The organism is Flaviflexus massiliensis (assembly GCF_001375495.1).
In the GTDB taxonomy this organism is placed as follows: Bacteria; Actinomycetota; Actinomycetes; order Actinomycetales; family Actinomycetaceae; genus Flaviflexus; species Flaviflexus massiliensis.
Window position 1 is genome coordinate 1,210,677 of sequence record NZ_LN831058.1, and the last position, 57,671, is coordinate 1,268,347.

The 57,671-nt window shown below is 60.3% G+C and carries 54 protein-coding genes (2 of these 54 cut by a window edge); 43 read left to right on the plus strand and 11 right to left on the minus strand.

The window, feature by feature from the left end; translation table 11 throughout:
- The 3 genes in view from infB to truB are tightly spaced (at most 52 nt apart) and all read left to right on the plus strand, a layout consistent with a single transcriptional unit that may run on beyond the window.
- Positions 1-15: the final stretch of a translation initiation factor IF-2 gene (infB, locus tag BN1241_RS09610; protein ID WP_054953377.1), read on the plus strand. Its footprint begins 2,337 nt before the window's first position; 15 of the gene's 2,352 nt are visible here — the last part of the coding sequence; its start codon lies beyond the left edge, outside the window; it ends in the stop codon at positions 13-15.
- A gap of 52 nt (positions 16-67) precedes the next feature.
- Entirely contained in the window at positions 68-499 is a 432-nt protein-coding gene (gene rbfA / locus BN1241_RS09615) for a 30S ribosome-binding factor RbfA (protein ID WP_054953378.1), read from the plus strand.
- Positions 496-1,404 carry a tRNA pseudouridine(55) synthase TruB gene (gene truB, locus BN1241_RS09620; protein ID WP_054953379.1) on the plus strand — a complete coding sequence of 303 codons (909 nt, stop codon included), beginning with the start codon at positions 496-498 and terminating at the stop codon, positions 1,402-1,404. The genes rbfA and truB overlap by 4 nt, the downstream gene beginning before the upstream one ends.
- Before the next feature lie 104 nt (positions 1,405-1,508).
- Here the strand turns inward: truB and BN1241_RS09625 are convergent, their stop codons facing one another.
- Positions 1,509-2,795, minus strand: a complete 1,287-nt coding sequence (locus BN1241_RS09625) for a CdaR family transcriptional regulator (RefSeq protein WP_147599388.1) — start codon at positions 2,793-2,795, stop codon at positions 1,509-1,511.
- Positions 2,796-2,964: 169 nt separating this feature from the next.
- Here BN1241_RS09625 and BN1241_RS09630 point away from each other — a divergent pair, with 169 nt between their 5' ends.
- Positions 2,965-4,365: a GntP family permease gene (locus BN1241_RS09630; RefSeq protein ID WP_054953381.1), complete on the plus strand. Its 1,401-nt coding sequence runs from the start codon at positions 2,965-2,967 to the stop codon at positions 4,363-4,365.
- Between the two features lie 135 nt (positions 4,366-4,500).
- Entirely contained in the window at positions 4,501-5,640 is a 1,140-nt protein-coding gene (locus tag BN1241_RS09635; RefSeq protein WP_054953382.1) for a glycerate kinase family protein, read from the plus strand.
- 96 nt (positions 5,641-5,736) lie between these two features.
- On the opposite strand, the gene BN1241_RS09640 is transcribed toward BN1241_RS09635, so the two are convergent.
- Positions 5,737-6,318 (minus strand): DUF421 domain-containing protein, encoded by a 582-nt coding sequence (locus tag BN1241_RS09640; protein ID WP_054953383.1) that lies wholly within the window; start codon positions 6,316-6,318, stop codon positions 5,737-5,739.
- A gap of 326 nt (positions 6,319-6,644) precedes the next feature.
- Between BN1241_RS09640 and BN1241_RS13040 the strand changes: the two genes are divergently transcribed.
- The 6 genes from BN1241_RS13040 to dapB all read left to right on the plus strand — a co-directional run bounded on the left by BN1241_RS13040 (position 6,645) and on the right by dapB (position 12,968).
- Positions 6,645-6,857 (plus strand): hypothetical protein, encoded by a 213-nt coding sequence (locus tag BN1241_RS13040; RefSeq protein WP_077138349.1) that lies wholly within the window; start codon positions 6,645-6,647, stop codon positions 6,855-6,857.
- Positions 6,857-7,873, plus strand: a complete 1,017-nt coding sequence (locus tag BN1241_RS09645) for a bifunctional riboflavin kinase/FAD synthetase (RefSeq protein WP_054953384.1) — start codon at positions 6,857-6,859, stop codon at positions 7,871-7,873. The genes BN1241_RS13040 and BN1241_RS09645 overlap by 1 nt, the downstream gene beginning before the upstream one ends.
- Positions 7,874-8,094: 221 nt before the next feature.
- The gene (gene rpsO / locus BN1241_RS09650) at positions 8,095-8,364 is read left to right on the plus strand and encodes a 30S ribosomal protein S15 (protein ID WP_054953385.1); all 270 of its coding nucleotides are present in this window, start codon (positions 8,095-8,097) and stop codon (positions 8,362-8,364) included.
- A 174-nt stretch (positions 8,365-8,538) separates the two neighbouring features.
- Positions 8,539-10,854, plus strand: coding sequence for a polyribonucleotide nucleotidyltransferase (locus BN1241_RS09655; protein ID WP_054953386.1), 2,316 nt, complete (start codon positions 8,539-8,541; stop codon positions 10,852-10,854).
- Between the two features lie 75 nt (positions 10,855-10,929).
- Positions 10,930-12,222 carry a M16 family metallopeptidase gene (locus BN1241_RS09660; protein ID WP_054953874.1) on the plus strand — a complete coding sequence of 431 codons (1,293 nt, stop codon included), beginning with the start codon at positions 10,930-10,932 and terminating at the stop codon, positions 12,220-12,222.
- A 5-nt stretch (positions 12,223-12,227) separates the two neighbouring features.
- Positions 12,228-12,968 (plus strand): 4-hydroxy-tetrahydrodipicolinate reductase, encoded by a 741-nt coding sequence (dapB, locus tag BN1241_RS09665; RefSeq protein WP_054953387.1) that lies wholly within the window; start codon positions 12,228-12,230, stop codon positions 12,966-12,968.
- Between the two features lie 97 nt (positions 12,969-13,065).
- Here dapB and BN1241_RS09670 read toward each other — a convergent pair whose 3' ends face one another.
- Positions 13,066-13,656 carry a GNAT family N-acetyltransferase gene (locus BN1241_RS09670; protein WP_054953388.1) on the minus strand — a complete coding sequence of 197 codons (591 nt, stop codon included), beginning with the start codon at positions 13,654-13,656 and terminating at the stop codon, positions 13,066-13,068.
- A 231-nt stretch (positions 13,657-13,887) separates the two neighbouring features.
- Here BN1241_RS09670 and dapA point away from each other — a divergent pair, with 231 nt between their 5' ends.
- From dapA to BN1241_RS09695, 5 genes are all read left to right on the plus strand, one after another.
- On the plus strand, positions 13,888-14,787 hold the full coding sequence (dapA, locus tag BN1241_RS09675) for a 4-hydroxy-tetrahydrodipicolinate synthase (protein ID WP_054953389.1): 900 nt from the start codon (positions 13,888-13,890) through the stop codon (positions 14,785-14,787).
- A 300-nt stretch (positions 14,788-15,087) separates the two neighbouring features.
- Positions 15,088-16,719, plus strand: coding sequence for a ribonuclease J (locus BN1241_RS09680; protein ID WP_261795478.1), 1,632 nt, complete (start codon positions 15,088-15,090; stop codon positions 16,717-16,719).
- Between the two features lie 248 nt (positions 16,720-16,967).
- Positions 16,968-17,996 carry an ornithine cyclodeaminase gene (locus tag BN1241_RS09685; protein ID WP_147599392.1) on the plus strand — a complete coding sequence of 343 codons (1,029 nt, stop codon included), beginning with the start codon at positions 16,968-16,970 and terminating at the stop codon, positions 17,994-17,996.
- Between the two features lie 210 nt (positions 17,997-18,206).
- Complete coding sequence (locus BN1241_RS09690; protein WP_230198301.1) at positions 18,207-20,744, plus strand: FtsK/SpoIIIE family DNA translocase; 2,538 nt, start codon at positions 18,207-18,209, stop codon at positions 20,742-20,744.
- A 419-nt stretch (positions 20,745-21,163) separates the two neighbouring features.
- The gene (locus tag BN1241_RS09695; RefSeq protein WP_054953392.1) at positions 21,164-21,754 is read left to right on the plus strand and encodes a hypothetical protein; all 591 of its coding nucleotides are present in this window, start codon (positions 21,164-21,166) and stop codon (positions 21,752-21,754) included.
- A gap of 14 nt (positions 21,755-21,768) precedes the next feature.
- Here the strand turns inward: BN1241_RS09695 and BN1241_RS09700 are convergent, their stop codons facing one another.
- Positions 21,769-23,112 carry a CapA family protein gene (locus tag BN1241_RS09700; protein ID WP_082418306.1) on the minus strand — a complete coding sequence of 448 codons (1,344 nt, stop codon included), beginning with the start codon at positions 23,110-23,112 and terminating at the stop codon, positions 21,769-21,771.
- A gap of 47 nt (positions 23,113-23,159) precedes the next feature.
- Here BN1241_RS09700 and pgsA point away from each other — a divergent pair, with 47 nt between their 5' ends.
- From pgsA to BN1241_RS09755, 11 genes are all read left to right on the plus strand, one after another.
- Entirely contained in the window at positions 23,160-23,876 is a 717-nt protein-coding gene (gene pgsA, locus BN1241_RS09705) for a CDP-diacylglycerol--glycerol-3-phosphate 3-phosphatidyltransferase (protein WP_077138350.1), read from the plus strand.
- Between the two features lie 63 nt (positions 23,877-23,939).
- Positions 23,940-24,458, plus strand: a complete 519-nt coding sequence (locus tag BN1241_RS09710; protein ID WP_082418307.1) for a CinA family protein — start codon at positions 23,940-23,942, stop codon at positions 24,456-24,458.
- A gap of 68 nt (positions 24,459-24,526) precedes the next feature.
- Complete coding sequence (locus BN1241_RS09715) at positions 24,527-24,922, plus strand: helix-turn-helix domain-containing protein (protein WP_054953394.1); 396 nt, start codon at positions 24,527-24,529, stop codon at positions 24,920-24,922.
- Between the two features lie 57 nt (positions 24,923-24,979).
- Positions 24,980-25,204: a DUF3046 domain-containing protein gene (locus BN1241_RS13640; RefSeq protein WP_054953395.1), complete on the plus strand. Its 225-nt coding sequence runs from the start codon at positions 24,980-24,982 to the stop codon at positions 25,202-25,204.
- Positions 25,205-25,403: 199 nt separating this feature from the next.
- A complete protein-coding gene (recA, locus tag BN1241_RS09725; protein WP_054953396.1) occupies positions 25,404-26,462 on the plus strand; it encodes a recombinase RecA in 1,059 nt (352 codons plus the stop codon).
- Complete coding sequence (locus BN1241_RS09730) at positions 26,462-26,968, plus strand: regulatory protein RecX (RefSeq protein WP_054953397.1); 507 nt, start codon at positions 26,462-26,464, stop codon at positions 26,966-26,968. Before recA ends, BN1241_RS09730 begins: the two co-directional genes overlap by 1 nt.
- Before the next feature lie 39 nt (positions 26,969-27,007).
- Positions 27,008-27,592: a hypothetical protein gene (locus tag BN1241_RS09735; protein ID WP_054953398.1), complete on the plus strand. Its 585-nt coding sequence runs from the start codon at positions 27,008-27,010 to the stop codon at positions 27,590-27,592.
- A complete protein-coding gene (locus BN1241_RS09740) occupies positions 27,592-27,978 on the plus strand; it encodes a hypothetical protein (protein ID WP_054953399.1) in 387 nt (128 codons plus the stop codon). The genes BN1241_RS09735 and BN1241_RS09740 overlap by 1 nt, the downstream gene beginning before the upstream one ends.
- A gap of 43 nt (positions 27,979-28,021) precedes the next feature.
- Positions 28,022-29,584, plus strand: a complete 1,563-nt coding sequence (miaB, locus tag BN1241_RS09745; protein WP_054953400.1) for a tRNA (N6-isopentenyl adenosine(37)-C2)-methylthiotransferase MiaB — start codon at positions 28,022-28,024, stop codon at positions 29,582-29,584.
- Complete coding sequence (miaA, locus tag BN1241_RS09750) at positions 29,581-30,498, plus strand: tRNA (adenosine(37)-N6)-dimethylallyltransferase MiaA (protein WP_054953401.1); 918 nt, start codon at positions 29,581-29,583, stop codon at positions 30,496-30,498. Before miaB ends, miaA begins: the two co-directional genes overlap by 4 nt.
- A 9-nt stretch (positions 30,499-30,507) precedes the next feature.
- A complete protein-coding gene (locus tag BN1241_RS09755) occupies positions 30,508-31,404 on the plus strand; it encodes a diaminopimelate epimerase (RefSeq protein ID WP_054953402.1) in 897 nt (298 codons plus the stop codon).
- Here the strand turns inward: BN1241_RS09755 and BN1241_RS09760 are convergent.
- On the minus strand, positions 31,370-31,990 hold the full coding sequence (locus tag BN1241_RS09760; protein WP_054953403.1) for a class I SAM-dependent methyltransferase: 621 nt from the start codon (positions 31,988-31,990) through the stop codon (positions 31,370-31,372). The genes BN1241_RS09755 and BN1241_RS09760 overlap by 35 nt on opposite strands.
- A gap of 62 nt (positions 31,991-32,052) precedes the next feature.
- On the opposite strand from BN1241_RS09760, the gene hflX reads away from it, so the two are divergent.
- The gene (gene hflX / locus BN1241_RS09765; protein ID WP_054953404.1) at positions 32,053-33,495 is read left to right on the plus strand and encodes a GTPase HflX; all 1,443 of its coding nucleotides are present in this window, start codon (positions 32,053-32,055) and stop codon (positions 33,493-33,495) included.
- On the plus strand, positions 33,482-35,320 hold the full coding sequence (locus tag BN1241_RS09770; protein WP_054953405.1) for an ATP-dependent DNA helicase: 1,839 nt from the start codon (positions 33,482-33,484) through the stop codon (positions 35,318-35,320). The genes hflX and BN1241_RS09770 overlap by 14 nt, the downstream gene beginning before the upstream one ends.
- A 199-nt stretch (positions 35,321-35,519) precedes the next feature.
- Here BN1241_RS09770 and lexA read toward each other — a convergent pair whose 3' ends face one another.
- Positions 35,520-36,170, minus strand: coding sequence for a transcriptional repressor LexA (gene lexA, locus BN1241_RS09775; RefSeq protein WP_054953406.1), 651 nt, complete (start codon positions 36,168-36,170; stop codon positions 35,520-35,522).
- A gap of 179 nt (positions 36,171-36,349) precedes the next feature.
- Between lexA and BN1241_RS09780 the strand changes: the two genes are divergently transcribed.
- Both BN1241_RS09780 and nrdR read left to right on the plus strand, forming a co-directional pair.
- Complete coding sequence (locus tag BN1241_RS09780; RefSeq protein WP_054953407.1) at positions 36,350-36,634, plus strand: hypothetical protein; 285 nt, start codon at positions 36,350-36,352, stop codon at positions 36,632-36,634.
- 22 nt (positions 36,635-36,656) lie between these two features.
- Entirely contained in the window at positions 36,657-37,127 is a 471-nt protein-coding gene (nrdR, locus tag BN1241_RS09785) for a transcriptional regulator NrdR (protein WP_054953408.1), read from the plus strand.
- An 87-nt stretch (positions 37,128-37,214) separates the two neighbouring features.
- Here nrdR and BN1241_RS09790 read toward each other — a convergent pair whose 3' ends face one another.
- From BN1241_RS09790 to BN1241_RS09805, 4 genes are all read right to left on the minus strand, one after another.
- On the minus strand, positions 37,215-39,080 hold the full coding sequence (locus BN1241_RS09790; protein WP_077138351.1) for an AMP-binding protein: 1,866 nt from the start codon (positions 39,078-39,080) through the stop codon (positions 37,215-37,217).
- 188 nt (positions 39,081-39,268) lie between these two features.
- On the minus strand, positions 39,269-40,477 hold the full coding sequence (serA, locus tag BN1241_RS09795) for a phosphoglycerate dehydrogenase (RefSeq protein ID WP_054953409.1): 1,209 nt from the start codon (positions 40,475-40,477) through the stop codon (positions 39,269-39,271).
- A gap of 57 nt (positions 40,478-40,534) precedes the next feature.
- Positions 40,535-40,936, minus strand: a complete 402-nt coding sequence (locus BN1241_RS09800; RefSeq protein ID WP_054953410.1) for a DUF3151 domain-containing protein — start codon at positions 40,934-40,936, stop codon at positions 40,535-40,537.
- Positions 40,936-43,020 carry a HelD family protein gene (locus BN1241_RS09805; RefSeq protein ID WP_230198302.1) on the minus strand — a complete coding sequence of 695 codons (2,085 nt, stop codon included), beginning with the start codon at positions 43,018-43,020 and terminating at the stop codon, positions 40,936-40,938. Before BN1241_RS09805 ends, BN1241_RS09800 begins: the two co-directional genes overlap by 1 nt.
- Before the next feature lie 77 nt (positions 43,021-43,097).
- Here BN1241_RS09805 and BN1241_RS09810 point away from each other — a divergent pair, with 77 nt between their 5' ends.
- The gene (locus tag BN1241_RS09810) at positions 43,098-44,021 is read left to right on the plus strand and encodes a PAC2 family protein (RefSeq protein WP_054953412.1); all 924 of its coding nucleotides are present in this window, start codon (positions 43,098-43,100) and stop codon (positions 44,019-44,021) included.
- Positions 44,022-44,381: 360 nt separating this feature from the next.
- Positions 44,382-45,914: an MFS transporter gene (locus BN1241_RS09820; RefSeq protein WP_077138353.1), complete on the plus strand. Its 1,533-nt coding sequence runs from the start codon at positions 44,382-44,384 to the stop codon at positions 45,912-45,914.
- 83 nt (positions 45,915-45,997) lie between these two features.
- On the opposite strand, the gene BN1241_RS09825 is transcribed toward BN1241_RS09820, so the two are convergent.
- Positions 45,998-46,753, minus strand: coding sequence for a spermidine synthase (locus BN1241_RS09825; protein WP_147599394.1), 756 nt, complete (start codon positions 46,751-46,753; stop codon positions 45,998-46,000).
- 41 nt (positions 46,754-46,794) lie between these two features.
- Here BN1241_RS09825 and dinB point away from each other — a divergent pair, with 41 nt between their 5' ends.
- The 10 genes from dinB to murD form a co-directional block, all read left to right on the plus strand.
- Positions 46,795-48,000 carry a DNA polymerase IV gene (dinB, locus tag BN1241_RS09830; RefSeq protein ID WP_054953416.1) on the plus strand — a complete coding sequence of 402 codons (1,206 nt, stop codon included), beginning with the start codon at positions 46,795-46,797 and terminating at the stop codon, positions 47,998-48,000.
- 29 nt (positions 48,001-48,029) lie between these two features.
- Positions 48,030-48,401 (plus strand): DUF3040 domain-containing protein, encoded by a 372-nt coding sequence (locus BN1241_RS09835; protein ID WP_054953417.1) that lies wholly within the window; start codon positions 48,030-48,032, stop codon positions 48,399-48,401.
- Between the two features lie 219 nt (positions 48,402-48,620).
- Positions 48,621-49,052, plus strand: coding sequence for a division/cell wall cluster transcriptional repressor MraZ (gene mraZ, locus BN1241_RS09840; protein WP_054953418.1), 432 nt, complete (start codon positions 48,621-48,623; stop codon positions 49,050-49,052).
- Positions 49,053-49,147: 95 nt separating this feature from the next.
- Positions 49,148-50,089 carry a 16S rRNA (cytosine(1402)-N(4))-methyltransferase RsmH gene (gene rsmH, locus BN1241_RS09845; RefSeq protein ID WP_054953419.1) on the plus strand — a complete coding sequence of 314 codons (942 nt, stop codon included), beginning with the start codon at positions 49,148-49,150 and terminating at the stop codon, positions 50,087-50,089.
- Positions 50,086-50,490: a cell division protein FtsL gene (locus BN1241_RS09850; protein WP_054953420.1), complete on the plus strand. Its 405-nt coding sequence runs from the start codon at positions 50,086-50,088 to the stop codon at positions 50,488-50,490. Before rsmH ends, BN1241_RS09850 begins: the two co-directional genes overlap by 4 nt.
- A gap of 8 nt (positions 50,491-50,498) precedes the next feature.
- Positions 50,499-52,394: a peptidoglycan D,D-transpeptidase FtsI family protein gene (locus BN1241_RS09855; protein WP_230198303.1), complete on the plus strand. Its 1,896-nt coding sequence runs from the start codon at positions 50,499-50,501 to the stop codon at positions 52,392-52,394.
- Complete coding sequence (locus tag BN1241_RS09860) at positions 52,391-53,842, plus strand: UDP-N-acetylmuramoyl-L-alanyl-D-glutamate--2,6-diaminopimelate ligase (protein WP_054953421.1); 1,452 nt, start codon at positions 52,391-52,393, stop codon at positions 53,840-53,842. Before BN1241_RS09855 ends, BN1241_RS09860 begins: the two co-directional genes overlap by 4 nt.
- Positions 53,839-55,233 carry a UDP-N-acetylmuramoyl-tripeptide--D-alanyl-D-alanine ligase gene (locus BN1241_RS09865; RefSeq protein WP_054953422.1) on the plus strand — a complete coding sequence of 465 codons (1,395 nt, stop codon included), beginning with the start codon at positions 53,839-53,841 and terminating at the stop codon, positions 55,231-55,233. The genes BN1241_RS09860 and BN1241_RS09865 overlap by 4 nt, the downstream gene beginning before the upstream one ends.
- Positions 55,227-56,312: a phospho-N-acetylmuramoyl-pentapeptide-transferase gene (gene mraY, locus BN1241_RS09870; RefSeq protein WP_147599397.1), complete on the plus strand. Its 1,086-nt coding sequence runs from the start codon at positions 55,227-55,229 to the stop codon at positions 56,310-56,312. The genes BN1241_RS09865 and mraY overlap by 7 nt, the downstream gene beginning before the upstream one ends.
- On the plus strand, positions 56,309-57,671 hold the 5' portion of the coding sequence (gene murD / locus BN1241_RS09875) for a UDP-N-acetylmuramoyl-L-alanine--D-glutamate ligase (RefSeq protein ID WP_222704440.1). The gene runs 50 nt beyond the window's last position; only the first 1,363 of its 1,413 coding nucleotides appear in the window; its start codon is at positions 56,309-56,311; its stop codon lies off the right edge, out of view. The genes mraY and murD overlap by 4 nt, the downstream gene beginning before the upstream one ends.

A 57,671-nucleotide genomic window follows, 5' to 3' on the forward strand; every position in this document is an offset into this window, starting at 1 on the left:
AAGCCCCGCGACTAACGACAGGCAGGTGGGCCCCGGCGGGGCCCACCCCTGGGAATGAGGAAATTCCATGGCTGAGAACCCTCGCGCACGCAAGGTCGCCGACCGCATCCACGAGATCGTGGCCGTCATGATCGATCGCAAGCTCAAGGACCCGCGCCTGGGCATGGTGACCGTCACCGACGTGCGCGTCACCGGTGACCTGCAGAACGCCACCATCTTCTACACCGTTCTCGGTGACGAAGCGGACCTGCGTTCCTCCGGTGCTGCGCTCGAATCCGCGCGCGGCATGATCCGTTCCGAGGTGGGTAAGCAGCTGAGCCTGCGACTCACCCCGACAATCGATTTCGTTGCCGACGCACTCCCCGTCACAGCCCAGAGCATCGAGGATGCTCTGGTGGCTGCACGAGCACGTGACGCAGAGCTTGCTCGGCAGCGTGAAAATGCTGCCCCCGCGGGTGACGCCGATCCGTACAAGAAGCCGGCTGACGAAACCGAATGATCACAGTTCCTCGAGGAACCGCCCCAGCAGGGTCCGGGATCCTCGTTGTTGACAAGCCCGCCGCTGCCACATCCCACGATGTGGTGGCGGCGGTCCGCCGTCTCGCAGCCACCCGCAAGGTCGGTCACGCCGGCACTCTCGACCCGGCCGCAACAGGCGTTCTTGTCCTCGGCATTGGTGCGGGCACGAAACTTCTCACCTACCTGTCCGGAGCCGATAAGGACTACGAGTCCAGGTTCCGCTTGGGTCAGGAAACAGATACTGAGGATGCTGATGGCCAGATCCTCTCCACGCCCGGTATTGCCGCGACCGATGAAGAAATCGATGAGGCACTCCGTGCTCTCAACGGCCCAATCGACCAGGTGCCGTCCGCGTACTCCGCCAAGAAAATTGACGGGAAGCGCGCCTACGACCTCGCTCGGGCCGGAGAAAAGGTTGAGCTCAAGGCCGTCCCCGTCACCATCGACCGGCTCGAGCGGACGGGCCCGGTTGACCGACACGATAACCTCGCAGACTTCGATATCGAAGTTACGTGCTCGACCGGCACTTACGTGCGTGCTCTCGCACGGCAAACTGGCCAGCTACTCGGCAGTGAAGGCCACATCAGACAACTTCGTCGTACGAGAGTTGGTGGCTTCACCCGCCACGAAGCATCCGCGATCGAAGAACTCAGTGCTCAAGCCGAACAGGGCGCGATTGAGGTGGTGGGGATGGCGGAGGCCGCGAAACGCTCCATGCCCCACGTCGAAATCTCCGCGAAACAGGAGCAAGCGGTGAGATACGGGCAGTTCATCACGGTCGAAGCCGACTCGTTCCCGCTTGCGCTGATCCGCGATGACCGTCTCATTGCCATCGGAACCCGGCGCGGCAACCAGGTCGGCCCCGCAACCGTTTTCCAAGACTGAACCGAACCGAACCCATGTCCATCTGAGCTTGAGCGTGACTGGAGAAACTTGATGCAGTGTCCCGTTCTTGACGGAAAGTTGCGCCCAGTCGCGAATCCACTGCACTAGGCCAGTGGCTGTGGCTCGCCGGTGGAATCCTGAGTCAGGTGAAGGGCGAGCCACAGAATCGATGCATCGGAGGTCCGGCGCGGATCAAGCCCCGTCAGCTCGGTTAACTTATTGAGCCTGCCAGTGAGCGTGTTCTTGTGAATGAACAGGAGCTGTGCCGCTTGAGAGAGAGCGCCGTTCGTATCGAAATAGGCTCGCAAGGAACGGAGAGTTTCGTCGCGCGACTCCGCCGGGATTCCGCCAAAAACACGGGAAATAAAAGACAGGCGTTCGCGTTCTGGGATTGATGCAAGGAGAAGTTCGAGGGTGAGCTGATCGAACCGATGCACATCGACAGCGGACCTTGTGCCGTAACTCAATGCTCGCTCGGCCTGGGACATGGCCTCGGGGGCCGGAATGCCACCGCCCGAAATACCGACAACAAGCCTCATCGGTGAAGTGTTTCGCACATGCTCCGCCGTGTTCTCGAGACCCTCAACGATCGATGTGAGGAACCGGTCGGATTCAGAACTTTTGTCGGTGCCGTGCACGTGCGGTGAGCCGGATTGTTGATTCGTACTACCTCCCGTGCAGGGGAAGAGCATGACGATGCGGGAATCGAGGAGGGCGGTGGTGGCACCAAGGCGGTGTGCCCTCTCCATGGCAAGTTCGCTGATCCGATCAACCTCCGCCTGCCGAGAGACGATCATTGTGTGGGCACCCATGGGGGAGCGGTGGAGCACCTGAGCGGTGGCAACGATGTAGTGAGATCGGACGTCAATATCGAAATCACTGCCCTCGGTGATCAGCTCCTTTGTCACCTCCCGTGCGTCTCGGAGCCAGGCTTGGAGGAACCGCGTGTAGGAACGGCCGTGACGCTGCGCCCTTTCTCTCGACTGCGTCTCGCGAAGAAGAATCTCCGTCATCTTCTGCAACACGTGGGCGGGGGTCGTGAATGTTGCTGGGCTTCCCGTAATTCCGAGCACTCCCGCGATTCTTCCCTCCACCCAGATCGGCAGGTTCAGTCCCGGACGCACGCCTGGGATCTTGTCAGTGGGCCGGATAATGAGCCGGTCGAGCTCCTCGACAACGATGCGCTCCGCGCCCAGGTGATGATTGCCAACGCGATTGGGGTCGGTGCTCGCAATGATGATTGCGGACTGATCCATGAGGTTGACGTCCTCACCCAGCACGTCGCTGATCTCGGTGACGATCCGCTGCGCGTTCTCCAATGAAATCTGCATGATGTCCCATCCCCAGTAGCGCCCCGCTACGACTACTCGGCCCTGCACAACCCGTTCCACGCCACGTTGTGGAAGAGACTTAAGCCTACTGACCAGTAACCATAGCCGCTTATGGTCTGGAGCACATAGAAATTAAGAAATTCAGGTCTGGGGAACGTCGACAATGCGAGTGGGGCGCTCCTAAGGTTTGTCTGTATATTCCCTGAAGGTCTCAAGCAAAGGAGCTGACATGACCGGAATACCTTTGATCCTCGTTCTTGTTGCGGCGATCATCGTCATGATCGCCATGATTTCGATCTGGAAGGTTCACCCCTTCATTTCCATCATGCTCGTCGCCCTCACATTCGGGCTCATCGGCGGCATTCCCCTCGTTGACCGGAAGGTCGATGGGGAAGTGGTGGAGCAGGGCATCGCCACCGTTATCGGTGCCGGATTCTCCGGTACGTTCACCTCGATCGGTATCGTTATCATCCTCGGTGCCCTGATCGGCCTCATTCTGGAGAAGACCGGTGCCGCCTTCCAGATTGCTGACGCGATCGTGCGCGTGATCGGAAAGAAACGCCCAGTCCTTGCCACGCAGCTCATGGGCTGGGTCGTCTCCATTCCCGTCTTCTGTGACTCCGGCTTCGTGATCCTCAACCCGATCAGGCGGGCACTCGCACGCCGGACCGCGACCTCGTCGGTGGCCATGACCGTGGCACTCTCGGCGGGTCTGTACACGGCCCACGTGTTTATTCCTCCCACCCCGGGCCCGATCGCTGCCGCGAACACCCTGGGCGTTGGTAACAACCTGCTGTTGGTCATGTGTATCGGCCTTCTTGTCTCGATCCCGGCTCTCATCGTGTCGTACTTCTTCGCCCTCTACATCGGTAAGCGCGTGAAGTCGACGGAAGACGAGATCATCGAGGACGAGGCCGTTCTCGAGGGCGCCTACGAGGAGCTCCGTGCCTCCTACGGCAAACTCCCCTCAATCGGTGCATCCTTTGCTCCGATCGTTGTCCCGATTCTTCTCCTCGCACTCGGCTCGATCGGCTCGGTTCTCAAGTGGACCGGATTCCTTGGCGACATTGTCGGATTCTTCGGCACCCCCGTCATCGCACTCGCGGTCGGCGTGCTCTTCGCTGCAATCACGATCGCGACCGTCGGCAAGGGCAAGCAGATGTACGACATCACGGATGAGACGCTTCGCACGGTCGGCCCGATTCTCTTCATCACCGCCGCGGGTGGTGTGCTCGGCAAGGTCATTTCCTCCACTGACGTCGTTGTTTACATCCAGGACAATGCGACGAGCTTTGCCTCGGTTGGCCTCTTCTTCCCGTTCCTTATTTCCGCGATCCTCAAGACCGCGCAGGGTTCCTCCACGGTTGCACTCGTGACCACCGCGGGTATTGTTGCTCCGCTCCTGCCCACCTTGGGACTGGAAACTCCACTGCAAATCACGCTTGCGGTTATGGCGATCGCGGCGGGTGCCATGACGGTGTCGCACGCGAACGACTCCTACTTCTGGGTTGTCACCCAGTTCGGTGGTATGACGCCCCAGCAGGGCTACCGCACCCAGACCGTGGTGACGGGTCTCATGGGCGTGACGTCGATGATCTTCATCTGGCTGCTCGGCCTCGTCATCGTATAGCACACCAAATACTAAGATCACCGGAACTGGCCGCCGATAGGCATGAACGGTCCGGCCGGCCCGAATCGATCGACCGGACCTCCCTCCGCGGCGCCACTACGATTGTTTGTGTCGCCCAGGTAGAAAGATCTCTCCATGCGTAAGATTATTGTCATTCCCGACTCCTTCAAGGGCGCCCTCACTGCCACCGAGGTATGCTCTGCCATCACCGCCGGCATCCAGTACGTCAGCGATGCTGAGGTGGTGCAGGTACCGGTTGCTGACGGAGGGGAGGGTACGGTCGAGGCGATGTTGGCAGCGGCCGGCGGGGAGCTAGCCAGCGCCGAGGTGTGCGGCGTGTTCCCGGGAGAAACCGTTACCGCTCACTACGGGTTGCTCAGCGACACGGATGCGGTGGTGGAGATGGCGGAATGCGCCGGCCTACCACTGGCGGAGGGCCGGAAGGATGCGCCAGCGACCACGACCTATGGTGTAGGGGAGCTCATCCGCCATGCGATCGGTTCGGGCCGCTCCCATATCATCGTCGGTGCAGGTGGCAGCGCCACAACGGATTTGGGATGTGGGGCGGCTGCCGCTCTCGGCGTCCGGTTCTATAACGGGTCGGATGAGGAGTTCGTTCCCGTCGGCGCCACGCTCACAGACGTGGCCCGTATCGATGCCACCGGCGCGGAAGAGATTCTCTCCGGTATCTCCGTCACCGTCATGTGCGACATCGACAATCCTCTTGCCGGCCCCAACGGTGCCGCCTATGTCTTCGGTCCTCAAAAGGGAGCCGATCCCGACACGGTGAAAGAGCTGGATTCCGGTCTTATCCACGTGGCCGACATCATCAAACGCGATCTCGATATCGATATCGCTCAGGTCCCCGGAGCGGGGGCAGCCGGGGGACTTGGTGGAGGCCTTCTTGCTTTCACCGGCGCCGAGCTCCGGCCCGGAATTGATACCCTCCTCGACGCCGTATGCTTTACCGACATCATCAAGGACGCGGACCTCATCATCACGGGCGAAGGTCAGATCGACGGCCAGTCCCTGTCGGGGAAGGTGCCGGTAGGAGTATCCCGCTGGGCAGCCAAGCATCGGGGGCCCAACCTCCCCGTCGTGGTCCTTGCAGGATCCATTGGCGAGGGGATCGATGACGTCTACGCCGAGGGTGTTACCGCTGTGTTCCCCATAGCTCGGCGCCCCGGTTCCCTTTCGGAAGCGATAGAGCACACTGCCGAAAACCTCACCGCCACCGCGAAGGACGTTGCCCGGCTCACGGCTTTCCTCACGTAGGATCGGTTATTTTCGGCGACAAATGAGTTTTTGGTGGAGCGGTTATTCCGGCGAAGTATTTGGTCGTGACCTCTAGCGCCCAACTAATGTTTGTCACTAGATGGCGTCAGCTTCTTCGGTCCAGCGGATCAGGCCGCGCGGGATCTTCTCCTTGCCGATCACGTCGTCGACAAGACCGTGATCGATGAGCCGGTCCGAGGTCAAGATTGAGATTGCGCCGGTCGGTTCGAGGATGATCGCCGAGATCTGATCGTTGGATTGGATACCCGCCAGGCGAAGCTTTGACTGGAGTTCGTCACGACTGATTCGGGTCCTCCGAAGCGCATCCTCGAGGGGCTTCGATCCTGCATACAGCAAAATCGGCTGGTTGTTTACCCAGTACTCGCCACGCTTCGTGTGGGCGATCTGTCCGATCGTTCCCTGTAGAGCAACAAGTGTCAGGAAAGCGATGATGCCGGTTGTGAGGGTGGGGCCCGGACCCAGGGTGGCACGGCCGATAATGGCACCGAAGATGATTCCCGCCAGCATGTCGAAACTCGTTAAACCCGTGAGCACTCGAGCACCAAGTATTCGTGACACGAGAATGACAAGAAGGTACATGACGGTCGTGGCGATAATTGTCGCCAGCGCACCTTCCGGGGTAATAAACAGCCATTCCAACAGAATCTTGGTATCCATAGAACAAGCTTGCCAAAGCCCAAGCTGATCAACCGAGAAAAGGAGAAAACAGACACCGGGCAGGTGTTTTCGTTGGATATCGTATAGGGAGAGATGGCGGTCGTTGGAAGAATCAAAACACGTGCCCGCAAGTCATGCGGAAGCACGGACCGGATGACGTACGAGGGACCGGTTTACCGGATGGCCAGTCGAACGGTCAGTGGAATGCTAGTCCTGCAGACCAATGCTGGAAGTGTTGCAGAATTTTGTCGAGCATCACCTACGTCCCTGTTTCTCCAAGTGCATACGGTTCCGCCTCGGTGGGTGGATCGACGTAGACTGTGCCCATGAGTCAAACCTGTGCATGTGGAAAGCGCGAAGTATCGGCAGCATCCAGCGGATGTGGCTGTGGAGGTCACGGTCACGCCCACGGTGGCGGCCACGGTCATTCCCACCAGGGTGGCGGTTGCGGATGCGGCGGTCACGGACGAACCGTTGACCCGAACATTGTGGACCGGTCCGAGGGCCGCCAGCAGCTTGGCCTGCGGTCTGGCCGATAATGCAGATTTGGCGACAGCCCAGCGATATTCCCGCTGACCTTGCGGGCTCCGTTGTCACGATCGGCGTGTTTGATGGAGTCCACAAGGGACATCGTGCCGTCATCACCGAAGCGGTCCGGCAAGCCCGCGAGAGGGACCTGCCCTGCATAGTTCTCACCTTCAATCCCCACCCTGCCACCGTTCACAATCCGGGTTTGACGGTCCCGCTTGTTATTTCTGTTGAAGACAGGATGAGAAGGCTTGAGGCCCTCAACGTGGATGCCACCTACCTTCAGCACTACACCCTGGACTACTCCACCGCGACGGCACGGGAGTTTGTGGTCGACCAGATCCTTGGGCAATTGAAGGCTCGCGCGGTGGTTGTGGGGGAGGATGCTCGGTTCGGTTCGGGTAACGAGGGCGATGTCGAAACACTCTCCGATCTGGCTGACGAACTGGGCTTCGAGGCGACCGTGGTACGGGATCTGAGGGATGATTCGGGACGCCGCTGGTCATCAACCTGGCTCAGGGAAATTCTCGACCGCGGAGACGTCAAGGCCGCATCGAAGGTTTTGGGGCGCCTGCACCGATTGCGCGGGGAAGTGGTGCACGGACACAAGCGCGGCCGCGAACTCGGCTTCCCAACAGCCAACCTCCAAGCATCCTCCGCCGGTGTTGTGCCGAAGGATGGGGTGTATGCCGGGTGGCTGGTACGGACCGTCCCGGGAATGAAGGCGGTCGAGAACCTGCCCGCCGCGATCTCGATTGGCACGAATCCGCAGTTCAACGGCGAGGGTCGTACCGTGGAAGCACACGTCCTCGGGAGGGCGGATCTGGACCTTTACGGGGAGAAGGTCGCGATCGATCTCGTCTCGTACCTGCGCCCCATGGTCACGTTTAATTCCGTTGAGGAACTGCTGGAACGCATGGACGAAGACCTGCGGCAAACCGCCCTCGCACTCGGTGTCCCGGTCAGCGGTAGGGTCGACCCCGAGCAGGTGACCGCGGGAACCGACGTTCGTCGGCAAACCCCGTAGCGCACAGACTAAACCCCGTAATGACCGCTCCGGGCCCCGTCAGGATGAGCCCGGAGCTCTCCCGATTTGAATGTCCTTCGTTGTCAAGGTCACCGAAAGTCGACATGTGGGTGGGCGGACATCGTGTTACGATTGCTAGGCCGTCAGATCGGCCACGGATGCGTCATGCCCGGGAGAACAGGCCCCGGAGCTCTGTGCAACGGAAAGAAAATGGAGAATCAATGGCTCTCTCAGCTGAAAAGAAGCAGCAGATCATTAAAGAATATGCCACCCATGAGGGTGACACTGGTTCGCCCGAAGTGCAGGTAGCGCTCCTGTCCGAGCGTATCACCAACCTGACGGAGCACTTCCGTTCACACAAGCACGACCACCACTCGCGTCGCGGACTGATGCTTCTCATCGGTCAGCGCAAGCGACTGCTCAAGTACCTCGCAGACGAAGACATTGAACGCTACCGTGCGCTCATTGCACGTCTCGGTTTGCGACGCTAAACTCACCGGCCCGGACCATCTGGTCCGGGCCAACCGCTGTCTAGACACAGCACATTCACTGAAGAAAAGACGAAGGGGTGTGCGGCGACTGGTCTTCGGTTGCATGTTACGGAACGAAGGGGTCCGTGGCTGGCAATCGATGACCGTTACCGGCCCCGTAATGAAAGGGGAACCATGGAAGGTCCCGATGTGAAATTCTCTGAAGCAATTATTGATAACGGTGCGTTCGGTACTCGCACGATCCGTTTCGAAACCGGGCTTCTTGCCCGCCAGGCCGCCGGCAGCGCCATGGCCTACCTCGATGGTGAGACCGCGATCCTGTCCGCCACCGCTGTCTCCAGCGCACCGAAGGATCACTTTGATTTCTTCCCGCTGACCGTTGACGTCGAGGAACGCTCATACGCGGCCGGTCGTATCCCGGGCTCGTTCTTCCGCCGTGAAGGCCGCCCCGGCACGGACGCCATCCTCGCCTGCCGTCTCATTGACCGCCCGCTCCGCCCCGCCTTCGTCAAGGGCCTGCGTAATGAGGTTCAGGTTGTTGCGACGGTCATGGCCGTGCACCCGGATGACGCCTACGACGTTCTGGCGATTAACGCCGCCTCAATGTCCACCACCCTGTCGGGACTGCCGTTCTCCGGCCCCATCGGCGGTGTCCGCATTGCCCTCATCGACAACCAGTGGGTGGCTTTCCCGCGCTTCTCCGACCTGCCCCGCGCATCCTTCACCATGGTCGTTGCCGGCCGTGTCGTCGGTGACGACGTTGCCGTCATGATGGTTGAGGCCGAGGCCGGCGAATACGCCTGGGACCTCATCCAGGACGGTGCGCAGGCACCGACCGAGGAGACCCTGGCCGAGGGCCTCGAAGCCGCCAAGTCCTTCATCCGCGTCCTCTGCGATGCTCAGCAGGAGCTCGTCGACCAGGCCGGTAAAGAAACCCAGGACTACCCGCTTTTCCTGCCCTACACGGACGAACAGTTCGAGCGTGTTGAGAAGCAGATCGGCGATCGCCTGAACCCCATCCTCCAGCTCGTCGGCAAGGCAGAGCGCGATGATGCCCTGAACGAACTCACGACCCACGTCGTGGCCGAGCTGTCGAAGGACTACCCGGAAGGTGAAGGCGAGCTCGCTGCCGCCGTTAACTCCGTCTTCAAGAAGCAGATGCGTCACCGCGTCCTCACGGACGGGGTTCGCATGGACGGACGTCAGCCCGCCGAGATCCGCTCGATCACGGCCGAAACAAACGTCCTGCCCCGCGTGCACGGCTCCGCCCTCTTCCAGCGCGGCGAAACCCAGATCATGGGTGTTACCACGCTCAACATGCTGAAGATGGAGCAGCAGCTCGACAACCTCTCCCCGCAGAAGTCGAAGCGCTACATGCACCACTACAACTTCCCGCCCTACTCCACCGGTGAAACCGGCCGTGTTGGCTCCCCGAAGCGCCGCGAAATCGGTCACGGCATGCTCGCAGAGCGTGCCCTCGTGCCCGTCCTGCCCTCGCGTGAAGACTTCCCGTACGCGATCCGTCAGGTCTCCGAAGCTCTCGGGTCCAACGGCTCCACCTCGATGGGTTCCGTCTGTGCATCGACCCTGTCGCTCCTCAACGCCGGTGTGCCCCTGCGCGCCTCCGTAGCCGGTATCGCCATGGGCCTCATGTCTGAAGAGATCGACGGTCAGCAGCGCTACGTTGCCCTCACCGACATCCTCGGTGCAGAAGACGCACTGGGCGACATGGACTTCAAGGTTGCCGGTACTCGTGAATTCGTGACCGCCATCCAGCTCGACACGAAGCTCGACGGCATCCCCGCACAGGTTCTTGCCGCAGCTCTTGGTCAGGCACGCGATGCTCGTCTCGCGATCCTCGACATTCTGGATGACGCGATCTCGGTTCCGGACGACATGAACGAAACCGCACCCCGCATCATCACCATCAAGATTCCCGTGGACAAGATCGGTGAGGTCATTGGCCCCAAGGGCAAGATGATCAACCAGATCCAGGAAGACACCGGTGCCGAGATCACGATCGAAGACGACGGTTCGGTCTTCGTTGGTGCCACCACCGGCTCCGCCGCCGAGGCAGCCCGTCAGGCCATCAACTCGATCGCGAACCCGACTATGCCCGAGGTGGGCGAACGCTTCGTTGGAACGGTCGTCAAGACCACCTCCTTCGGTGCCTTCGTTTCCCTCACCCCGGGCAAGGACGGCCTCCTCCACATCACCCAGATCCGTCGCATTGTTGGCGGCAAGCGCGTTGAGAACGTCGAAGATGTTCTCAACGTGGGTGACAATGTGCAGGTTGAGCTCGCCGAGATCGATCAACGCGGCAAGCTCTCCCTGCACGCCGTCGTCGAAGGTGAAGAAAACCAGGACGACGACGTTGAGACCGACGCACAGGACAACGGTGGTAACGGCGAGAACGGCCAGGACGAGCAGGCGGAGCGTAAGCCCCGTAACCGTCAGCGTCGCCGCACCCGCAAGTCCGACGAAGACTAATCCCTTCCCCGAGTTACTTACTCACAACTGAAGGAGTTCAGTGGGCCGGCCAACATGGCCGGCCCACTGCCGCATATGACATACACAGAAATTTCCCTCCACGACCAAGAGATTGACGTTGAGGATTCGGGAGCGCACCTGCGCCGCACCATCCGACACGGCATCCGCTTCATCACCGAACACATCCCAAGCCAGCGTTCTGTCGCGCTCGGTATGTGGATCGGAGCGGGATCGCGGGACGAGATGCCGGGACACGAGGGATCCACGCACTTCCTGGAACATCTCCTGTTCAAGGGCACCCGCACCCGGTCAGCCACAATGATTGCCGAAGAGCAGGACTATCTCGGTGGTGACTTCAATGCCATGACCGCGAAGCAGTTCACCGCCTACCACGGCCGCGTGTTTGACGAGGACCTAGCTCCCGCCGTGGATCTGCTCGCTGACATGGTGACCTCCGCGAGGCTGGATGAACAGGATATGCTTGTCGAGCGGGGCGTGATCCTTGACGAGCTTGCGATGTACGCCGATGATCCGAGCGACGTTGCCCACGAGGCGCTACCGGGAGCGATCTTCGGGGACCACCCGCTCGCACGGCCGGTGGGTGGCACGAGGGAGTCGGTCACGAACTTGGCCCACTCAGCCCTTCTCGAGCACTACCGGGACCACTACCATGCTGGCGAACTCGTCGTCACGGCCGCAGGATCCGTCGACCACGAGACGTTCGTGGAGACAGTTCTTGCTGGGCTGCGTAAGTACGGGTGGGAACTTACGGGGGAGGAGTTTGTTCCCCGTAGAGTTGAGACTCCACTTAGCTACAGTCTTTCCAATAAGACTATCCAGCAGACCTCCGAGCAGGCGGTCGTGCTGGTTGGCATGCCCGGCGTGACGCATCTGGATCAAAGACGCCCCGCCCTTCTTGCGGCCCTCACCATCCTCGGTACCGGATCGTCCTCGCGGCTCTTCCAAGAGATCAGGGAAAAGCGCGGCCTTGCTTATTCCGCCTACTCTTTTGCTTCCTCTTACGAAACCGGTGGCTTCGTTGCTCTCGGGGCACCCACGTCACCCAAAAACGTTCAGATCGTTGCGGAGCTCATGAACGAGACACTGGACGGCATTGTGGGCTCGGTGAAGGAATCCGAAGTGGAATCCGCGTACCGCAGGCTGCGGGCTGGAGCGGTGTTTGATGCGGAGGCGGTCCAGCAGCGCATGCTCCGCCTCGGGCTTGCCGAACTCTCCACCGGACGCCTCATCTCCCTCGACGAAGCGCTCCGCCGCCAAAAAGCTGTCACCCGCGACGACATCGAAGAGGTGCTTGCCATGCTGACCGTGAACGAGCGAGCCTGCGTCACCGTCGGGCCGATAGGATAGCGACCATGAAGGTAGCAATCATTGGAGCTAAGGGCCGCATGGGACATGCTATGGCGGCAGGGGTCTCAGAAACTGACGGACTCGAACTCGTCGCACAGCTCGATGCTGGTGACCCGATCACGACCAAGACTCTGGGCGGGGCAGAAGTCGCAATCGAGTTCACGAGGCCCGATGCGACTCTCGACAACGTCCTTGCCCTGATTGAGGCCGGCGTACACCCTGTTGTCGGAACGACGGGATGGACCGACGAGGCGCTAGCCAAGGTTGAAGAGAAGCTGGCCACCAAGCCCGGCCTCGGAGCGGTCATTTCCCCGAACTACGCACTATCAGCAGTCCTCTCCATGGCATTTGCTGCGAAGGCTGCTCGCTACTTCGAATCAGCCGAAGTCATTGAGCTTCATCACCCGAACAAGGTCGATGCGCCCTCCGGCACCGCCATCACCACCGCCAAGCACATCGCCGAAGCGAGGCGCGAAGCGGGCTTGGGGCAGATGCCGGACGCGACCGAAACGGATCCGGATGGTGCTCGCGGTGCCAACATTGATGGAGTGCGCGTTCACGCCGTACGGCTGCGCGGACTGACCGCACACGAGGAAATTGTATTCGGTAACCCCGGTGAGCAGCTCACCATCCGCACCGACTCTTTCGATCGTGGCTCGTTCTGGCCCGGCGTGCTCCTCGCCATCCGCGAGGTGACCAAGCGTCCCGGACTCACGTTCGGACTCGACAAGCTCATGGACATCTAAGCCCAGGCATCAACGAGTAAGGTCCCGGTTCTGACCAGAACATTTTGGTTCTGGTCAGAACCGGGACCTTACTTTCTAGAAGTTAATTGAATGGAGCCTAGTGATGGTGTCCAGTGTGATCCTCGGGCTCCAGGACCGTGTACCAGCACTGTTCGGTGACGAGGTCGGTGCCAAGCTCGAGGGAACGCTGGATGCCGCGGGGAGCAAAACCAGCCCCCTGGAAGAAGCGGGTCTTGGCTTCATCGCCGACCATGATCCACACCTGCATCTCACCCGCATGGTCCTGCTCCGCGAACTCTGCGATGGCGGCGAGGAGCCTGGAGCCGTGGCCCTTGCGGCCGTGCTTTGCGGGGACTTCAAGGGCAAGAATCTCGATGGTGCCGGGATTGTTCTCGGGAGCACCGATGAGAGCCTGGTCGGCGGGAGCAGCGGCGGCGAAGCCGACGATCGCAGCACCTTCAACCGCAGTCAGTGTCCGGTAGGTGGGTGCCGGCGGGGCAGAGACGGATAGAGACCAGTTCTTCGAGAGGTTTTCTGCAGACAATTGCTCAGCAACCTCATTGGGAAGATCGTGCCCGAGGGCCGCCTCGAGGGTGGCTTTCATCGTTGCCGAATGAATATCACCCACGAAGGGGATGTCGGAGATGATGGTGGGGCGAACGAATGAATCGGGAAGAGCTGCAGTCACCCACCTAGAGTATCGACCAACCCCACATCGGTCCACAATCGCTACCCTCACGGCGTATCGGACACCCTCCGACCCGTCGGCTAAGGATGGTGATTTCGTCTGTCGATGGATAAGTTTCTTGGTCGATGACAGTACGAATTAACGGGTGACATGGTGGCAGAACGTGTCCACATGTTCGACATTCCGCCAAAGGGAGGCCTCGGTCAGCGGGGAAGACGCTAGGGTTGGGACATGGGTAGTACACCGTCTCGAACTTTTGGCTCTGTCGGAGTGGCAATGGCAACGCCATTTTCCCCCGACGGTTCACTCGATATTGAGTCCGCACGCCAGCTCGCATCGCACCTTGTCGATCAGGGTGCCGATTGCATCCTCCTGTCCGGCACGACCGGAGAATCACCGACCACGCACCAGCCTGAGAAGGACCTGCTTGTCAGCGAGGTCGTGGCCGAGGTGAATGGCCGGGCCTTGGTGATTGCAGGTGCGGGTTCCAATGACACCGCGCACGGTGTGCGCATCGCCGTCGGTGCAGAGAAGTCGGGTGCCCAGGGGCTCCTTGTTGTCTCTCCGTACTATTCCCGCCCCTCCCAGGAGGGCATCTTCCAGCACATCAGCGCGATTGCTGATGCGACGGGTTTACCCGTCATGGTCTACGACATCCCCGGACGCACCGGAGTGAAGATCGCCGACGAGACGTTCGATCGCCTTGCCGAGAACCCGAAGATCAAGGCGGTGAAGGACGCTGCCGGCGATCTTCCCACCGGCATTGCCGTTTCCCGCCGTACGGGACTCGAATACTACTCGGGCGATGATGCTCTCAACCTGCCATGGTTGACCATTGGAGCCTCCGGCATTGTCTCCGTCGTGGGACACGTGGCGGCAGCTCGCTACCGGGCGATGATCGACGCGGTGGACGCTGGGAACTATGAGGAAGCACGCACGATCGATGGCGGCCTGCACTCCCTCGTTGACGTCATCATGGGTGGCGGACAGGGAGCTGTCATGGCCAAGGAAGCCCTCGCCATGATTGGTACGATCCCGAACGCGACTGTTCGCCTGCCGCTCGTTGGTGCGGGTCAGGGAGAACTCGACGAACTGCGGAAGGTTCTGCGGGTCCAGGGCTACCTGTCCTAAGACTGCTCCGTCCTACCTTGAATAGCTGACTGCCCGAGGCTTCCCGCCTCGGGCAGTCAGCTATTTCATCGAGGTGATTCGGGCCACTTCGAAGTCCGATTGACCACGCTGTGATTAAGGCCGTGACTTATTTTCTTTCCGGAAGGTGTGGCGGGGATAAGAGCCGGAATGGGCTGGAATGGGGATGGGAAAGTTACCCGTGCGGGTTGGGTGCAGAAAACTCTCACTTCATGGGAGAATGTGGACGTGAATTACGCTCGACCAGATCTCCTCAAGCCCGGCCCCCTCAAGAAGAACACCCTGAGGATTGTCCCTCTCGGTGGTCTGGGTGAGGTTGGGCGAAACATGACCGTCTTTGAAATCAACGGACGCCTCCTCATTGTTGACTGTGGAGTGCTCTTCCCCGAAGAAGCACAGCCCGGTGTTGACCTGATTCTGCCCGACTTCGAATACATCGAGGACCGCCTCGACGATATCGAGGCCATTATTCTCACCCACGGGCACGAGGACCACATCGGTGCCGTCCCCTACCTCCTTCGACTGAAGAACGACATCCCTGTCGTTGGTTCCCAACTCACCCTCGCCTTCATTGAAGCGAAACTTCACGAGCACCGGATCACCCCTTACACGCTCCAGGTATCGGAAGACGACGTCGAACAGTTCGGTCCCTTCGAAGTCGAATTTGTGGCAGTCAACCACTCCATCCCCGATGCTCTCGCCGCCATGATTCGAACCGCCGCCGGCAACGTGCTCATTACCGGTGATTTTAAGATGGACCAGCTACCCCTCGACCGCCGCATCACCGACCTGCGTGCCTTCGCACGCCTCGGTGAAGAGGGCGTCGACCTGTTCATGACGGACTCCACCAACGCCGAGGTCCCCGGCTTCACGACTGCCGAAGTCGAGATTGGACCCGTCCTCAACCAGGTCTTCTCCGCAGCGACAGGTCAGATCGTTGTCGCTTCCTTTGCTTCCCACGTCCACCGTGTCCAGCAGGTGCTCGACGCGGCAGCCGCCAACAACCGTGTCGTCACCTTCGTGGGGCGCTCCATGGTTCGCAATATGGGAATTGCGGCTGACCTCGGCTACCTCGATGTCCCGGACGGCGTGCTTGTTGATCTGAAGAAGATCAATGACTACCCCGAATCGAAGCGCGTCTACATGTCGACCGGTTCCCAGGGGGAGCCCATGGCGGTGCTGTCCCGCATTGCAAACGAGAACCACCCCAAGATCTCAGTGGGCCCCGGCGACACCGTTGTTTTTGCTTCCTCTCTCATTCCCGGCAACGAGAACTCCGTTTTCCGCCTCATCAACGGGCTCATGAGGCTCGGCACCAAGGTTGTGCACCAGGCCAATGCTCGCGTCCACGTATCCGGACACGCATCAGCCGGTGAGCTCCTCTACTGCTACAACATCGTCCAGCCCACGGCTGTCATGCCCATCCACGGCGAAATCCGCCACCTTGTCGCCAACGGTGCGCTCGCGGTAAAGACCGGTGTCCCGGCAGAGAACATCATGCTCGCCGAGGACGGTGTCGTGGTGGATATGGTTGATGGGCAATCGAGTATTGTCGGCGCCGTTCCCTGCGGCTATGTCTACGTGGACGGTTCCTCGGTTGGTGATCTGACCGAGGCGGAGCTCAAGGATCGTAGGATCCTCTCCGAAGAAGGCTTCGTCGCTCTCTTCGCCGTCGTTGACCCAACCAAGAAGGAGATCGTCTCCGGCCCGCACATTCAGTCGAGGGCAATGGCGGAAGACGACGAGGTGTTCGACAAGGTCCTACCCGATGTCACGCAGGCACTGCAGGATGCATTGGACGAAGGGGCGGACACGTACCAGATGCAGCAGGCGATGCGCCGTGCCATTGGGCGCTGGGTCTCCCGCAGGCTGCGCCGCAAGCCCATGATCGTTCCCACGGTCATCGAAGTATAGAAAACATCGAAGTACAGAAATCACAGACGAGAAACAGAGAAGTGAAGGCCACCCCCGGGTGGCCTTCACTCGTTCCGTACCATCGACCTACTCGTCAGAGATCTAAGTTCCGAGGAATCTGGGGAGAATCTGAGCTCTAGCAAATATTCAAGAGCGTCTTATACTTTGGGACTTCCACTCTGTGAGCTGTGCCTCTACGATGAAAAGATGGCACTTTGTGAACGATGACGTTCAGTATGGAGGATTCAATGACGCAATTTGTGGGCGTGCGCAACATGGTTCGCTGGATTCAGCACGATGGGGTCGAAGCGATCATTCGAGAGATGATGGGGGAGCTCGATCGCGACTTTGGCAGGTGGCAGTCGTTCGAAAAAATTCCCCGACTCGCCTCGCACTCACCTATCGGGGTCATCGAACTCATGCCGACGAGCGACGGTGAGCAGTACTCGTTCAAATACGTGAACGGCCACCCCTCCAACCCCGCCCGCGGCTTCCAAACAGTCACGGCCTTCGGTGCGCTCGCAGACGTCGATAACGGGTACCCCGTATTTGTTGCTGAAATGACCCTCCTGACAGCATTGCGGACGGCTGCGATCTCGGCTCTTGTTGCGAAGTACCTGGGACGCCCGGATTCCAGGTCGATGGCGATGATCGGGTCGGGGAGCCAAGCGGAGTTCCAGGCATTGGGCATGAGGGCGGCGCTGGGGATCGAGAACCTGACGATCTACGATGTTGATCCGAATGCGATGGAGAAGTTCCGGAGGAACATGGAGCCGCTCGGATTCACGATCACGATCTGTGGGAGTGCGGACGAGGCGATCCTCGGTGCGGATGTGGTGACCACATGCACGGCAGACAAGCAGCTCGCTACCGTCCTTCACGACCACCAGGTCGCTCCCGGTGTTCATATCAATGCGATCGGCGGCGATTGCCCGGGTAAGACCGAACTCGATTCCGCGATCCTTGACCGTGCCAGCGTGTTCGTCGAATTCGAGGAACAGACACGCATTGAGGGAGAGATTCAGCAGGTTGCAGCGGACTTCCCGGTTACCGAGTTCTGGGAAGTCGTGGCGGGGAAGCACCCGGGACGTACCTCGGCTGAAGAGATTACAGTCTTTGACTCAGTAGGTTTCGCGATCTCCGACTTCGCCGCACTCAAGGTGTGTAGAAGAATGACTGACGATAGTGATTTGCAGGACGCGATCGACCTCATCGCCAACCCGGATGATCCGAAAGACCTGTTTGCGATGACACTGGTGAGCTCACCGGTTCATTGATTTACCCCGGCCTGTCATTCACCATTGGCTCAGTCGAGGTTACGGAAAATCAAAGTAGGAAGGATCCTCGACAACTGTCGGGGATCCTTTCGTTGAGGCAGATTTTTGGTGAATACTGAGGCTGTTACGGGTGCGTGAGAAAAACCGCTTAGCTCTATGTTTCGGCGCGTGGGTAGGAAAGTGACTGGTAGGGGAACTATTCTCGAGGGTGTGAGTAAGTCTGAACCGAGTAAACCTGGACGGAAGGCATCGCAGGCGACCACCGGTCGTGTGCGATCCGGTGGTCGTGCGCGCACGCAGCAGACAGCGAAGACCCAGATCCAGCCCAAACCGGTCGTGGAGGACACCTCCCCGGCGCGGCGTGACGGTCTTGCCCTGACACTGATCGGTCTCGCAATCATCATTGCGTTGCGGGAATGGTTCCAGTTGTCCGGGGCGCTCGGCTCCTTTATTCACCACATCACGGCCGGCCCCATCGGTCTGCTCGGGATCTTTATTCCGATCGTTCTCGTCTTCTTCGCGATCCGGCTGTTCCGGGCATCAACGAGGAACGCAAATAAGAACCTCGTGATCGGAACCGTCCTCCTCATCATCTCCGTGACCGGCATCCTCCACATTCTTCGGGGTGTAGGGAATCCGATGGATGACATTGCGGGAGTGGAGAATGCGGGCGGCATCATCGGCTGGCTAGCGGGTGGGGGGCTGTCCTACCTGCTGTCGCCCTACGGCGCTGTCCCGATCCTCATCCTGCTTGCCATCTACTCGATTCTCTACGGCACCTCGACTTCGATCCGCGATGTTATCGACATGATGCGGGAGCGTAAGCCGGAGAAGGAAGAAAGCGAAGCGAAGGAGTCGCTCGCGGACAGGATCAAGCGGAAGCGGGATGCTGCCTTCAGTGACGAGGCGGAGCCGTACGACGAGAGCTGGGAGATGGAGAAGGCTCCCGATCTGCCCCAGGTCGATATGACGAAGCGGAAGCCCAAAAAGACGGCCGTAGCCCCCGCAATCCCCGATCCGACGGAGGTCGTGAGCCCGAAGGCATCGGTGGACTTGCCGGCACCGGAACCCTCACCCGAGGAAGCGGAAGACGAACAAACCTTCTTTGAACAGCCCGAACTGTCGGCAAGCCTCGCGTACGAGCTGCCGGACATGGGAATGCTGACGGCAGGTTCCCCGCACCTGGAACGCTCCGAAGTTAACGATTCGGTCGTTGCCTCGCTCACTCGGGTCTTTGAAGAATTCTCCGTGGACGCGACCGTCACCGGCTTCTCTCGCGGACCGACAGTCACCCAGTACGAGGTTGAGCTCGGCCCCGGCGTCAAGGTCGAACGCATTACCCAGCTGTCCCGAAACATTGCTTATGCTGTCGCATCGGCCGATGTTCGCATCCTCTCACCCATCCCCGGCAAGCAGGCCGTGGGCATCGAGATCCCGAACGCCGACCGTGAGACCGTGGTCCTCGGCGATGTTCTCCGGTCTTCGGTTGCCCAGAAGCAGGCGCACCCGCTCGTTGTTGGCTTGGGCAAGTCCGTCCAGGGCAATTACGTGGTCGCGAACTTGGCGAAGATGCCGCACTTGCTCGTGGCAGGTGCAACCGGTTCGGGTAAGTCCTCCTTCGTCAACTCGATGATCACATCGATCCTCATGAGGGCCACACCCGACCAGGTGCGACTCATCCTTGTTGACCCCAAGCGCGTTGAACTGACGGTCTATGCCGGGATCCCGCACCTCATCACCCCCATCATCACCAATCCTAAGAAGGCCGCTGAGGCTCTCGAATGGGTGGTGGAGGAGATGGACCGCAGGTACGACGATCTTGCTTCGTTCGGTTACCGCCACGTCGACCAGTTCAACGAGGCGGTTCATGCCGGGCACGTGAAGCCGCTTCCCGGATCCGAACGCGAAATCAAGCCCTACCCCTATCTCGTCGTCGTGGTCGACGAGCTCGCCGACCTCATGCTGATCGCACCGAAGGACGTTGAGGCGTCCATTCAGCGCATCACCCAGCTCGCCCGTGCCGCCGGCATCCACCTCGTGCTTGCCACCCAGCGTCCCTCCGTGGATGTTGTTACCGGCCTGATTAAGTCGAACGTGCCCTCGCGCCTTGCTTTTTCCACGTCGTCGCTTGCTGACTCCCGCGTGATCCTTGACCAGCCGGGTGCCGAGAAGCTCATTGGTCAGGGCGATGCACTGTTCATGCCGTCCGGTGCCACCAAGCCCATCCGCGTCCAGGGCGCATGGGTTGGTGAGTCCGAGATCGAGAAGGTCGTGGACTACGTCAAGGGGAAGATGGAGCCCGAGTACCGGGAGGACGTGACCGCGAAGCCGGATGCGAAGAAGAAGATTGACGACGACATCGGTGACGATCTTGACGTGCTCTTGCAGGCAGCTGAACTCGTTGTCTCCACCGACTTTGGATCCACCTCCATGCTCCAGCGCAAGCTCCGAATCGGCTTCGCCAAGGCGGGGCGGATGATGGACCTGCTTGAGTCCCGTGACATTGTCGGCCCCTCGGAAGGCTCCAAGGCCCGCGAAGTCCTCGTTATGCCCGAGCAGCTCCCTGAAGTTCTCGCCATGCTCAAGGGCGAAGAACCACCCGAGGGTGCCTACGAGACTCCCGTTGAGGAGGAGCCGGTCGACGGCACCCAGATCCTTCCCGCCTCCCAAGTTCCCTCGGCAGAGGACTACTGGGACGAGGACGATGATGATTCTGAAGATGCCTGGCAACTGACAGGCAGAGGATAACCACTATTGTGAGGTGAGGGCTTGAGTGCACATGATGTACTCAAGCCCTCACCTCTTTCCACTCTTTGCGGGATATCGCCTTGGGTGCGGGAGAGGCGCTGCGAGTCGGAGCCCAGAAAGTTCAGTTCTCTTGTTATCGGCGTAGCTAGGCCATATGCCGCTAGTAGCGTTGCCAAGCATGGTCTTGTTTTTTCGGAAGCCGGGTATTGTTTTTCAGAATAGGCGGAATTCTTTTGTTCTTTCCGCCCCGACCTGAAGAACCGGGTCCAGCCATCCCGATGTTGCACAGGTGCAATATCTCTCTACCCCTCGTCTCGAGGGCAACAGTCAATGACATGTTGTTTAGCGGATTCGCATCCGGTATTCGTACCGGTTCACGAAGCTTCGTGAACAAGACCGCCTAGCAGGAGGTGAGCAACATGGTGAAGAGAGGGCTTCTTGTCGCTGGCGCGGTCGCTGTATCGTCTGTGGCACTCGTCAGTGGTATCAAGGCCTGGCAGGGCACAGAGAATCGTGACGAGCAGGTCGTTGAACTGGCTCCGGTGACATACCCGTCGTTTGAATCTGCTCAGGCAGCCAATGACGCCACCATGCTGGTTACCATTGTCTCTTCGGACGGGCGCTATGTGGACTTCGGCCTGGATGGGAAGCCCAACTTTGGTGGGGATCCAGGCGCCGGAATCGAATACTTCACCGCGCACGTGGACGACGTCATTTCGGGGGATGAGTCCCTCGTGGAACAGAGCATTGTTGTGACGCAGCTCGAGAGCGGCACCGTGAGTGAGGTTGAGGTCGGTGACCAATTCGAGCCAGGACAGAGCTACGTGATCATCGCGTCGTCATATGAACCAAATCCGGGCACGATCGATAGTGAGGTTTGGTCGACGACTCTTGCAGAGCAAGGGGTTTTTCCCGTCATTGAGGGAGAGGTATTCCCAACTAGCCCCGATCTGTTTCCGGAAGTCTTTGATGGAAATTCGGTTTCCCTCGAAGTTCTTGAAAACGAATAGCTCGCAGAAAACTGTTACCTGCGGGGCTCAACGGAGGTAGAGACCTGGGTCGGAACCTCGAGGCGTTCGCTACTGCCGTTCGCTTCCATGACCGGATACGTGACGGCGGCTCGCTCCTGGAGCTCAGCATCGCTCAGCGTCAGGGTGGCCGGGCGCCCGCCCCTCAGCTCCTCATTGAGGAAGTACAGTCGGTTATTGCCCGGAGCATCCTGGGTCACGACGGTCCAATCGAGGCGGTCGACCGTGGCTGGGCCCTCTGCTGGTACATCAATTGTTGCGGTGCCAAGATAACCCGTTGTTACTCGGTATCCGTGGTTGGCGATGGTCTGTCCCGAAATGAGGTTCCCCATCGACCAGGCGACCCACATGCCCTCACCCCGCGGACCACCCTCGAGTTCTGTTACAGGCTCGGGAACGTGGGAGTGATTTCCGTAGACGAGATCGACCTGGCCGGAATCGGCAAGCTGCTGCGCAATAATCTGCTGCTCCTCGATCGGCTTCGACACGTACTCGGTTCCCCAGTGCATGGAGACAACAACAAGGTCGGCACCCTCCTCGCGTGCCGACTCCGCCATATCGATGACGTCCGATGTTTCGTAGGGGCCGAGCTCACCGATCACGAACCAGGACCACGGCTGTTCCGTCCTGATCGGAACCCCATTGGTCAATGCTGTGGCGGAAATGTGGGCGACCGTCACCGTGCGGCCCTCCACTTCAATGTCATAAAACTGCACATCTTTGGATTCTTCCTCGGTGCGTGCGCCACCATGGAAGCCCATGCCGTTCTCTTCCAACACGGTATTCGTGCGTTCTACGCCTGCGAAGCCCCGATCCATCGTGTGGTTCGTCGCCGTGTTGCATCCGTCCCATCCGACTTCCTTGAGCGAGGAAATAAGGTCTGCGGGTGCACCGAAGCTTGGATATCCCGAATATTCCGTGCCCTCGGGAGCGATCGGAACCTCGAGTGAGCAAAGTGCCAGATCAGCTCCGCTGATCCACGGCTCAATACCCTCGTACTGGTAGGTGAAATCAAAAGAGTCGGGACCCGTGCGTGCGGTTTCGTAGATCGAGGGGTGGAGAAGAATATCGCCGCCGGACACGATCGTCAGCTGAGCCATGGGCTCACCGGGATCGGCCGCTTCTATCTCGTCATCGGTGGGCTTTTCAGTTTCGTCTGTGCCCTGCGTGGATTCCTCATCACCGGCTGGTTCAGAAGAAGGCGGAGTGGTCTCGGGGGAGGTCGATTCGCTGGCATCGGGAGTCTCCGACTCGCTGTCACCCTGGCTTGTTATGGAGCTACAGGAAGCCAAAAAGAAGGCAGATGCGAGGGCGACAGTGCTCAACCGGCGAAAGGACATGGTACAAGCATAGGGGATGACAGCGAACAACAACCTATGCTTAAGGGGTGACCAATCAAGATTCCGTACCGGTTCTCAACATCGCCAATGTCGTCACCGTCATTCGGCTCCTGCTCATCCCTGCCTTCATTTGGGCCTTCTGGGATGCTGACACCACCTCCCGGTGGATCGCGACCGGGATCTTTTTCGTTGCCGCCATGACCGACAAACTTGACGGCTATCTGGCGCGCTCCCGCAACCTCATCACTGACTTCGGGAAGCTGGCGGACTCGATCGCCGACAAGGCCCTCATCGGAGCCGCTCTTATCATGCTCTCCTGGCACGACATGCTGCCCTGGTGGATCACGATCGTCATGCTCGCCCGTGAACTCGGCATCACCATCATGCGCATGTACATGAAGAGGAAGGCAGTCATGGCCGCCGGTAAGGGCGGCAAGCTCAAGATGATGCTCCAGTCCCTCTTTATCGGCGGACTGCTCCTCCCGTGGCGCTCAATCTTCCCCGACTGGTTCGCCACCGCCATGGAATGGTTGACCTGGGCACTGGTGGTTGGCGCGCTTATCACCTCCATCTGGTCCGCCATCCAATACGTCCAAGACGCCATCCAGATCTCACGCGACTACGACAAGGAAATGACCCATCCCTCGGGTGGCTCCGAGAATTCAACGGCTGCAGCACTGCAAGGCGATACATTGGAACCGGAACCGGGATCGACACCGAAAACTGATTGGCCAGAAAACGGCGAGAACGGCGACAACGATTAGGCTTTCTAGAGTAGCTGGCGCGCTCAAGTGTCAACGAATAGTGTCAGTGCAGAAGGGGAACCTGTGACTGCAGAGGACTTAGCGGAACTGGACGCGGTCGCTGCCCGAACGATTCTGGACCGGGGAGAAACCGTTGCCGTTGCAGAATCCCTAACTGGTGGACTCGTTAGCGCGCTCCTCGTTGAACAACCTGGAATCTCCACCGTCTTCCTGGGGTCGATCGTGTCCTACACGAATGATGTGAAAGCCCGCGTGCTGGGAGTGGATCAAGGACTGCTCGAAACGGTCGGCCCGGTCGATGGGCAGGTGGCGGTGCAGATGGCCGGGGGAGTGGCAACCCTGACTGGAGCCAGTCGAGCCGTTTCAACGACGGGCGTGGCAGGACCGGGAGGGTCGGATGGGTACGAGGCCGGGACGGTCTGGATCGGTCGCGAAAATGGTTTCGCCTATTCCTTCTTATTCCCGGGAACTCGTACCAATATCCGAAACTATTCCGCAACAGTGGCATTGTCGATCCTCGCCGGCATAGAGTTGCCGCAAGAACTCGCGCAATACCAACGTTTAACCAAATCCTGGAAATAAACTGATAGCCCCCGGCCCGAATGGGAACTTCGGGAACAAAAGCAGATGATCGCTCGTTGTAGCTAGTGATGGCAATGGAAACACGAACCGGCGTCAACCGGAAAAAGAACGTAGATATTATTCGCCCCCGCGACCTGGGCGCATCCAAGTCGTCCGAACCTGCACTGCTCCGCCGCGAACTGGGAGATGTCCTCCGCGCATACCGTCAGCGACAGGGCCGCACCCTGCGCGAGGTATCCTCGGATGCACGAGTCTCCCTCGGCTACCTGTCCGAGGTCGAACGTGGACAGAAGGAAGCCTCCTCGGAGCTGCTCCTGTCGATCTGCCAGGCGCTCAATGTCCCCCTCGGCCACGTGCTTCGCCTTGTCGCCGACCGAATCGACCTCTCGGAAGGCCGGGTACCCCCGAGCTTCCGTGTCCCGGACACCGTCCAGGAAGCTCTCGCTGAAGCAGGCGTGAACTAAAACTGCGCGTTGCAGAAGCCGCGGCTACGGCCGCGGCTTCGCGCGTCCTTGGAGATCATGAATCATTCTGAATTTTGGGTTGTCGTGAGCGACACCTTTGGAAGCGCGTACGGGCAGGCGATTGTCCGAACCCTTGCACTGCCCCAACTGGGGCACAGGACGGCAACAGAACTGCTTGATAGTGGGGAGAAGCCGCAGAAGGTTTGGTCGGCGATCTGTCACGAAATGGATCTCGATGACGAGACCGAGTTCCGGCACCGACAGAACCGGAAACACAAATAGGGCGGCGTGGTTCCTCCATTCGAACGAATGTTCAGTTATGATGTTCCTCGGAACAGCGCCTTCGCGGATGTCCACAGTAAGGATTTCTGACGAATATTGTGTCTAAGGCGTGGCCTAGCGTTGTTCTTAGGTTGCCGCTCGGCGAGGGCGGGTTCCCTACCGTTCGCCTGTTCTACCCGCCCTATTCAAGGAGATAATGATGGCTGTGAAAGCTGAAGACCGCCAAAAGGCACTCGATACGGCTCTAGCGCAGATTGACCGCCAGTTCGGTAAAGGGTCGATCATGCGACTGGGCGACCAGACCGCTCAGAGTGTCAAAGTCATCCCCACGGGATCCGTGGCCCTTGACGTGGCGCTGGGAATTGGCGGACTGCCCCGTGGCAGGGTCGTTGAAATCTACGGACCAGAATCCTCCGGTAAGACCACTGTTGCGCTCCACGCCGTAGCAAACGCTCAGCGTGCCGGCGGCATCGCCGGGTTCATTGATGCCGAGCACGCACTTGACCCCGCCTACGCTCGTAAGCTCGGCGTCGACACGGACGCTCTCATTGTGTCTCAGCCCGATACGGGCGAACAGGCTCTCGAGATCATGGACATGCTCATTCGGTCCGGAGCTCTCGATATCGTCGTTATCGACTCCGTGGCAGCACTCGTTCCCAAGGCGGAAATTGAGGGCGAGATGGGTGACTCGCACGTCGGCCTCCAGGCCCGCCTCATGTCCCAGGCCCTGCGTAAGATCACGGGCGCCCTTTCCGCATCCGGCACCACCGCGATCTTCATTAACCAGCTGCGTGAAAAGATCGGTGTCTTCTTCGGTTCCCCCGAGACCACGACCGGTGGTAAGGCCCTGAAGTTCTACTCCTCCGTGCGCCTCGACGTGCGCCGCATCGAAACCTTGAAGGAAGCCGGTCAGCCGATCGGTAACCGCACCCGCATTAAGGTCGTCAAGAACAAGATGGCCCCGCCGTTCAAGCAGGCGGAGTTCGACATCCTCTACGGTCAGGGCATCTCCAAGGAGGGTGGCCTCATCGACATGGGTGTGGACAACGGAATTGTGCGCAAGTCCGGAGCCTGGTTCACCTACGAGGGTGAACAGCTCGGTCAGGGTAAGGAAAAGGCGCGCACCTACCTCATTGAGAACAAGGACACGGCCGAGGAGATCGAGCAGAAGATCCTCCAGAAGCTCGGCATTGGTGAATACGCAGTAACCCCGGACGCTGATCCGGTTGGTGGGGAAGAGATTCCCGACGAGTTCTAATGAAACTCACCGGTGACGAAACTCCCGAGGAATTCCGCAAGGAAGCCCGGGCGATCATCATGCGGCAGTTGGCGATGATGGATAGGTCTCGCCAGCAGCTCATGACCGCCCAGGTTTGCCGCGGAGTCCCGGAGGATATCGCGGCGGAAACAGTCGACAAGTTTGAGAATGCTGGACTTGTTGATGATGAAAAGTTTGCGGACATGCTCGTCCGTAGCCGCATGGCAGAAAAGCCCGTGTCAAAACGTGGCCTTGCCCGTGAGCTCGAGAAAAAGGGCATTGACCGCGAAACGGCCGAGGCCGCTCTCGAGCAAGTGAGTGGGGACGATGAACGCCAAGCAGCAATCGATCTGGCATTGAAGAAGGCCAGGGCAACTGAGGGGCTCGACTACCAGGTTCGTAAACGCAGAATCTTTGGTGCGCTTGCCCGCAGGGGCTTCAGTCCGGACCAGGCCATGGCCGCCATCCGCATCGCACTAGATGACAACGATGACTCAAGCTACTAGTCTTGAAAATAAGTATTCAAGTCTATTGGCTGGGTTTCCATGTTTGTGTTAACGATCGACCAGGTTGGCTCCCGCGGCGGAACCGACGGTGTCCCCGCGCTCCTCGAAGCGCTTTCGGACAGTGAGCTGGCAATGGTGCGGGACTTTGAGCGCACCGCGGGTGACGAGATCCAGGGCGTAACAGCCGAACCCACCAGTGTTCGCAAGGTTGCGCTTCACCTGCTCCGCGATGGTGGATGGCACGTGGGGATTGGCGTTGGTGAGGCCGAGCTCGGCGCAACAGCGCGGGCGGGAACCGGCCCCGCCTATGTTCATGCACGGACCGCGGTTGATCGAGCAAAATCGCTTAATCGCTTCTCCCCCTCCATTGCAGTCAGCGGTGATGACTCCGAGGCGGCAGAAGCTGCCGAATCGGTACTGAGAGCAACCGGTTTCCTTCTTGGGCAACGAACCGAAGCGCAATGGGAGGCGATCGATCTGCAGCGCTTGGGTTTCAGCGCCTCCGATATTGCCAAGGTTCTCGGTATCAGTGTCGAAGCCGTCTCCCAGCGGCGGGGCTACGGGGGACAGGTGATTGAAGAATCCCTCTGGCCCACCATCGACTTTCTCTTGGGGAGGATCTGATGGATATCGTTATCGCCATCGTGGCTCTCCTGTTCTCGGCTGTTGTGGGATGGCCGGTTGTTGAGGGAGTGTTTGCCCTCGTGCGGGTTGTGCCTGAGGAAGGCCGGAAGGACAACGATCTTGTCATCGAGCTGCCACCACCGGCACGAAAGTACGTCCTGCTTGGCGGTTCGGTCATCGGAATTCTCGAACGATTGTCGACCACGGGCCTAGTACTTGTCGGTCAGCCGGGGCTCATCGCTGTCGTTGTCGCAATTAAATCCCTGGGGAGATGGGCGGAGCTGCAGGAGGATCCCGCGATAAACGAACGCTTTATCATCGGTTCGCTCGCCAGCTATCTGTGGGCCGGCCTGTGCGGATTCGTTGCGTTACAGATCATGAACTAGAGATTTCCGCTGGCCCCGGCTCATGGCCCTAGAATGGACTGCGATGACTGAGACAACTTTGCCCCGCACCTACGCCATCCGCACCCTCGGGTGCCAGATGAACGTCCACGACTCCGAACGGCTTGCCGGCTTACTCGAGACGGCAGGCTATCAGCACGTTGACAACGTGCCCGAGGCGGCCACGCGCGCCACGGATGCTGGTGATGCAGGGGCAGACATTATTGTCCTCAACACGTGTTCGGTCCGTGAAAATGCGGCCAATAAGCTCTTCGGTAACCTCGGTCAGCTCGCCGCGGTCAAGCGTGAGCGTCCGGGCATGCAGATTGCCGTCGGCGGCTGTCTGGCCCAGCAGATGGGTGATGGGATCGTTGAGAAGGCCCCGTGGGTCGATGTCGTCCTCGGCACCCACAATCTCGATGTGCTCCCAACTCTTCTTGAGCGTGCTCGCCACAATAGTGAGGCCGCGGTCGAGATCGAAGAATCCCTCAAGGTCTTCCCCTCCACTCTGCCCACCAGGCGCGAGTCAGCATATGCCGCCTGGGTGTCGATCTCGGTCGGTTGCAACAACACCTGTACTTTCTGCATTGTCCCTCAGCTCCGCGGCAAAGAACGCGACCGCAGGCCCGGCGAGATCCTGCAAGAAATTGAAGCCGTGGTTGCCGAGGGTGCCATCGAAGTCACCCTGTTGGGGCAGAACGTGAACTCCTACGGTGTTGGCTTTGGTCAGCGCGGTGCCTTCGCTGATTTACTGCGTGCCTGCGGCAATATTGAAGGTCTTGAGCGCGTTCGCTTTACATCGCCTCACCCTGCCGCGTTCACGCAGGATGTGATTGATGCGATGGCGGAGACCCCGAACGTCATGCCCTCGTTGCACATGCCGCTCCAGTCCGGATCGGACAGAATCCTGCGTGCCATGCGACGCTCCTACCGGTCGAAGAAGTTCCTTGGCATCCTCGACTCCGTGCGGGAAAAGATTCCGAACGCCGCGATCACGACCGACATTATCGTTGGCTTCCCCGGTGAGACGGAAGAAGACTTCCAGGCGACTCTCGACGTGGTCGAGCAGTCCCGCTTCTCCTCTGCCTTCACCTTCCTGTATTCACCCCGCCCGGGAACGCCTGCGGCTGATATGGAGGACCAGGTTCCGGCCGAGGTTGCGAGCGAACGCTACAACCGGCTCATTGCCCTCCAGAAGCGCATCTCCACCGAAGAAAACGAAGCCCAGGTGGGTCGCACGGTCGACATTCTGATCGCCGCGGGCGAGGGACGCAAGGATGCAGACACCGAACGCCTGACCGGACGGGCCGAGGACAACAGGCTCGTCCACGTTGCCCTTCCCGACCACCTGCGATCACTGGCCGGCACCTTCTCCGGCCCGAATCACGATGCCGAACTGCCCCGACCTGGTGACATGGTGCGGGCCACGGTCACCCACGGTGCACCTCACCACCTGCTCGCGGACTCCGCGCTGAACGGTGGCACGTTCGAAATCATTCGGACTCGTGCCGGTGAGGCGTGGGCGAAGGGAAAGGCACGCGTGGCAGAGCTTGAGGCTGAGGCCCGCGGACCGGTTTCGCTCGGACTGCCCACGATTCGCACGCGATGATAATCGCCATCGTTGGCCCAACCGCCGTCGGCAAGTCAGCCGCGGCGATTGAGTTGGCGGAGCGACTCGGCGGCCCAGAAGCGGTCGAGATCATTGGTGCCGATTCCATGCAACTGTATCGGGGCATGGATATTGGTACCGCGAAGGTGACGGAAGTCGAGCAGCGCGGGATCGCCCACCACCAGATCGATGTTCTCGATATCTCGCAGGAAGCCTCAGTTTCCGCATACCAAAAGCATGCGCGCCGTGACATCGATGGAATTGTTGACCTAGGCAAGGTCCCGATCCTCGTTGGTGGTTCGGGACTCTACGTGGCCGCGGCGCTCGACAAGATTGACTTCCCCGGAACGATTCCCGAGGTGAGGGAACGCTACGAGAAGCGGCTTACCGAGATTGGGGACATTGCCCTCCACGCTGAGCTTTCCGCCATCGACCCCGAGTCCGCCAGGGTCATTGACCCGCGCAACACCAGGCGCGTGGTCCGTGCCCTTGAGGTGAACGAGGTGACGGGCAGATCCTTCCAGCCAGTCTTCCCGCGCCACACGTCGCAGTACGTCGACACGATTGTCGTGGGGTTGGAGATGGAGATGGGGGAGTTGGAGGAACGGATCCGGCTCCGCACGGACCTCATGTTTGATCAGGGACTCCTTCTCGAGACGGCAGCCTTGCGGGAGCAGGGCCTGGATCAGGCCCCCACGGCACGCACCGCTACCGGATATCGCGAGGCTCTCGCGGTTCTCGATGGGGAACTGACCGAAGAGGAAGCTCGCGAGCTGGTGTCGGCCGCAACCCGGAAGCTGGTGAAGAAGCAGTTGACGTGGTTCCGGCGGGACCCGCGGGTCAGATGGCTTTCTGCTCGCGATGTCTCGGAACTTCCCACGATCGTCCGGGAAGCCACCCACAATCGTCGATAGAATAGTTGCATGATTATTCCCGTCCTCGAAGGACTCACCCTCAGTAAGGGCCACGCGGGAGGGCGCGACGCCATTATCTTCCCCGATCTCACAGCCTCGCGGGAGGTGACGGCAAAGGACGCGACAACGATCCTGGATCGCACAACGGGCATTGGTGGCGAGGTACTCATGCGAGTCGTCCGCGCCAACCCCGACGGTACTCTCTGGCGAGTCGATACGTGGTCGGTGGATGAGTTGCGAGATATTGGACCGTTCCTCAGGCTGGCAGCCCACTACCTGCGCGTTTCTGGGCTTGTCGACCTGGGTGACGGTGAAGCGCTAGCCTTTGAAACTCCCGATGGGCCGGTCTACGTGACCCGGACCGGAAACAGGTACCTCACCCAGATTTCGCCATCAACACCCGTCAGCAAGGAAGCCGTGGAGCGAGGCTACGATGTTGCTGTCACGCTCGATGGGGTGACCGGTGCACGGGGTGGCATGAGGGGCGGCCTCACGGTGATGTCGAATGACCCCAGCATTGTCGTCGCCCTCGAACACTCCGAAGAACTCAACGCCGCGACAGGCAGCGGGAAGGTTGATCCTGAAAAGCCGGGTGCCGGCCTCGTCCTGGTCGTGCCGCTCGGGGATGCCCCGATCCTCGACTTCGACGGTATTGAGCGGGCCGCTACGCGTTTCCAGGCGCGTGGCTTCCAGGATGGTCGTGAGCAACTAACGGAGTTGGGAATCCGAGATGCTGCCATCGCACTACATGCGTGGGCGGGGGAGGCCGCGACCGGGATCTACCTCGCCCACGCTGGCGGCCACGAGATTGAAATTAGGTTCTCTGGCGGATCCATTGAAGTCACCGGCCCCGCCGAGATCGTTGCCGAGTTTAATCTTGCTGGGATCGTGGGCGAGGGTTCCTGACATCCATGACCCGGAAGCCACCGGTCGACCCTAATCTTTCCACCTCGTAGCCCTCACCTTGAAGCCAGGTGCCGAGCGAGTCCGCACCGAGGTTCTTCGAAACGACGATGCTGGCCGTGCCTTGCAGGTGCTGGAACCAGTCGAGCAGTAGCGCGTGGAGAGGCCCCTTGCCGACCCGGACCGGGGGATTCGACCAGATTGCCTCAATGCCGCGATTGCGGGCGATCTCCAGCCCTTCCTCGGGCGTCACGACCTGAATATTCGTGAGGCCGGCGCGTTCCGCATTCTCCTGCGTAAGAGCGCGGGCCCGCTCGTTAACGTCCACGGCAAGCACGTGAGCATTCGGTGAGGCCGAGGCAAGAGCGAGGGAAATCGGCCCCCAGCCGCATCCCACATCAACCAACAAACCTTCGTGTGGTGGGTCCACAACGTACTTGAGAAGCGCCTGGGTTCCCTTGTCGAGGCGATCGTGTGAAAAGACGCCGCTCGAGGAGGTGATATCGAAGCGGGTACCGCGGATCGTGAAGCTGTAGTCAGCTCGCTTATCGGCAGAGCCAGGGTCGGTGGAGAAGTAGTGTTCAGGCACAGAACTAAACTACCGTAGGAGTGCCCTCCATGAGATAATGGGACCGCAATAAGGAGACTCTAATTACCGAACGAGACATTTTTTCCCGTCAGGGTACGGCCCTGCAAGCAGATGCAGACTACCGACCCGAGTTTGCTGGTGACGATCTAGAACGAGAACAGCGGTCCGCACTTCGACGTGTTCCGGGCCTGTCGACAGAGCTCCAAGACATCACCGAAGTCGAGTACCGCCAGCTTCGCCTCGAGAACGTGATCCTGGTGGGGATATGGACCTCCGGTACCGCCGCCGAAGCCGAAGTGTCCCTGCGTGAACTCGCAGCACTGGCCGAGACAGCCGGGTCTGCCGTTCTCGACGGGGTCCTGCAGCGCCGTGACAAGCCCGATAACGCAACCTATCTCGGTTCCGGCAAGGCTCGCGAGGTCGCTGATCTCGTAGCCGAGACCGGGGCGGACACGATTATTGTTGACACGGAGCTGTCTCCCAATCAGCGACGTAACCTCGAGGACGTTGCCAAGGTCAAGGTCATCGACCGCACCACCCTCATTCTCGACATCTTTGCTCAGCACGCGAAGTCAAGAGAGGGCAAGGCCCGGGTTGAGCTCGCTCAACTCGAATACCTCCTCCCGAGACTCCGTGGCTGGGGTGAATCCATGTCCCGTCAGGCCGGTGGCCGTGTCGGTGCCGGTGATGGTATCGGATCGCGCGGTCCCGGTGAGACCCAGATCGAACTCGATCGCCGCCGCATTCGTCAGCGCATGGCAAAGCTGAAGAAAGATATTGCGAACATGGAGCCAGCGCGGCGCACGCAGCGCTCCAATAGGCGACGCAACCACCTCCCGTCGGTCGTGGTCGTGGGCTACACCAACGCCGGTAAATCCTCCCTCATGAACCGCCTCACGGACGCGGGAGTGCTCGTTGAGAACGCACTCTTCGCAACACTTGACCCGACCGTGCGACGGAGTGAAACGACGGATGGTCGTGCCTACACGATCTCTGACACGGTTGGATTTGTTCGCTCCCTCCCCACCCAGCTCGTGGAAGCGTTCCGCTCCACCCTGGAAGAGGTGGCCGAAGGTGATCTCATGCTCCACGTGGTCGACAGCTCGCACCCGAACCCGGTCGGCCAAGTTGAGGCCGTCCACGCGGTGTTGCGGGACGTCGAGGGTGCGGAAGACGTCCCAGAAGTCATCGTCCTGTCGAAGGCCGATCTTGCCGATCCGGTCGACCTCGCTGCACTCCGTTCCCGGTTCCCGGGATCTGTCGTTGTCTCCGCCAAGACCGGTGAGGGCATCGAACAGTTGGAAGAATTGATTGCCCAGCGTCTGCCGCGGCCCGCCGTCTCGGTCGATGTCGTTGTGCCGTTCGATCGGGGCGACCTGATCTCCCGTGTCCACACCGAGGGTGAAATCCTGTCTGAACGCTACAGCGAGAACGGGACGGTTCTGAACGCGCTGGTCGACGAGGATCTAGCTTCCGAGCTCCTGGAGTGCAGTGTCGGTCACTGACGTTCTTGAGAAGGTTGTAGCCGGGATTGGTGGCAAGCGTCGGGATGGGCAGGTTGAGATGGCGGAGGCCGTCTACACCGCGCTCGAAGACGGCGGTCATCTCCTCGTCCAGGCAGGCACAGGCACCGGAAAGTCGATGGGATACCTCGTCCCGGTTGCGCTCTGGGTCGCAAAAACACAGCGGCGTGCGATTGTCTCCACCGCAACTCTCGCCCTGCAACGCCAAATAACCCAGGAGGATGCGCCCCGGGTCGTTGAAGCGGTCGCGAAGGAAACGGGAGTGCGAGTCAAGACCGCACTGCTCAAGGGCTGGCAAAACTATGCGTGCCTCAAACGAGTGAATCAGGATGCTGGACAGGATGCGCTATTCGGTGAGGACGAAGCGACCGATACTGGGAAGCAGGTCCTGCGAGCACGAGAATGGGCACTGAACTCGGAAACGGGTGACCGAGATAGTCTCGTTCCCGGTGTGCCGGACCAGGTGTGGCGCCAAATATCTGTGACCAAGCAGGAGTGCGACGGTAAAGACTGCCCACTCATCAACGAATGCTTCCCCGAGAAGGCACGCCTCGAAGCTCAAGAGGCAGACATTGTGATCACGAACCACGCGATGCTCGGGGTGCAATCCTCCAAGGTTGAGGTCCTCCCACCCTCGGGTGCCGTCATCATCGACGAGGCACACGACCTTGTGGGGCGGGTAACCAGCCAGCTCACGATCCGGATCGGAGCCGCCGACATCAACCGCATTGCTCGGATGATGCGCTCCTCGGGCAAGCTCGACACCGAATTCCTTCGCCACGGAGATAGCCTCCTCGAGGCGCTCACGGAGATTGAGGGCAGAATCCGGATGATCCCGGATCCGGTGCGAGAATCGCTCGGTGCCATGGCCCGCACGCTCAAGGAATCGTGCGAATCAGAACAGTTCGCCAAGGCCTTCATCAAAGACGTCGACGATCTGTTCTCCGAGGAAGGCACACACGTGGTGTGGGCCAGTGATGACGGGCTCTACGGCGCTCCGCTCGATGTTGCTGGACCCATCGCCAACGAAATCTTCTCGGACCGAGCCGCGGTCCTCACCTCCGCCACCCTCGAAGTGGGCGGTTCCTTTGATCCGATGGCCTACCAGGTGGGTCTCGCTTTCCCAGATCAGGGGCCGTGGACGGGGATGGATGTGGGATCCCCATTCGACTATGCCAAGCAGGGAATCATGTACATCGGTGCGGACTTGCCGGCACCTGGGCGCGATGGCCAATCCGAGGAAGCCCTCCAACGCATGGTTGAACTCATCCGAGCCTCCGACGGAGGGGCGCTCGGACTCTTCTCCTCACGCAGGGGAGCTGAAGCAGCGGCCGAATACTTTCGCAAGCACCTCGACGTCCCAATCTTCTGCCAAGGCGAAGACCAACTCTCTACCCTCGTTGACGCATTCAAATCAGATGATCGGGCCTGCCTCGTCGGCACACTGTCACTGTGGCAGGGTATTGACGTCCCGGGACGAGCCTGCCGGCTCGTTATCATCGACCGCATACCCTTCCCGCGGCCGGATGACCCGGTCTCTCAAGCTCGCACCGAACAGGTTGGTAGACGGGGTGGGAATGGGTTCATGCAGGTCTCAGCCACCCATGCGGCAGTGCTCATGGCCCAGGCCTCCGGCAGGCTCCTCCGCTCCACGAACGACAAGGGCGTCGTTGCCGTGTTTGATTCACGGCTCCTCACAAAGGCGTATGGAGGCTACCTCCGCGCCGGCATGCCACCCATGTGGCCAACCAAAGACCTGGAGCTTACCAAGAAGTCGCTAGCTCGGCTTGCACGCGAAGCAGACTGAAGGATCTCTTACAGTCGAGCACACAGCCTAGTTTCCTGCTCTCTCCAAACAGGATGGCGGTTTCACCGGTGTTGCCATTGATGACCCGGCGTTGCCGTTGGTGACAAGGGGGCGGGCGGAATCTCCAAGGGGAACAAACAAGCACTGCCGCTCCATGAGTGACCGATGAGAGGCAGTGCTTGAATGATCCTATTTTCGACTACAGTGCGCGCACTACGGTGACGACGCGCCCAAGAACTGTTGCAGTATCTCCGGGAATGGGTGCGTATGCATCGTTGTGGGGGAGGAGCCAGACGTGCCCGTCCCTCTTATCGAAAGTCTTGACGGTGGCTTCATCATCGATCAAGGCAGCAACGATGTCGCCGTTGCGAGCATCCTGCTGCTGACGAACAACAACCCAGTCGCCATCGAGGATGCCGGCGTCAATCATGGAGTCACCGGATACCTCAAGCATGAACATGTCACCATTGCCGGTCATCTGACGGGGGATGGAGAACACGTCCTCCACCATCTGATCCGCCAGGATTGGGGAACCTGCGGCAATTCGGCCGACGAGGGGAACGGCGACCGATTCTGCAACCTGAACACTGTCGGGATTCTCGGCCGGTGAGTCATCGCCCAGGACGGAGCGTGCTCGATCGGTCAGCATGAGTGTGCGTGGGCGGCGCGGATCTCGCTCGATCAGCCCCAGTTTTTCCAGAGTGTCGAGGTGGTGCTTGACCGATGAGGGGCTCGCGAGCCCGATGCCTGCACCGGTTTCGCGGACGGATGGGGCATAGCCGTTCTTCATCATGAACTGCTGGAGGAACGCCAGGACCTCAACTTGCCTATCCGTGATGTTCTCGGTCATTGCCGCTCCCGCCCTGGTGGATTTAAGGAAAAAATTCTGTCCGAACCGCTTCGTAACCTGGTTACAGGATATGCGGCCGTGAGGTGAACAATCAAACACTTGTTCTAATCGGCGGGTCGTGTATAGAATGCAAACAGTTGTTCGAGAACAAACGTTCGAGGAAAGTGAAGGAGATAGCCATGAGTGCTCTTCTCGTATCCCAGCCCCAGCACACCGGTCTGCGCCCCGTTGACCTCCCGAGGCTCCGCGCAGTATCCAACCGTGCGCCGATCGATGTTCCCCAGCTCCCAAAGCCCGCACCGATCCCGGTCGTTGAACTCTCTGCTGTGGCAGACGCTTCCGAACATGAGGTAAGCAGAGTTAACGAGGGACTTGAGCGTCTCGTTGGTGCCCTCAAGATTGGCGTCACGATTGCCGCAAGCGTGGCCTTCGCTTTCGGTCTTCAACTCTGGCTCACAATCTAGACGCCGAGTGTAAAATGACAGAATGCATTGCCCTTTCTGTCACAATACCGACTCCCGAGTTATCGACTCTCGCTCGCTTGATGAGGGACAAGCGATTCGCCGGCGTCGCGAATGCCCGGCATGCAAACGCAGGTTCACCACTACCGAAACAGCTTCGCTCGTTGTTGTGAAGCGTTCCGGTATCACCGAACCGTTCTCGCGTGAAAAGATTATCGATGGTGTGCTGAAGGCGTGCCAGGGTCGACCGGTCGGCCGCGATGATCTGGCAGTACTAGCCAGCCAGGTGGAGGAAATTGTCCGGGCCACAGGGGCTGCACACATCAACTCCGACGATATTGGACGTGCCATCCTCGGCCCGCTACGTGAACTCGACCAAATCGCCTACCTTCGTTTCGCATCTGTCTACCTCAATTTCGAGAATCTCGATGACTTTGACGCGGCGATCAACGAGCTTCGTCAAAGCAATGAAGAGGCACTTCAGGGAGCTGAGTAATCGGACTGACTCCGCGAGTTCAGACAAATCTGAAACAGATATGGGTGTGGGGCGGCAATTGCCGCCCCACACCCATATCAGCACTCGCTACTTTTCTTCTGTCTGGTCGTTAGAAGTATGTGTGGACTCAGCGGACTCAGGGAAGTTGGGAGCTCCTTGGCTTGCTTCCGTGTCTGTGACTTTCTCATCCTTCGTCTTGGCTGAAGTGGCTTCCAGCTTGCTTCGGAGCTCTGTCGCCCTGTCCATGAGGTCCTCTCCGGTTTCAGAAAGCTTCTTTCGCCACTGGCCAGCGGTCAGCTCAAGTTCATTGAGCTGTTCCTTGACTGAGCGTCGCATGACCTTGCCGAGCTGAGAGCGGGGGAGTTCGTCGAAGATGGCGATGGACTTCGGCATGGAGTAGTGCGAGAGCTTGTCCTGCGTCCACTTACGGACGTTCTCGAGATCGATGGAAGCACCGGGTTCGAGAACTAATGCGGCGACCACCTGCTCGCCACGGGAACCATCGGGTACTCCAACGACGGCGACGTCACGCACTCCGGGCATCGATCGCACAACATCTTCCACCTGGGAGGGGTAGACGTTGAATCCGGAGCGGATGATCATTTCCTTGCGGCGGTCAGCCATGACAAGGAAGCCATCATCCCAGCGAGCGAGGTCGCCCGTGCGGAGCCACTCGCCATCAATGAGAGTCGCTGCCGTTTCTTCGGGCTGGTTGAGATAACCGACGAAGATGTTGGGGCCGCGGACAATGAGCTCGCCCACCTCGCCCTCCGGCATTTCCACCTCAATGTTGTCCGGGTTAACGATCTTGGCGTCGATTGAGGGGAAGGGCAGGCCGAGCGTGGAGGGGCGACGGTCCGCTGAGATGGGCGAGCCTGAAATCACGGGGGAGGACTCGGTCATGCCATAGCCCTCGATCACGAGAGAGTCGGTTGCCTTTTCCCACTGGGCTGCGAGTTTTGGAAGGAGAGGCATGGCTCCAGACACCGAATAGTTGAGCTTGGTGAACGGATTCGGGTCGTCACCCATGGCCTCAAGCAGCTTCTCGTACATGGGAGGAACTCCCGCAAAAAAGGTGATGGGGTGACGCTTGTTGGAAGCGATGAGCATCTTTGGGTCGAACGTGGGGAGAACGTTTTGGGTACCCGCGAGTCCGATTGCGAGGACGAGGGACAGCATCATGCCGAATGCGTGGAAAAACGGAAGGATCGAGGCAATCGTTTCCCCGCCGCGTTTGAATTCATGCAGCCAGGCGACCACCTGGCTGTAGTTTGACATAAGATTGAAGTGAGTAAGGCACACTGCCTTTGGAGTGCCCGTGGTACCACCGGTGTGGAGGTAGACAGCAACATCGTCCATGTCCGGGCCTTCGGCCACGTATTCGGCAGGTGCCGAGGCAACCATTTTTTCAAACGAGAAGACGTGGCTAGGAACCTTGCCCCTCATCTTCTCCTTTTGGGCCCGTGCCGCCTTGATAGGGAGCTTGAGGAGAAGCTGGGAGCGCTTTGGAAGAGCGGCCGTCAGGTTGACCGCGAGGATGGTGCGGCCGGGGAGCTTGTTCGCGAGTTTCTCCAGCGTCTGTTCCCAGCCGATGACAACCTGAGCACCGTGGTTATCGATCTGTGCGACGAGCTCGGAGGTAGCAGCAAGGGGATTGTGTTCTGCAAGTGTGGCGCCGATTGCCCAGGTGGCGTATGCGATGGCAACATGCTGCGTGCAGTTGGGAAGGATGACAGCCACGACATCACCCTTTTTCACGCCCGCCAAAGTCAGCATTGAAGCGGTCTTCTTCACCATTTCCCCAAGCTCGGCGTAGGTGGTTTTCTGGCCAATGAAGTCGATCGCGTGACGGTTGGGGAAGTCTGCGACCGCGCGGTCAAGCAGGGTTGACAGTGGGTTAGTGGGTAGCTCAATTTCGTCCGGCACACCAGCAGGGTAATGGGCACGCGCCATAGCGTTCTCCTTCATACTTAAAACGACTCACTGTCCATTTTGGCATGCGTACCTGTGGAGAGACGAAGAACCCGTCAAATGGTTTTGAGAAGAAGACGGGGGAAATGACTGTGTGGGACCCGTTTGGGCCCCACACAGCTGGTCTGAGTATTTAGTTGTTGGCTTGCGCCAATCGCGAAACCGGTGTCCTAGTCCCGGGACAGGACACGGAGGCGGATCGTTTCGGGTGAATCCGCGAGGGCCTTGACTGCGTCCTGGGGGATGTTGGAGGAAATGTCGGTCACCATGTAGCCAATCTGGCCCTGGGTGGCGAGCTGCTGTGCCTCGATGTTGGCACCGGATTCCGCGAAGACCTGGTTGACCTTGGCGAGAGCGCCGGGCATGTTCGTGTGTACCCAGGCGATGCGGTAGCGCGACGATTGTGCGGGCGATCCGTTGATCTGGGGCATGTTGACGGACATGTCCGTGTCACCCTTGCGGTAGTAGCTGACAAGCTTCTCGGACACAAAGAGTCCGATTGCGCGCTGCGCTTCTTCCGTGGATCCTCCCACGTGGGGGGTGAGAATGACGTTGTCGAGTCCGGTCAAAACCGACTCGAACGTGTCGCCGTTCTTCCGGGGCTCACTTGGGAACACGTCGACGCCTGCGCCAGCGATGTGGCCCTGCTTGATCCGCTCGGCAAGAGCGTCAACGTCGACCACGAAACCGCGGGAGAGGTTGAGGAAGATGGCGCCGGGCTTCATCATCGCGAACTGCTTTTCGCCGAAGAAGCTCTTGTTTTCGGCCCGACCATCAACGTGAATGGTGACGATATCGGCTACTTCGAGGAGTTCCTCGAGGCTGTTCATGCGGCGCGCGTTACCGATGACGAGCTTCTCGGCAGTGTCGTAGAAGACGACCCTCATGCCCAGCGCCTCTGCCACGACGGACAGCTGCATACCGATATTGCCGAAACCGATAATGCCGAGGGTGCGGCCACGGACCTCGTGGGAGCCGATTGCGGACTTTTCCCAGATCCCCTGGTGGAGGGCTTTATCCTGGACGGGGAGGCGACGGGAGAGTGAAATGATCTCACCGATCGCGAGCTCGACAACAGAACGAGTGTTGGAGTACGGGGCGTTGAATACGCCCACTCCCTGGCTCGTGGCGGCCTCCAAGTCGATCTGGTTGGTGCCGATCGAGAAGGTTCCGATCGAGAGTAGGTTGGGGCGAGCTTCGAGGACCTTGCGGGTGACTTCGGTCTTGGACCGGATGCCGAGGATGTCGATTCCATCGAGCGCGTCGATAAGATCGGCCTCGTCGAGGGCGCCGCGATGGCGCACGACCTCGATACCGGCACGAGCAAAGGCGGCGTCAGCGTTAGAATGTGGATTCTCAAGTAGCAGAGCGCGAGTCATAGTGCCATCATCCTCGCCTGTCCACCTTTCGGGCAAATCTGTGCCAAGTGTTGAGAACTACGCCTCGAAGTGTGAGCGGGCTTCAGGATCGCAGTTGTCGAGGAATTCGGCAATGCGAGTGGTTTCCGAGGTTTCCCCAATGGCCTGCGTGGCCCTGCCCAGGTAGAAGAGGGCAGCGAGGAAGCCCCGGTTGGGCTCGTGCGAGTAGGGGACCGGTCCCTGGCCGCGCCAACCATTCTTGCGGAGCAGGTCGAGTCCGCGGTGATAGCCGACCCTGGCGTATGCGTACGATTCGAGTTCGTCACCGTCCTCCCAAGCCTCCTGGGCGAGATTGGCCCAGGCGAGGGGAGAGTCGGGGCGGCGACGCGCAACGTCCTCCGGGGCGCTGGCGGCGAGGAGGGCATCGACTTCGAGATCTTCCGGAAGGTAGGTGGGTTCCGGTCCAATTGTGATCTGCATCAGATCTCCGTTCCTGGTGTCAGAATGAGGTGCTGAGTAGGTCGTGTCATGGCGACGTAAAGGTCACCGGGCTCTTTGATCGTCCCATCAATAATGACACAGTCAAATTCGAGTCCCTTGGATTCGCGCGGGGTCATGGTCTGGATCTGGGGATGGTCAATGGTGGGCGGGTTCTCGGAAATGATCGCGATGAGCCCCTGACCGGGACCGAAGCTCTCGTTCAGGAAGGCGAGCTCGTTCTCGATCGCTGTATTCAGCTCTTCCACCCGCATCGCATTCTCCACCTCGCGTACCGCGTTGACGGGATGGTGGAGGGTGATGTTGCGCCGGTTCATGGCCCGCTCTGCTTCGTGCAGGATCGAGGCGGGCGTGCGATAAGAAATGGTTAAGACCTCTTCCCTCAGGTGGGATGACAGGTTGCCAAGCAGTTCCTCCCAGCCACCGGCGGGAGCACCCGCTGCCCGCTGATCCAGGTCGCCAACGATCGTGAGGGAACGGGAGGGAACCCTGCGCGCCACCATGCGCCACGCGAGCGGGGACAGTTCCTGCGCCTCATCGACCACGACGTGGCCGTACGCCCAGGTTCGGTCCGCCGCGGCTCGGTCAGCGAGCGGCAGGTGCGTGGATTCGGCGGCGCGCTGCCGCTCGGCAAGCATCTTCGCCGACACGATCCCGCCACCGAGATTCATGCCCGACAGTGTTGCTTCCGTGTATGCCTCCAGGCTGTCCTCACGCACGGTGTCGACTGGGATGTCGCCAAGAAGCTCGGCGAGTTCATCGAGGATGGGGATGTCGGCGGAGGTGAAGCCCAAGCCCCGAGGCCGGTACAGGTGGGCCCGTTCCGCATCGCTCAGTTCCGGTGCGAGGTTCGCGAGCAGTGAGGGGTGGGCGTACAGGTGCTCGAGGAGCCACGTGTGGGTAGCGGGCAGCCAGCGCAGGTTCACTTCCCGGCGCACGTCCTCATTTGAGGCGATGTCGGCAAGCAGCCAGTCCTGGTTCTCCGTGTCGGACACGATGAGGTATTCCTTGACGAGCGCATCGACGACCGTTCGTGCGTAGGCCTGGCGTGCCTCATTATGAGGCCCGCCGTGGCGGCGGGCGCGGGACTGGCCGTGGGACACGAACTCGGGCTTGAGCTCAATCGTGTGCGAATTGATGCGCAGTCGGATCGGTTTCTTCAGTGGCCGGCGCAAGTATTCGACCGCGCGTGAGGCAATGGTCTGCCAGATTGTCCGGCCCTTGATCTCAGCGGCTTCGGGAGAATCAACCGCTGTTGGTGTGATGCCCGGGAGGAGATGGTCGACGGTGCTGGAGACAACATCGGATTCGCCGAGTGAGGGGAGGACGCGGGAAATGTAGGACAGGAATCCGGTGCTGGGACCAAGGATAAGAACACCGGAGCGCGAGAATCGGGTCCTGTGGGCGTACAGCAGGTAGGCGGCACGGTGGAGTGCGACCGCGGTCTTGCCTGTACCGGGGCCGCCCTGGACAACGAGGACTCCCGTGGAGTCGGCTCTGATGATCTGATCCTGTTCAACCTGGATGGTGGCGACAATGTCGGACATGTGGCCCTGGCGGGCAGAACCGAGTGAGGCCATGAGCGCGCCCTCACCGGTCAGATTCAAGTTCGCAGCTGCTTCGGTGTCCGAGGTCAGCAGCTCATCTTCGACGGAGGTGACCTTGCGCAGCCGGGACTGAATGTGGCGGCGGCGCACCATGCCGAGAGGATTGAGGGCGGTGGCGCGATAGAACGGTTCGGCCTGGGGTGCGCGCCAATCAAGAAGAATCACACTGCGATCCTCGTCACGGAGCCCGATGCGTCCAACGTGGGTGATGTCACCGTTTTCTGAGTCGAGACGGCCGAGCACAAGCTGGTGTTCAACGTGGGCGAGTCGCGACAGATGATCCTCGTAGTCGGCCGCAAACGAGTCCCGTTGGAAGAGTTCTTCCGGGTTCAGCTCGTCGGGGTTTCCCCGCCCCTCGATGCGAATATCGGCCAGTTTTTGCGCGTAATCGGCCGTCAAGGAATCGAGGCGTGCATAGGCTGTGTCGAGGTAGCCCTGCTCCTCAGAAATCGAGTCCATTGTTTCTCCATCGCTCATGAGACATACAATTATCCAAGACGGATAGGCATCTTGTCATTCTTGAGCGGAGGTGGACCATGACGGACCTGCTGGAATTCACGTCAGATCCCGACGAAACCCCACAGCAGATCTCGACCCTAATCTGCGTGGTCGGAGGTGGGCCGTTTGATGCGGGAGGAATCTCGGGCGCTGTCGGCCAGGCGCTCGGCGAGGGTGAACTCATCGCTTCATTCGATCCCGACCTGATTTTCGACTTCCGTTCCGAACGTCCCATGATCACGTTCGAGAATGGCGCCATGACCCGTATGACCGACCCGCGTCTCGACGTGTACCTGGTTGAAGACGTTGAGGGCGAGAAATACATCATGCTGCGCGGCAACGAACCGGACTTGCGTTGGCACTCCCTCTCCGAGGGAGTTCTTCAGCTCGCCACCCAGTTCGGTGTCGAACGGTTCTATGCGCTCGGTGGTCTCCCGTCCGGGATCCCGCACACCCGCCCCGTTGATCTGCTGATCCGCGGCTACCGCAGGTCCCAGCCCGACCAGGAATCCACCTACATTCAGTCCGTGAACTTCTCCGAGTTCCTCGTCTACACGCTCGGAACATCAGGGATTGAAACGACGTCAGTTCTATCCCGGGTACCCTTCTATCTCGTCAACTCAATGTATGCGGCAGCGGCCGGAGCCGTCGTCACGTACGTATCGGACGATACTGGGCTAGCCCTCCCGCTCGGAGATATCGAGCGGGCCGCGCAGAGCGAATCCGAACAGATCGAAGCAGCCTACGGGGAGCAGGAAGACTTCCAGACCCTCGTTGCCTCCCTCGAACAGGAATACGACACGGAGGGACCCAATTCTGGGTTCATCATCCCCTCGGACGTGAGCAAGACGGAGATCCCGAGCGCGGACGAGCTCGGTGAGGCTGCTGAGCAGTTCCTTGCCAGGCGCAACCAGCGCCCCGGACGCAGGCGCGGAAGGCACGCTAAACGCAAAGACGAATGACGATGCGAATCTGGCTAGCCGGGCTAGCCGTCTACATCATGGCGGTGGCCGCCCGAACTAGTTTCGGTGTGGCCTCACTTGATGCACTCTCCCGATTCGACATCTCCGCAGCCGAACTCTCCCTCTTCACAGTCGTTCAGCTAGCCGTCTATGCCGGATGTCAGATCCCGCTCGGCATCCTCCTCGACAAGTACGGATCCCGCCCCATCATCATCGGCGGGGCCCTCACTCTTTGCGGCGGGCCGGGGTTGGCCGCGGGTTCCGGGACCGACCCCCGTGGTGCCCGCGGCCGCCCCCCCCTCCTTCCCCTTTATCCCTTTCGCGAGGGGATAGGGACAGGGGCCGGCGGGGGCCATCAAGATGTTAAAAAGAAACAGCAACAAGTCCGGACCCCGCCCCATCATCATCGGCGGGGCCATCATTCTTGCGGGCGGCCAGGTCTGGCTCGCGTTTGCAGGTACGTACCCGAGTGCGCTCGCGGCCCGCATCCTCATCGGCATGGGAGACGCAACCGCCTACACCTCGGTGCTCCGACTGATCCCGCAGTGGTTCCCACCGGGCAGGGTACCCCTCTACACCCAGCTGACCTCGTTCCTGGGGCAGGCGGGGCAGGTCATCTCCTCCATCCCTTTCGCCATGATGCTCGCCCACTTCGGGTGGGAAAAGGCGTTCCTCGCAATGGGAATCGTTGGCGGCATCGTCGGTCTTTTCGCCGCTGTATTCATTAGAGAAAAAGAACAATTCGTTCCCAATACCGAAAAGACGGCGACCAAGTCCCTCTCCCACCCGGGAGTCTGGCAGGGATTCTGGGCCCACTTCACCCTCGGTTTCCCAGGAAACGTTTTCCTGCTCCTGTGGGGCGTGCCCTTCATGGCAGCCAACGGTATTGACCAGTCCGTTGCCTCCGCACTCCTCATCGTGTGCTCGGTCGCCGGCATCGTCACCGGACCGCTTGTTGCACGCATGGTATCCCGCCACCCCCTTCGGCGAGGCTGGCCCGTCATCACCATCGCCCTCATCCTCACCTTCTCTTGGGCCTGGGTGCTGACGCGCTCGCGGCCGGTCGAGGAATGGGAGTTCGCAATCCTTCTCGTTGTCCTAGCTCTCGGAGCCTCCGGCTCCGCGATAGGCTTCGACTTCGCTCGCACCTCCGTCCCCATCCGCGGTCTCGGCGTCGCTAACGGGCTTGTCAATCAGGGCGCGTTCTTTGCCGCCCTCATCTCCTCCTACATCATCGGTCTCGTCCTCGACCACCGGGCACCCGATGGGAACTACGAGCTCACGGACTTCAAGGCGGCCCTGTCCACCCAATTCATTCTCATCGGGATCGGGGTGGCCGGATTCCTGATCGTCGGCCGCAGTGCCACCAAACGATTCGAACAGGACCGAGGAACCACGATCCAACCAGCACGGATTGCGATCGAGAGGATCCTCCGCGAATTCCGTGCCGACCGCGTAGCGAGAGCAGACGAAAAGGAAGGACTGCATGAGCAGGCTGGTGAAAGAACCGGTAGGCGGTGGCCGTTCCCGCTCCTCGACAACAGAACCGGTGCTCGCACCCCTGCCTCCGCCCACTCCTCGTCAAAACCGGTCGACCAGATTGATCATGCTGAGTTGAACACGACGCCGAACGAGGTCGATACGAAACGATACGACGAGTCGAATCCCGACATTCAATCTGTTTCCCCGAACGCCGCAGGTGTGTCGGTAGAAGAGTTGGATGCTGGCAACGACGTGGGTGGAGCCGACGAGGCTGAGACCGAGACTGATATTGCCAGCGATCAAACGTGGACGGTAGAGCTAGCTCCAGATCCAGCACGACGTGCGGGAATCGCGGACTGGAGCGCATCGCCTGCCTCCTCGGCGATCACTCCCGATGAGGTCGACAAATAGACGGGACTCCTTGCTCAAGTAAGACAGGTGAGCATGCCTGCCGTTGACGCCGCCCAAGCTCACCTGGGTTGAATCACCAGGGATCAGTCGTTGGAGAGTCCTAGGTTGACTTCGGGAAGGTCCAGGTAGGGCGATGCTGACGGTTTGAGATCTGAATAAATTCTTGCTGGCATGGGCAGACGATAGACCTCCCGAGTCATGTTGGGCCAGGGTTGCTGGCTCGCACCGAGAACGATATTCCCGTAGCGTCGGCCCGACCAGATCGCCGGATCCGTGATGGCAATGACGTGATCAAACACGGAAAGTACGGTAGCGATCTCGGCCTTGTAGTGGCGAGAGAGATTAAGAAGATAGATCCCGTTGGGAGCCAGCGCGTTCCGAGCATCGATCGCCGCCTCCTGGGTCATGAGATGGTAGGGAACGGTTCCTTCCGCGAATGCGTCCCGCACGATCACGTCCCAACCCTTCCCGGCCTGGGAATGAAGAACCTGTCGTCCCTCGGCATTCCGGATGCGCAGGCGCGGGGAGCGGGGGAGCGGGAACCATTCGCGCACCTTCGTCGCGAGAATCTCATCGACCTCGATCGCGAGCTGGCGGGAGTTCGGGTGCGAAGCGTCGAGAGCGCGAGGGAGAGCACAGCCGGCTCCACCGATGTGGAGGGCCCGGATGCCGGTCCCTCGTGGAAACCGTCCCTCGGTGAGAAGCCGCATGTGCTGCATGTATTCGAACTCCAGATATTCCGGATCGGTCAAATCGAGGGCGGAAGACGGCAGACCATCCAGATAGAGTGTGAGGAGGGAAGGTCGATCAGGGTCAACCGTGATACTTGCGATGCTCATCGACGTCATTTCTTCCATGGTTCAACAGTACGGGAGGTGCCATGTCACGGGCTCCGCGGTCCCAGGCGGGTCGCCGCATGCGAGGCGGTGATGATTCCCGCACGCCCATCCTCCACGTGGACATGGATGCGTTCTTTGTTGAAGTGGAACTCCTGGAACGCCCCCACCTGAGAGGCAAACCCGTGGCCGTTGGCGGCCAAGAACGAGGGGTGATCGCCTCAGCCTCCTACGAGGCCCGTGCCTACGGCGTGAACTCGGCCATGCCCGTGGTGCAAGCAAAACGCCTGTGCCCCGACCTCATCATGATTCCGGTGCGGCACGGCATCTACTCGACCGTGTCTCGACGGATCATGGAAATCCTCGGATCCTTCACCCCGACCGTCGAACAGGTCTCGGTCGACGAGGCGTTCCTCGATGTTTCCGGAGACCGCAAACGCAGGCCCGTCCAGATCGCACAACACATCAGGGCCGCGATCAGAGAACAGGAGGGGGTACCGGCGTCGGTTGGCATTGCCGCCACCAAGCACGTTGCGAAGATCGCCTCGGCTCATGCCAAGCCCGACGGATTCCTCCTCGTCCCGGAAAACGAGACCCTCGCCTTCCTCGGAGACCTCCCCATCGGTGCCCTGTGGGGAGTGGGAGAGGCAACGCAAAAGAAGCTCGCCAGCCGCGGCATCACCTCCGTCACCGACATCCGTGAACTGTCCCAAGCTGACCTTGAGCGAATGCTAGGGAAAATGGGTGGCAAACTGTGGGAACTTGCCAACGGCATTGACCGGCGCGACGTTGTGACGACCAGGGTGGAAAAGTCGATCGGGAAAGAAGAAACCTACTTCGATCTCCTCACAGTGAGGAGTGAGGTCGAAGCCCGCATGCTCCACCAGGCCCACGAATGCGCGAGACGGCTCCGCGAGAGGGGGCTCGTTGCCTGGCGGATCAGCATCAAAGTTCGAGACGCCTCCTTCTCAACGATCACCCGCTCCCACACCCTCATGTCACCAACAAACCTGGCATCCGAAATCTACCGGGTCGCCATCTCGATGCTGGACATGCCGCCCGGGGGAGTGCGGCTCGTCGGGGTCCGCGTAGAAAGCATTGAACCGGGTGAATCCACCCAGACGATACTGGGTGACGATGGCCGGACTGAGCAGGCTGAACGTACCCTGGACACCATCAGGAAGAAGTTTGGCTCCGGGGTAGTGGGACCCGGCACTCTGCTATCCCCTCGGGGTGAGGACGGGCTATGATGAGCAGTAACGATGACTAGGAGGTCTCCATGGCGCTGTCAGAATACGAGCAGGAAATGCTCGCGCAACTCGAGGAACAGCTACGGGATGAAGATCCGAAGCTGGCTCAATCTTTCCAGCCCGCGCGCCAGGTTTCCCTCAAGAGGCTCGTGATTGGACTCTTCATCGTTGTTGCCGGCCTTGGCATCCTTGTCGCAGCCGTCGCCTTCTCCATGAGCTGGCTCGGCATTATCGCCTTCGTCGTCATGCTCGGCGGGGCCCTCTACATCTTCTCCGGTCCGCGTGGCTTGAGCAGCGCTCCACCGGCCCCCACCGATAGCAGGCGCGGCCCGTCACGAGAATCCTTCATGGCCCGCCAGCAGGACATGTGGGAACGCAGGCGGGAACAGGACGGGAGCTAAGCCCCCACTCCTCCCAACCACTTCCCACCACGGAACTGAAACCCGGCCTCGGCCGGGTTTTTCCTTGCCTGACAACAAGCTGAACTTCATATTCTTCCTCCACCGTATTTTTCGTTGAAAATTGGCGAAAACTACCCTCCTGACGCGGTGATTTGCGGTTGCATGTGGAGGGAAGTGGGGTAAAGTGGTGCCAACTGATGGCAGGGGGAGGTGAGTCGGATGTTCCTTGGGACGTACGAGCCGAAGCTTGACGAAAAGGGACGCCTGATTTTGCCTGCCAAGTACCGCGACCAGCTCGCGGACGGACTTGTCATCACCCGCGGTCAAGAACGTTGCCTCTACGTGTTCAAGGTGGAGGACTTCATGGAGATGCAGGAGCAGGCCCGCCAAGCCCCGCTCTCGAACAAAGAAGCACGCAACTACCTGCGTGTCTTGATGTCCGGAGCGGTGGACCAGGAGCCCGATCGTCAGGGACGGATTTCCATCCCCGCGAACCTGCGGACCTATGCGGGTCTCGAAAGAGACCTGGCAGTGATCGGCACAGGCAACCGTGTTGAGATCTGGAACGCCGACGCTTGGAGCTCGTTCCTGGAAGAGCAGGAAGCAGCGTTCTCCGACCGAGATGAAGAGATCATTCCGGGGCTTCTCTAGTCCCGGGCGGTGGCCTTCTCCCGTGGTTCTGGCAACAATTCCCCATTGTCAGAAATACGGGAGAGGACCACTGTTGAGAAAAACGAGGAGGTGCCATGAGCGCGGCTGACCTGCATGTACCCGTCCTGCTGGACACGTGCATGGAGCTTCTCGCACCCGCGCTCACCGAACCCTCACTCCTCATTGACGCGACCCTCGGTATGGGAGGGCACACGGAAGCCGCACTCACGCGGTTCCCGAACCTCCGGGTCGTTGGAATCGACCGCGATCCGGAAGCCATCAGGCTCGCATCCGAACGCCTTGCTCCCTTTGGGGACAGGTTTGTGGCCGAGCACGCCGAGTACGACCAGATCGGGCGGATCGCAGAGAAGCACGGGAGGCCCCAGGGGATTCTCATGGATCTCGGAGTCTCCTCCCTTCAGCTGGACGACGCCTCACGGGGCTTTGCCTACGCGCAGGATGCTCCTCTGGATATGCGGATGGATACCTCGCAGGGGCCGACCGCGCAGGATCTGATCTCCTCCTCAACCCACGGTGAACTCGCACGCATCATCTCCACCTACGGGGAGGAGCGATTTGCCGGCAAGATCGCATCCAAGATCATGAACCACCCGGACCGCGACCACCTCACGACCTCCCAGTTGGCTGACCTCGTGAAGGAAGCTATTCCCGCTGCGGCCCGCCGCACGGGAGGCAACCCGGCCAAGAGAACCTTTCAGGCCCTGCGCATCGCGGTCAACGACGAGATGGCGATCCTGGAGCGAGCACTACCCGCCGCCATGGAGTGCCTGGATGTTGGCGGTCGCCTCGTCGTCGAGTCCTACCACTCGCTCGAGGACCGAATCGTCAAGCGCGCCATGACCGAGGGGGCGACCTCCTCAACACCGATCGGGGTTCCGGTCGACCTCGACACACCTCCCTTCACACTCATCACCAAGAAAGCAATTCAGGCCGACGCGGCCGAGATTGCAAGAAACCCACGATCAGCTTCGGTGCGGGTACGTGCCTGCGAGAAAACCAGTAAAGGACGACAATGAGCGCAACAGCTTCCGCCACCGCACCAGTAGCTCACCCGGCGCGCCGGCCCGTCGTAACCGGGCTGCCGGCCATTCAAGTCGTCCCCACTCCCGCACCCATGAAGGGCTTCGTGCTAGCCACGATTGCCTGCATCGTCCTGTTCTGTGGGGCTCTTGCAACAGTTTTTATGCTCAACACCGCCATGGTCGAGGGTGCCTACAAGATTCAGGAACAGCAGGTGCTGCTCAATGATCTTGCCGACACGCGCAACACGCTTGTCGACGAGATTTCGGAAGCCTCAACCGCGGGTGCACTGCGCGAACGGGCCGAATCGATGGGTCTGGTTCCCGCGACCGAGATTCGTCACGTTGACCTCGGTCCCGGTGTCGTTACCGGTGGTAGCGTCGACAGCGGGCAATAATGGCTGACGTGAGTACCACGTCCCTCAAAGCCCGATTGCAGAAGTTTCGCAAACGGGTCACTTTCGACAACAGCTTCGTTTCCAGGCTGAAGGCCATCATCGTGGTTTTCGTTGTTGGGCTCGCACTCCTGTCCGTGCGGCTGATCGACCTTCAGGTGGTCCGCGCAGACACGCTCGCCGATACCGCAGTTCAGCACCGGTCCCGTACCTATACTATCCCGGCGGAACGAGGCCAGATTGTGGACTCGAACGGTAACGTGCTTGCCGTGTCTCGTGAACGCTACAACGTGGCGGTCAACCAGAATCTCATCGGTGACTACGTGCGCAGGGACGAGGACGGCACCATCATTGGCAGGGGCGCACCCGCTGCCGCGGAAGCACTCGCCCCGATCCTCGGTATTGATGAGGCGCGCCTTGCCGGCATGCTCTACGGCGGGGACACGAAATCAACCTGGACCTATATTGCCCGCGACGTGTCACCCGAAGTGTGGCGGCAGATCAACTCCTACGGGATCCCCGGGATCGAGCCGGAACAGTTCATGCGCAGGGAATACCCGAACGGCAAGGTCGGGGCATCCGTTCTTGGCTTCCTCGGTGAGGATGACTCGGGAAATATTGGTGGCCAGGCCGGTATTGAACGGACCATGGATGAGGAACTGACTGGCGTCGATGGTTCGCTCACCGTCGAGATTTCTCGCTCGGGTGCCGTTATTCCCACCGGCAGAACAATTGAGGAAGCTGCCCAGCACGGCAGCACCGTGACTCTCACAACCGACGTGGATCTGCAGTATGCCTTGGACGAGGCACTGAACACCTCGGTTGAGGCCCAGGGTGCGGAATGGGGTGCCGCGATCGCGATCGAGGTCGATACCGGACGCGTTCTTGCCCTGTCCGATACCGGAACCTACGACCCGCAGAACCCGGGCGAAGGCGGCTCGGTTGGCTCTCGCGTTGTTCAGACCCCCGTTGAACCCGGTTCTTCCGGCAAGCTCATGACGTTCTCGGCCGCCCTCGACCAGGGAACGGTCACGCCTCTCACCATGTTCCCGGTCTCGTCCACGATCACGATGCCGAACGGGGAGACGATCAAGGACAACGATGCGCACGCGTCGGAGAACATGACCGTTGCCGGCATTCTTGCCAAGTCCTATAACACCGGGCTCATCCAGATCGGTGACACGATCGACGACGATACCCGGTACGAATACATGCGGCTGTTTGGTTTGGGGGAGCGGACCGGTCTCGAACTGCCCGCCGAATCGGCTGGCATCATCTCCGGTCCCGACACGTGGGGTAACCGCACGCGGTACACAACCATGTTCGGTCAGTCCTACGCCCTCACAACCGCCCAGCTAGGGCAGATGGTGGCAACGATCGCGAACGGGGGAGTGCGCACCGACCTTCACATCATCGACTCGATCACCCGCCCCGACGGCACGGTCGAGCCCACAATTGTGTCCGACCCGGTACGAGTCATTGAAGAGGAAACAGCCGGCCAGATGCTGAGTATCATGCAGGCTGTGACTGAAAGTGGTTCAACGGGTTACTACGCGCGGATCCCCGGCTACAACGTGGCCGGCAAGACCGGTACGGCACAGATGGCGGACGAGTCCGGGCAGCTGAACGATCGCGTGGGTACATTCGTGGGTGTTGTGCCGGCTGAAGATCCTCAGATCGCCGTCGCGGTGGTTGTCTACAATGGTCGAGGTCCAGGCTACGGTTCGGAAACCGCCGCCCCGGTCTTTGGTGAGTTCGGCGCCTTCGCGGTACGGCACCTCGGCATCCCACCCTCGACCGATCCGCTCGTCCAATACCCGTGGACCGAGTCCGAGATGAACAGGGCGCAGAGCGAGAATCTGCTGAACGAGGATGGCACCTACCGGGAGTATGTGGAGTACCGATGAAACTGAATGAACTATCGTCCTTCGGCTCCGTCAGCGTTCCCGATCAAGACGTGACCGGTATCAGTGCCGACAACCGCGACATCACCCCCGGTGACCTGTTCGCAGGTGTTCCCGGGCTGCGTGTGCACGGAGCCCGCTTTGCGGAGGACGCACTCAAAAAGGGTGCCGTTGCAGTCCTGACAGACGAGGAAGGGCAAGAATTTATCCCCGACGGTGTTCCCCGCGTCATTGTTGATGACGTGGCCGGGATCCTCGGAACGGTTGCCTCCCTCATCTTTAACGAACCGGCCAAGCACTTGCGTAGCTTCGGTGTGACGGGAACGAATGGCAAGACCACGACCGCGTACATGATCGACCACATCCTGAGCAAGCTCGGGCTCGTGACCGGTCTCGTTGGCACCGTGGCCCTGCAGATCGCGGGCCGAGACGTGCCAGCGCGGCTCACCACACCCCAGCCTGCTGATCTGCAGAAGTTCCTCCACCGCCTCGTTGGCGAGGGCGGGACCGAACTGGTCATGGAAGTCTCCTCCCACGCCCTGTCCCAAAAGCGCACCGACCCGATCAGGTATACGGTTGCCGGATTTACGAACCTCACCCAGGATCACCTCGACTACCACGAGACACTCGACGACTACTTCGAAGCGAAGGCACTGCTGTTTGAGGAAGGAAAGTCGGAACGTGCCGTGCTATGGACCGATGACGAGTACGGATACCGGCTCTATCACAGGCTGGTGAGCAATGGTCGTCCCGTCACGTGGTTGGGACGGTCACCCCGCGACGGGCACGGCTGGCTGCTGACGGGTGATGATAATTTCACCCTGACCGAGCATGGTGTTCCGAATCCGGCTATTCACGAGTGCCACACGGACCTGCCGGGCGAATTCAATGTCGCCAACGCGGCGCTCGCCGCGACCATGGTTCTCGAAGCAGGCATTCCCGGCGCCGACCAGGCCATCACCTCGATCACACCCACGGTCCCGGGCCGCATGGAAGTGCTGTCTACCCACCCCAGGATCGTGATCGACTTTGCCCACAACGCCGATGCGCTGTCGAAGGCCATGGAGGCCCTGCGAGCAGACACTATGGGCAGGCTCATCACGCTCACCGGCTCGGCCGGTGACCGCGATGCGGTCAAGAGGCCCATCATGGGCAGGGTCGTGGCAGAGGGCTCTGACGTGTTCTACCTGACCGATGATGATCCCCACGGCGAGGACCCTGCCAAGATCAGGGCAGAGATCCGAGCCGGAGCCGAAGGTTTGATACAGATCGTTGAGATTGGGGACCGGGCAGAAGCGATCGCACACGCGATTGCGCATGCAGAAGAGTCCGATACCGTGCTGATTGCCGGGCGCGGTCATGAGACCATTCAAGAGGTAGCCGGAATCGAATACGAGCTCGATGACCGGGTGGAGGCGAGAGCAGCTCTCGCAAGGAGGCAAACCGCATGATTCCCGTATCGCTTCAGCAGATCGCGGACGATGTCACAGGTCGCCTCCTCGGCGCGGGCCACGAGGATGCTACGGCAAGCTCGGTGACCATTGACTCCCGGCAGGCGACTGCCGGGACCCTGTTTGTTGCTATCCCCGGGGAGCGCGTCAACGGACACGACTACGTCCAGCAGGCCCTCGAGCAGGGCGCAAGTGCCGCACTGGTGGAAGACCCCGAGCGGGCACTCGCCACGGGTGCCGACCCGGCCCGCCTCATCGCCGTCCCATCAACGCAGGATTCGCTCGGTGACCTGGCACGCCACAACCTGGCCAGAGTCCGGGAAGCTGGAATCCCCCTCGTCGTTGGCGTGACCGGTTCGGTCGGAAAGACCACGACGAAAGACTTGCTCGCCGTTCTCCTCGAACCGCGCGGCCCCATCATCGCGCCCCCCGGATCGTTCAATAACGAGATCGGGCTGCCGCTCACAGTCTTGCGGGCCGACGAGAACACGGCGACCCTGGTGCTAGAAATGGGTGCGGATCGGGTTGGTAACCTGGAGCACCTGACCGGCATCGCCCCGCTCGACATTGGGGTGGTCCTCGCAGTGGCGCGCGCTCACCTTGGTGAGTTTGGTGGCATCGAGAAGGTTGCCCAGGCGAAAGCCGAGCTCGTCACCGGAATCAAGCCCGGTGGCACTGCCGTCCTCAACGCCGATGATCACCGCGTGGCTGCCATGGCCGACCGTGCGAGTGATGTGCGGAGATTCTCAAAGCTCACAGAAGTCGACGTGTACGCCACCGATATCCAGGTGGGAGCCGATGGTAGGGCCTCCTTCACGCTCCACGCGGGCCCGGAGTCCGCTCCGGTCCACCTTGGACTTGTCGGTGAACACCACGTTTCAAACGCGCTTGCCGCGGCCACGGTTGCGATCGTTGCCGGCACGGACCTTGCTGAGATTGCCCGCCTCCTTGGCGGTCTGGGTGCCGCATCACCGCATCGCATGGATGTGTGGTCGAAGGGCGATCTCACGATCATTGACGACTCGTATAACGCGAACCCGGATTCGATGCGGGCGGGGCTGCGTGCTCTCGCCCAGATCGGGGGAAGCGGGAGGAAGACCGCTGTCCTCGGTGTCATGCTGGAACTCGGTGAAGAATCGGATGCGGAGCATGCCGCAATCGGGACCGAACTGGCCGACCTCGGGATCGACACTCTCATCAGCGTGGGAGCGCCTCCGCTCGCGGAGAGCGCCCGGCGTGCCGGCGTTGAGGTTGCCGAAGTGAGCGGTGTTGAGGAAGCCTGGAGCGTCATCATGCCCCTCCTGGAAAGTCCAGGCACTATTCTGTTTAAAGGATCGAACGGATCAAAGATTTGGCAACTAGCTGACCGAGTGAAGGAGGAGACTTGCTAACCATCATGGTTTCCATGGGAGTCGCCATGGTGATTTCCCTCCTGGGCACGCCCCTCTTCATCAAGTTCCTGGTGAAGAAACAGTATGGGCAGTTCATTCGCCAAGACGGCCCCACCTCGCATGCCACGAAGCGCGGCACACCCACCATGGGTGGTGTCATCATCATCCTGGCAACCATTGTCGGGTACGCGGTGGCCAACATCGTGGCTGGCAGATCGCCGGGCGCATCGGGCTGGCTCCTCATGTTCCTCATGGTGGGCATGGGCTTCATTGGTTTCCTTGATGACTACATCAAGATCTCGAACCAGCGTTCCCTCGGCTTGAGCCCGCTCGGCAAGATCGTGGGACAGGCCCTCATCGGCATCCTGTTTGCCGTGCTCGCCCTCCAATTCCGCAACGACGACTTCCGGACCCCCGCATCCATGCGGCTGTCTTTCGTCCGTGACACGGACCTGACACTCGCATTCGCGGGAGTCGGTGTTGGTCTTGTGCTCTTCGTGCTGTGGGCCAATTTCCTCATCACGGCCTGGTCGAATGCTGTCAACCTGACCGATGGTCTGGATGGACTTGCGACCGGTGCCTCGATGATCTCGTTTGGTGCCTACACGATCGTTACGATCTGGCAGTCGAATCAGTCCTGCCTGTCTATCCTCGACCCCGCAACCGGCTGCTACGAGGTACGCGACCCGCGTGACCTTGCCATGATCTGTGCCGCAATCGTCGGTGCCTGCTTCGGCTTCCTCTGGTGGAATGCCTCACCCGCACAGATCTTCATGGGGGATACCGGCTCGCTCGCACTTGGCGCGGCGTTCGCCGGTGTCTCGATCCTGTCCCGCACCGAGTTCCTCGCAGTACTCATTGGTGGCCTGTTCGTCATCATTGTCATGTCGGACGTGATTCAAATCGGGGTCTTCAAGATGACGAAAAAACGCGTGTTTAGGATGGCGCCGCTGCACCACCACTTTGAACTCAAGGGCTGGGGCGAGGTCACGATCGTCATCCGCTTCTGGATCGTTGCCGCCCTGTTTGCCGCACTCGGTGGCGGACTGTTCTACACGGAATGGTTGGCATCGCAGTGAGAACAGTTCCACAGCGGGAAGACTTTGATGGGGCCCGGATTGCGGTCGTGGGCATGGGAGTGTCAGGTACTGCAACCTATGAGGCCCTCATCGAACACACGGGAGCGACCCTGTCGCAGTGGGATGCGAAAGGTGACGACGTGGGCGCGCGCCTGCTGACCGCCGAAGCACTTCTCGACTGGGATCCCAATCTCGTCGTCATTGCCCCGGGTATCCCAGCCGTCTCGGACATTTACCGGGCCATGGGAGCCTACCGGATCCCCATCTGGTCCGAAGTGGAGCTGGCCTGGCGCATGAGAAGCGTCGATGCCGAAGGCAATGCTGCTCCGTGGCTGGCCGTGACCGGCACGAACGGGAAGACGACCACGGTGCAGATGGCGGAGGCCATGGCAAACGCCGGGGGATTCAACGCCAAGGCTGTCGGTAACGTGGGTGACCCCCTCATTACCGCGGCCACGGATGAGCAGGGCCCCGATATTCTCGTCGTGGAACTGTCCTCGTTCCAGCTGCACTCGACCCACACGATGTCTCCGCTCGCAGCGGGATGCCTCAATATTGCCGACGATCACCTGGACTGGCACGGATCCCGTGAGGAATACCGGGCCGCGAAGGCCCGTGTCTACAGCAATACTCAGGTTGCCTGCCTCTATCCCGTCGATGAGCCAATCGTTTCCGCCATGGTCGAAGAAGCTGACGTGGTGGAAGGGGCGCGCGCCATTGGGCTGACGAAGTCCGTGCCCGCATCGGGACAGATCGGTCTCGTCGAAGACATCATTGCCGAGCGTGCTTTCGGCCCCGAACGCTTCCATTCGGCCCACGAACTCTTCCAGCTCTCCGACCTTGAGCACCTCGCCCACGGTGACGTGCCCCTGCATCTGCTCAACGATGCGATGATGGCGGCGGGACTCGTGCGCGCGGCAGGCGTGGAACCCGCCGCGATCCAGCGCGCCCTGTCGACCTTCAGTCTTGGCGGGCACAGGATCGAGACCGTCGCGGTCCGTGGCGGGGTCACGTGGATCAACGATTCGAAGGCGACGAATGCGCACGCGGCCCGCGCCTCCATCCGCGCCCAGGACGACGGTTCCGTCGTGTGGATCGCCGGCGGTGTGAGTAAGGGCGCACGCTTTGATGACCTGGTTGCCGATATTGCGCACAAGCTCAAGGGTGTCGTGGTCATTGGCGAGGTGCAGGAACCCATCCTCGATGCGCTAGAGTCGCAGGCCCAGGGCGTGCCCGTCACGATCATCCCCCCGGGCTCCGCTAAAGTCATGACCGATGCTGTGCACGCGGCTGGCCAGCTGGCCGGCCGGGCAGGTGTTGTCATGTTGGCACCCGCGTGCGCGTCATGGGATCAGTTTG

Excerpts from the sequence above, each read along its gene's own strand:
- rbfA (WP_054953378.1), top strand. The coding sequence starts at position 68 with ATGGCTGAGAACCCTCGCGCACGCAAGGTCGCCGACCGCATCCACGAG.
- truB (WP_054953379.1), top strand. The coding sequence starts at position 496 with ATGATCACAGTTCCTCGAGGAACCGCCCCAGCAGGGTCCGGGATCCTC.
- BN1241_RS09630 (WP_054953381.1), top strand. The coding sequence starts at position 2,965 with ATGACCGGAATACCTTTGATCCTCGTTCTTGTTGCGGCGATCATCGTC.
- BN1241_RS09635 (WP_054953382.1), top strand. The coding sequence starts at position 4,501 with ATGCGTAAGATTATTGTCATTCCCGACTCCTTCAAGGGCGCCCTCACT.
- BN1241_RS09640 (WP_054953383.1), bottom strand. The coding sequence starts at position 6,318 with ATGGATACCAAGATTCTGTTGGAATGGCTGTTTATTACCCCGGAAGGT.
- BN1241_RS13040 (WP_077138349.1), top strand. The coding sequence starts at position 6,645 with ATGAGTCAAACCTGTGCATGTGGAAAGCGCGAAGTATCGGCAGCATCC.
- BN1241_RS09645 (WP_054953384.1), top strand. The coding sequence starts at position 6,857 with ATGCAGATTTGGCGACAGCCCAGCGATATTCCCGCTGACCTTGCGGGC.
- rpsO (WP_054953385.1), top strand. The coding sequence starts at position 8,095 with ATGGCTCTCTCAGCTGAAAAGAAGCAGCAGATCATTAAAGAATATGCC.
- BN1241_RS09655 (WP_054953386.1), top strand. The coding sequence starts at position 8,539 with ATGGAAGGTCCCGATGTGAAATTCTCTGAAGCAATTATTGATAACGGT.
- BN1241_RS09660 (WP_054953874.1), top strand. The coding sequence starts at position 10,930 with ATGACATACACAGAAATTTCCCTCCACGACCAAGAGATTGACGTTGAG.
- dapB (WP_054953387.1), top strand. The coding sequence starts at position 12,228 with ATGAAGGTAGCAATCATTGGAGCTAAGGGCCGCATGGGACATGCTATG.
- dapA (WP_054953389.1), top strand. The coding sequence starts at position 13,888 with ATGGGTAGTACACCGTCTCGAACTTTTGGCTCTGTCGGAGTGGCAATG.
- BN1241_RS09685 (WP_147599392.1), top strand. The coding sequence starts at position 16,968 with ATGACGCAATTTGTGGGCGTGCGCAACATGGTTCGCTGGATTCAGCAC.
- BN1241_RS09695 (WP_054953392.1), top strand. The coding sequence starts at position 21,164 with ATGGTGAAGAGAGGGCTTCTTGTCGCTGGCGCGGTCGCTGTATCGTCT.
- BN1241_RS09700 (WP_082418306.1), bottom strand. The coding sequence starts at position 23,112 with ATGTCCTTTCGCCGGTTGAGCACTGTCGCCCTCGCATCTGCCTTCTTT.
- BN1241_RS09715 (WP_054953394.1), top strand. The coding sequence starts at position 24,527 with ATGGCAATGGAAACACGAACCGGCGTCAACCGGAAAAAGAACGTAGAT.
- BN1241_RS13640 (WP_054953395.1), top strand. The coding sequence starts at position 24,980 with ATGAATCATTCTGAATTTTGGGTTGTCGTGAGCGACACCTTTGGAAGC.
- recA (WP_054953396.1), top strand. The coding sequence starts at position 25,404 with ATGGCTGTGAAAGCTGAAGACCGCCAAAAGGCACTCGATACGGCTCTA.
- BN1241_RS09730 (WP_054953397.1), top strand. The coding sequence starts at position 26,462 with ATGAAACTCACCGGTGACGAAACTCCCGAGGAATTCCGCAAGGAAGCC.
- BN1241_RS09735 (WP_054953398.1), top strand. The coding sequence starts at position 27,008 with ATGTTTGTGTTAACGATCGACCAGGTTGGCTCCCGCGGCGGAACCGAC.
- BN1241_RS09740 (WP_054953399.1), top strand. The coding sequence starts at position 27,592 with ATGGATATCGTTATCGCCATCGTGGCTCTCCTGTTCTCGGCTGTTGTG.
- miaB (WP_054953400.1), top strand. The coding sequence starts at position 28,022 with ATGACTGAGACAACTTTGCCCCGCACCTACGCCATCCGCACCCTCGGG.
- miaA (WP_054953401.1), top strand. The coding sequence starts at position 29,581 with ATGATAATCGCCATCGTTGGCCCAACCGCCGTCGGCAAGTCAGCCGCG.
- BN1241_RS09755 (WP_054953402.1), top strand. The coding sequence starts at position 30,508 with ATGATTATTCCCGTCCTCGAAGGACTCACCCTCAGTAAGGGCCACGCG.
- lexA (WP_054953406.1), bottom strand. The coding sequence starts at position 36,170 with ATGACCGAGAACATCACGGATAGGCAAGTTGAGGTCCTGGCGTTCCTC.
- BN1241_RS09780 (WP_054953407.1), top strand. The coding sequence starts at position 36,350 with ATGAGTGCTCTTCTCGTATCCCAGCCCCAGCACACCGGTCTGCGCCCC.
- nrdR (WP_054953408.1), top strand. The coding sequence starts at position 36,657 with ATGCATTGCCCTTTCTGTCACAATACCGACTCCCGAGTTATCGACTCT.
- BN1241_RS09790 (WP_077138351.1), bottom strand. The coding sequence starts at position 39,080 with ATGGCGCGTGCCCATTACCCTGCTGGTGTGCCGGACGAAATTGAGCTA.
- serA (WP_054953409.1), bottom strand. The coding sequence starts at position 40,477 with ATGACTCGCGCTCTGCTACTTGAGAATCCACATTCTAACGCTGACGCC.
- BN1241_RS09800 (WP_054953410.1), bottom strand. The coding sequence starts at position 40,936 with ATGCAGATCACAATTGGACCGGAACCCACCTACCTTCCGGAAGATCTC.
- BN1241_RS09805 (WP_230198302.1), bottom strand. The coding sequence starts at position 43,020 with ATGGACTCGATTTCTGAGGAGCAGGGCTACCTCGACACAGCCTATGCA.
- BN1241_RS09810 (WP_054953412.1), top strand. The coding sequence starts at position 43,098 with ATGACGGACCTGCTGGAATTCACGTCAGATCCCGACGAAACCCCACAG.
- BN1241_RS09820 (WP_077138353.1), top strand. The coding sequence starts at position 44,382 with ATGTTAAAAAGAAACAGCAACAAGTCCGGACCCCGCCCCATCATCATC.
- BN1241_RS09825 (WP_147599394.1), bottom strand. The coding sequence starts at position 46,753 with ATGAGCATCGCAAGTATCACGGTTGACCCTGATCGACCTTCCCTCCTC.
- dinB (WP_054953416.1), top strand. The coding sequence starts at position 46,795 with ATGTCACGGGCTCCGCGGTCCCAGGCGGGTCGCCGCATGCGAGGCGGT.
- BN1241_RS09835 (WP_054953417.1), top strand. The coding sequence starts at position 48,030 with ATGGCGCTGTCAGAATACGAGCAGGAAATGCTCGCGCAACTCGAGGAA.
- mraZ (WP_054953418.1), top strand. The coding sequence starts at position 48,621 with ATGTTCCTTGGGACGTACGAGCCGAAGCTTGACGAAAAGGGACGCCTG.
- rsmH (WP_054953419.1), top strand. The coding sequence starts at position 49,148 with ATGAGCGCGGCTGACCTGCATGTACCCGTCCTGCTGGACACGTGCATG.
- BN1241_RS09850 (WP_054953420.1), top strand. The coding sequence starts at position 50,086 with ATGAGCGCAACAGCTTCCGCCACCGCACCAGTAGCTCACCCGGCGCGC.
- BN1241_RS09860 (WP_054953421.1), top strand. The coding sequence starts at position 52,391 with ATGAAACTGAATGAACTATCGTCCTTCGGCTCCGTCAGCGTTCCCGAT.
- BN1241_RS09865 (WP_054953422.1), top strand. The coding sequence starts at position 53,839 with ATGATTCCCGTATCGCTTCAGCAGATCGCGGACGATGTCACAGGTCGC.